At 72.2% G+C, this 54,759-nt stretch carries 55 protein-coding genes and 1 tRNA gene (2 of these 56 running past the window's edge); 27 read left to right on the plus strand and 29 right to left on the minus strand.

What is annotated here, in order from left to right; genetic code table 11:
- The 4 genes in view from ACIBQ6_RS23290 to ACIBQ6_RS23305 are tightly spaced (at most 49 nt apart) and all read right to left on the minus strand, a layout consistent with a single transcriptional unit that may run on beyond the window.
- Positions 1-584: the 5' portion of a phosphotransferase gene (locus ACIBQ6_RS23290; RefSeq protein ID WP_397214410.1), read on the minus strand. The gene continues 427 nt to the left of window position 1, outside the view; the window shows 584 of its 1,011 coding nt (coding positions 1-584); its start codon is at positions 582-584; its stop codon lies off the left edge, out of view.
- Positions 571-717 (minus strand): hypothetical protein, encoded by a 147-nt coding sequence (locus ACIBQ6_RS23295; RefSeq protein ID WP_352352560.1) that lies wholly within the window; start codon positions 715-717, stop codon positions 571-573. The genes ACIBQ6_RS23290 and ACIBQ6_RS23295 overlap by 14 nt, the downstream gene beginning before the upstream one ends.
- 49 nt (positions 718-766) lie before the next feature.
- A complete protein-coding gene (locus ACIBQ6_RS23300) occupies positions 767-3,241 on the minus strand; it encodes a PEP/pyruvate-binding domain-containing protein (protein ID WP_397214412.1) in 2,475 nt (824 codons plus the stop codon).
- Complete coding sequence (locus ACIBQ6_RS23305) at positions 3,238-3,969, minus strand: TetR/AcrR family transcriptional regulator (protein ID WP_397214414.1); 732 nt, start codon at positions 3,967-3,969, stop codon at positions 3,238-3,240. Before ACIBQ6_RS23305 ends, ACIBQ6_RS23300 begins: the two co-directional genes overlap by 4 nt.
- A gap of 114 nt (positions 3,970-4,083) precedes the next feature.
- Here ACIBQ6_RS23305 and ACIBQ6_RS23310 point away from each other — a divergent pair, with 114 nt between their 5' ends.
- The 3 genes from ACIBQ6_RS23310 to ACIBQ6_RS23320 all read left to right on the plus strand — a co-directional run bounded on the left by ACIBQ6_RS23310 (position 4,084) and on the right by ACIBQ6_RS23320 (position 5,807).
- Complete coding sequence (locus ACIBQ6_RS23310) at positions 4,084-4,629, plus strand: hypothetical protein (RefSeq protein ID WP_357979448.1); 546 nt, start codon at positions 4,084-4,086, stop codon at positions 4,627-4,629.
- 46 nt (positions 4,630-4,675) lie between these two features.
- A complete protein-coding gene (locus ACIBQ6_RS23315; RefSeq protein ID WP_397214416.1) occupies positions 4,676-5,056 on the plus strand; it encodes a hypothetical protein in 381 nt (126 codons plus the stop codon).
- Between the two features lie 79 nt (positions 5,057-5,135).
- On the plus strand, positions 5,136-5,807 hold the full coding sequence (locus tag ACIBQ6_RS23320) for a DUF6766 family protein (RefSeq protein ID WP_397214418.1): 672 nt from the start codon (positions 5,136-5,138) through the stop codon (positions 5,805-5,807).
- On the opposite strand, the gene ACIBQ6_RS23325 is transcribed toward ACIBQ6_RS23320, so the two are convergent.
- On the minus strand, positions 5,741-6,577 hold the full coding sequence (locus ACIBQ6_RS23325) for a 1-aminocyclopropane-1-carboxylate deaminase/D-cysteine desulfhydrase (protein WP_397214420.1): 837 nt from the start codon (positions 6,575-6,577) through the stop codon (positions 5,741-5,743). The genes ACIBQ6_RS23320 and ACIBQ6_RS23325 overlap by 67 nt on opposite strands.
- 43 nt (positions 6,578-6,620) lie before the next feature.
- On the opposite strand from ACIBQ6_RS23325, the gene galK reads away from it, so the two are divergent.
- The gene (galK, locus tag ACIBQ6_RS23330; RefSeq protein ID WP_397214422.1) at positions 6,621-7,733 is read left to right on the plus strand and encodes a galactokinase; all 1,113 of its coding nucleotides are present in this window, start codon (positions 6,621-6,623) and stop codon (positions 7,731-7,733) included.
- Between the two features lie 5 nt (positions 7,734-7,738).
- Here galK and ACIBQ6_RS23335 read toward each other — a convergent pair whose 3' ends face one another.
- The 6 genes from ACIBQ6_RS23335 to ACIBQ6_RS23360 all read right to left on the minus strand — a co-directional run bounded on the left by ACIBQ6_RS23335 (position 7,739) and on the right by ACIBQ6_RS23360 (position 13,364).
- Entirely contained in the window at positions 7,739-9,568 is a 1,830-nt protein-coding gene (locus ACIBQ6_RS23335) for a glycoside hydrolase family 15 protein (protein WP_397214424.1), read from the minus strand.
- A 24-nt stretch (positions 9,569-9,592) separates the two neighbouring features.
- Positions 9,593-10,630 (minus strand): NAD(P)-dependent alcohol dehydrogenase, encoded by a 1,038-nt coding sequence (locus tag ACIBQ6_RS23340; protein WP_397214426.1) that lies wholly within the window; start codon positions 10,628-10,630, stop codon positions 9,593-9,595.
- A 157-nt stretch (positions 10,631-10,787) separates the two neighbouring features.
- On the minus strand, positions 10,788-11,561 hold the full coding sequence (locus ACIBQ6_RS23345) for an enoyl-CoA hydratase-related protein (protein ID WP_352352551.1): 774 nt from the start codon (positions 11,559-11,561) through the stop codon (positions 10,788-10,790).
- A 41-nt stretch (positions 11,562-11,602) separates the two neighbouring features.
- Positions 11,603-12,745 carry a nitric oxide synthase oxygenase gene (locus ACIBQ6_RS23350; RefSeq protein ID WP_358292202.1) on the minus strand — a complete coding sequence of 381 codons (1,143 nt, stop codon included), beginning with the start codon at positions 12,743-12,745 and terminating at the stop codon, positions 11,603-11,605.
- Between the two features lie 215 nt (positions 12,746-12,960).
- On the minus strand, positions 12,961-13,116 hold the full coding sequence (locus ACIBQ6_RS23355) for a hypothetical protein (protein ID WP_397214429.1): 156 nt from the start codon (positions 13,114-13,116) through the stop codon (positions 12,961-12,963).
- A 176-nt stretch (positions 13,117-13,292) separates the two neighbouring features.
- Positions 13,293-13,364: transfer RNA gene (locus ACIBQ6_RS23360), tRNA-Asn, on the minus strand.
- A 126-nt stretch (positions 13,365-13,490) separates the two neighbouring features.
- Here ACIBQ6_RS23360 and ACIBQ6_RS23365 point away from each other — a divergent pair.
- On the plus strand, positions 13,491-13,808 hold the full coding sequence (locus ACIBQ6_RS23365; RefSeq protein WP_352318894.1) for a YtxH domain-containing protein: 318 nt from the start codon (positions 13,491-13,493) through the stop codon (positions 13,806-13,808).
- 82 nt (positions 13,809-13,890) lie between these two features.
- Here the strand turns inward: ACIBQ6_RS23365 and ACIBQ6_RS23370 are convergent, their stop codons facing one another.
- From ACIBQ6_RS23370 to ACIBQ6_RS23380, 3 genes are read right to left on the minus strand one after another with little or no spacing between them, the layout of a single operon-like run.
- Positions 13,891-14,364 carry a hypothetical protein gene (locus ACIBQ6_RS23370; protein ID WP_387672656.1) on the minus strand — a complete coding sequence of 158 codons (474 nt, stop codon included), beginning with the start codon at positions 14,362-14,364 and terminating at the stop codon, positions 13,891-13,893.
- Entirely contained in the window at positions 14,361-15,635 is a 1,275-nt protein-coding gene (locus ACIBQ6_RS23375) for an amylo-alpha-1,6-glucosidase (protein WP_397214431.1), read from the minus strand. The genes ACIBQ6_RS23370 and ACIBQ6_RS23375 overlap by 4 nt, the downstream gene beginning before the upstream one ends.
- Positions 15,636-15,667: 32 nt before the next feature.
- A complete protein-coding gene (locus ACIBQ6_RS23380; RefSeq protein WP_352318900.1) occupies positions 15,668-15,826 on the minus strand; it encodes a hypothetical protein in 159 nt (52 codons plus the stop codon).
- A gap of 176 nt (positions 15,827-16,002) precedes the next feature.
- On the opposite strand from ACIBQ6_RS23380, the gene ACIBQ6_RS23385 reads away from it, so the two are divergent.
- From ACIBQ6_RS23385 to ACIBQ6_RS23415, 7 genes are read left to right on the plus strand one after another with little or no spacing between them, the layout of a single operon-like run.
- A complete protein-coding gene (locus tag ACIBQ6_RS23385) occupies positions 16,003-17,169 on the plus strand; it encodes a hypothetical protein (RefSeq protein ID WP_358292196.1) in 1,167 nt (388 codons plus the stop codon).
- Positions 17,166-19,334: a tetratricopeptide repeat protein gene (locus ACIBQ6_RS23390; RefSeq protein WP_397214433.1), complete on the plus strand. Its 2,169-nt coding sequence runs from the start codon at positions 17,166-17,168 to the stop codon at positions 19,332-19,334. Before ACIBQ6_RS23385 ends, ACIBQ6_RS23390 begins: the two co-directional genes overlap by 4 nt.
- The gene (locus ACIBQ6_RS23395) at positions 19,331-20,182 is read left to right on the plus strand and encodes a PP2C family serine/threonine-protein phosphatase (protein WP_397214435.1); all 852 of its coding nucleotides are present in this window, start codon (positions 19,331-19,333) and stop codon (positions 20,180-20,182) included. Before ACIBQ6_RS23390 ends, ACIBQ6_RS23395 begins: the two co-directional genes overlap by 4 nt.
- On the plus strand, positions 20,175-21,461 hold the full coding sequence (locus ACIBQ6_RS23400) for a VWA domain-containing protein (protein ID WP_358292189.1): 1,287 nt from the start codon (positions 20,175-20,177) through the stop codon (positions 21,459-21,461). Before ACIBQ6_RS23395 ends, ACIBQ6_RS23400 begins: the two co-directional genes overlap by 8 nt.
- Positions 21,461-22,096, plus strand: a complete 636-nt coding sequence (locus ACIBQ6_RS23405; RefSeq protein ID WP_387672638.1) for an FHA domain-containing protein — start codon at positions 21,461-21,463, stop codon at positions 22,094-22,096. The genes ACIBQ6_RS23400 and ACIBQ6_RS23405 overlap by 1 nt, the downstream gene beginning before the upstream one ends.
- Positions 22,093-23,472: a hypothetical protein gene (locus ACIBQ6_RS23410; protein ID WP_397214437.1), complete on the plus strand. Its 1,380-nt coding sequence runs from the start codon at positions 22,093-22,095 to the stop codon at positions 23,470-23,472. Before ACIBQ6_RS23405 ends, ACIBQ6_RS23410 begins: the two co-directional genes overlap by 4 nt.
- Positions 23,469-24,275: a transporter substrate-binding domain-containing protein gene (locus ACIBQ6_RS23415; protein ID WP_358292181.1), complete on the plus strand. Its 807-nt coding sequence runs from the start codon at positions 23,469-23,471 to the stop codon at positions 24,273-24,275. The genes ACIBQ6_RS23410 and ACIBQ6_RS23415 overlap by 4 nt, the downstream gene beginning before the upstream one ends.
- Positions 24,276-24,338: 63 nt before the next feature.
- Here ACIBQ6_RS23415 and rpoD read toward each other — a convergent pair whose 3' ends face one another.
- Positions 24,339-25,442, minus strand: coding sequence for an RNA polymerase sigma factor RpoD (rpoD, locus tag ACIBQ6_RS23420; protein ID WP_241563834.1), 1,104 nt, complete (start codon positions 25,440-25,442; stop codon positions 24,339-24,341).
- Positions 25,443-25,797: 355 nt separating this feature from the next.
- The gene (gene dnaG / locus ACIBQ6_RS23425; RefSeq protein WP_397214439.1) at positions 25,798-27,639 is read right to left on the minus strand and encodes a DNA primase; all 1,842 of its coding nucleotides are present in this window, start codon (positions 27,637-27,639) and stop codon (positions 25,798-25,800) included.
- Between the two features lie 242 nt (positions 27,640-27,881).
- On the opposite strand from dnaG, the gene ACIBQ6_RS23430 reads away from it, so the two are divergent.
- Complete coding sequence (locus tag ACIBQ6_RS23430; protein WP_397214441.1) at positions 27,882-28,754, plus strand: M23 family metallopeptidase; 873 nt, start codon at positions 27,882-27,884, stop codon at positions 28,752-28,754.
- On the opposite strand, the gene ACIBQ6_RS23435 is transcribed toward ACIBQ6_RS23430, so the two are convergent.
- Both ACIBQ6_RS23435 and ACIBQ6_RS23440 read right to left on the minus strand, forming a co-directional pair.
- A complete protein-coding gene (locus tag ACIBQ6_RS23435) occupies positions 28,717-29,880 on the minus strand; it encodes an FAD-dependent oxidoreductase (protein ID WP_358292173.1) in 1,164 nt (387 codons plus the stop codon). The two genes, ACIBQ6_RS23430 and ACIBQ6_RS23435, sit on opposite strands and share 38 nt — an antisense overlap.
- Positions 29,881-29,957: 77 nt before the next feature.
- On the minus strand, positions 29,958-31,178 hold the full coding sequence (locus tag ACIBQ6_RS23440; protein ID WP_352352533.1) for a deoxyguanosinetriphosphate triphosphohydrolase: 1,221 nt from the start codon (positions 31,176-31,178) through the stop codon (positions 29,958-29,960).
- A gap of 80 nt (positions 31,179-31,258) precedes the next feature.
- Here ACIBQ6_RS23440 and ACIBQ6_RS23445 point away from each other — a divergent pair, with 80 nt between their 5' ends.
- The gene (locus tag ACIBQ6_RS23445; RefSeq protein WP_397214444.1) at positions 31,259-32,749 is read left to right on the plus strand and encodes a M48 family metalloprotease; all 1,491 of its coding nucleotides are present in this window, start codon (positions 31,259-31,261) and stop codon (positions 32,747-32,749) included.
- On the opposite strand, the gene ACIBQ6_RS23450 is transcribed toward ACIBQ6_RS23445, so the two are convergent.
- Positions 32,746-33,216 (minus strand): GNAT family N-acetyltransferase, encoded by a 471-nt coding sequence (locus ACIBQ6_RS23450; RefSeq protein ID WP_397214446.1) that lies wholly within the window; start codon positions 33,214-33,216, stop codon positions 32,746-32,748. The genes ACIBQ6_RS23445 and ACIBQ6_RS23450 overlap by 4 nt on opposite strands.
- 278 nt (positions 33,217-33,494) lie before the next feature.
- Positions 33,495-36,131 (minus strand): pyruvate, phosphate dikinase, encoded by a 2,637-nt coding sequence (ppdK, locus tag ACIBQ6_RS23455; RefSeq protein ID WP_397214448.1) that lies wholly within the window; start codon positions 36,129-36,131, stop codon positions 33,495-33,497.
- A 420-nt stretch (positions 36,132-36,551) separates the two neighbouring features.
- On the opposite strand from ppdK, the gene ACIBQ6_RS23460 reads away from it, so the two are divergent.
- Positions 36,552-36,995, plus strand: a complete 444-nt coding sequence (locus tag ACIBQ6_RS23460) for a hypothetical protein (protein ID WP_397214450.1) — start codon at positions 36,552-36,554, stop codon at positions 36,993-36,995.
- A gap of 148 nt (positions 36,996-37,143) precedes the next feature.
- On the opposite strand, the gene ACIBQ6_RS23465 is transcribed toward ACIBQ6_RS23460, so the two are convergent.
- Positions 37,144-38,316, minus strand: a complete 1,173-nt coding sequence (locus ACIBQ6_RS23465) for a HAMP domain-containing sensor histidine kinase (RefSeq protein ID WP_358292160.1) — start codon at positions 38,314-38,316, stop codon at positions 37,144-37,146.
- Complete coding sequence (locus tag ACIBQ6_RS23470; RefSeq protein WP_352323395.1) at positions 38,313-38,975, minus strand: response regulator transcription factor; 663 nt, start codon at positions 38,973-38,975, stop codon at positions 38,313-38,315. The genes ACIBQ6_RS23465 and ACIBQ6_RS23470 overlap by 4 nt, the downstream gene beginning before the upstream one ends.
- Before the next feature lie 150 nt (positions 38,976-39,125).
- On the opposite strand from ACIBQ6_RS23470, the gene ACIBQ6_RS23475 reads away from it, so the two are divergent.
- Positions 39,126-40,037, plus strand: a complete 912-nt coding sequence (locus ACIBQ6_RS23475) for a dienelactone hydrolase family protein (protein WP_397214452.1) — start codon at positions 39,126-39,128, stop codon at positions 40,035-40,037.
- A gap of 106 nt (positions 40,038-40,143) precedes the next feature.
- Here ACIBQ6_RS23475 and ACIBQ6_RS23480 read toward each other — a convergent pair whose 3' ends face one another.
- Both ACIBQ6_RS23480 and ACIBQ6_RS23485 read right to left on the minus strand, forming a co-directional pair.
- On the minus strand, positions 40,144-41,529 hold the full coding sequence (locus tag ACIBQ6_RS23480) for a glycine--tRNA ligase (protein ID WP_358292154.1): 1,386 nt from the start codon (positions 41,527-41,529) through the stop codon (positions 40,144-40,146).
- Between the two features lie 94 nt (positions 41,530-41,623).
- The gene (locus tag ACIBQ6_RS23485) at positions 41,624-41,911 is read right to left on the minus strand and encodes an antibiotic biosynthesis monooxygenase (RefSeq protein ID WP_358292153.1); all 288 of its coding nucleotides are present in this window, start codon (positions 41,909-41,911) and stop codon (positions 41,624-41,626) included.
- Positions 41,912-41,968: 57 nt separating this feature from the next.
- Between ACIBQ6_RS23485 and ACIBQ6_RS23490 the strand changes: the two genes are divergently transcribed.
- From ACIBQ6_RS23490 to ACIBQ6_RS23510, 5 genes are all read left to right on the plus strand, one after another.
- Positions 41,969-42,313: a DUF6703 family protein gene (locus ACIBQ6_RS23490; protein WP_397214454.1), complete on the plus strand. Its 345-nt coding sequence runs from the start codon at positions 41,969-41,971 to the stop codon at positions 42,311-42,313.
- A gap of 75 nt (positions 42,314-42,388) precedes the next feature.
- Entirely contained in the window at positions 42,389-43,294 is a 906-nt protein-coding gene (locus ACIBQ6_RS23495) for a metal ABC transporter substrate-binding protein (protein WP_397214456.1), read from the plus strand.
- Positions 43,291-44,070 (plus strand): metal ABC transporter ATP-binding protein, encoded by a 780-nt coding sequence (locus ACIBQ6_RS23500; protein WP_397214458.1) that lies wholly within the window; start codon positions 43,291-43,293, stop codon positions 44,068-44,070. The genes ACIBQ6_RS23495 and ACIBQ6_RS23500 overlap by 4 nt, the downstream gene beginning before the upstream one ends.
- On the plus strand, positions 44,067-44,939 hold the full coding sequence (locus ACIBQ6_RS23505; RefSeq protein ID WP_352323402.1) for a metal ABC transporter permease: 873 nt from the start codon (positions 44,067-44,069) through the stop codon (positions 44,937-44,939). The genes ACIBQ6_RS23500 and ACIBQ6_RS23505 overlap by 4 nt, the downstream gene beginning before the upstream one ends.
- Positions 44,936-45,325, plus strand: a complete 390-nt coding sequence (locus ACIBQ6_RS23510) for a transcriptional repressor (RefSeq protein WP_352323403.1) — start codon at positions 44,936-44,938, stop codon at positions 45,323-45,325. The genes ACIBQ6_RS23505 and ACIBQ6_RS23510 overlap by 4 nt, the downstream gene beginning before the upstream one ends.
- Here the strand turns inward: ACIBQ6_RS23510 and ACIBQ6_RS23515 are convergent.
- Positions 45,265-46,182, minus strand: a complete 918-nt coding sequence (locus ACIBQ6_RS23515; RefSeq protein WP_397214460.1) for a DMT family transporter — start codon at positions 46,180-46,182, stop codon at positions 45,265-45,267. The two genes, ACIBQ6_RS23510 and ACIBQ6_RS23515, sit on opposite strands and share 61 nt — an antisense overlap.
- 91 nt (positions 46,183-46,273) lie before the next feature.
- Here ACIBQ6_RS23515 and ACIBQ6_RS23520 point away from each other — a divergent pair, with 91 nt between their 5' ends.
- Positions 46,274-46,801, plus strand: a complete 528-nt coding sequence (locus ACIBQ6_RS23520; protein WP_352323427.1) for a CGNR zinc finger domain-containing protein — start codon at positions 46,274-46,276, stop codon at positions 46,799-46,801.
- A gap of 194 nt (positions 46,802-46,995) precedes the next feature.
- Here ACIBQ6_RS23520 and ACIBQ6_RS23525 read toward each other — a convergent pair whose 3' ends face one another.
- From ACIBQ6_RS23525 to recO, 3 genes are read right to left on the minus strand one after another with little or no spacing between them, the layout of a single operon-like run.
- Positions 46,996-47,166: a hypothetical protein gene (locus ACIBQ6_RS23525; protein ID WP_397214463.1), complete on the minus strand. Its 171-nt coding sequence runs from the start codon at positions 47,164-47,166 to the stop codon at positions 46,996-46,998.
- Between the two features lie 54 nt (positions 47,167-47,220).
- Entirely contained in the window at positions 47,221-48,003 is a 783-nt protein-coding gene (locus ACIBQ6_RS23530) for an isoprenyl transferase (protein WP_358292126.1), read from the minus strand.
- Entirely contained in the window at positions 48,000-48,734 is a 735-nt protein-coding gene (recO, locus tag ACIBQ6_RS23535; RefSeq protein WP_352352515.1) for a DNA repair protein RecO, read from the minus strand. The genes ACIBQ6_RS23530 and recO overlap by 4 nt, the downstream gene beginning before the upstream one ends.
- 140 nt (positions 48,735-48,874) lie before the next feature.
- On the opposite strand from recO, the gene ACIBQ6_RS23540 reads away from it, so the two are divergent.
- From ACIBQ6_RS23540 to ACIBQ6_RS23560, 5 genes are all read left to right on the plus strand, one after another.
- Positions 48,875-50,383: a CDP-alcohol phosphatidyltransferase family protein gene (locus ACIBQ6_RS23540; RefSeq protein ID WP_397214465.1), complete on the plus strand. Its 1,509-nt coding sequence runs from the start codon at positions 48,875-48,877 to the stop codon at positions 50,381-50,383.
- Positions 50,380-51,099, plus strand: a complete 720-nt coding sequence (locus ACIBQ6_RS23545; protein WP_352323408.1) for a DUF5941 domain-containing protein — start codon at positions 50,380-50,382, stop codon at positions 51,097-51,099. The genes ACIBQ6_RS23540 and ACIBQ6_RS23545 overlap by 4 nt, the downstream gene beginning before the upstream one ends.
- A gap of 255 nt (positions 51,100-51,354) precedes the next feature.
- The gene (locus ACIBQ6_RS23550) at positions 51,355-52,065 is read left to right on the plus strand and encodes a hypothetical protein (protein WP_358292120.1); all 711 of its coding nucleotides are present in this window, start codon (positions 51,355-51,357) and stop codon (positions 52,063-52,065) included.
- Between the two features lie 96 nt (positions 52,066-52,161).
- Positions 52,162-53,559 (plus strand): glycoside hydrolase family 16 protein, encoded by a 1,398-nt coding sequence (locus ACIBQ6_RS23555; RefSeq protein ID WP_397214467.1) that lies wholly within the window; start codon positions 52,162-52,164, stop codon positions 53,557-53,559.
- A gap of 81 nt (positions 53,560-53,640) precedes the next feature.
- The gene (locus ACIBQ6_RS23560) at positions 53,641-54,588 is read left to right on the plus strand and encodes a 2-oxoglutarate and iron-dependent oxygenase domain-containing protein (RefSeq protein ID WP_358292114.1); all 948 of its coding nucleotides are present in this window, start codon (positions 53,641-53,643) and stop codon (positions 54,586-54,588) included.
- Here ACIBQ6_RS23560 and ACIBQ6_RS23565 read toward each other — a convergent pair.
- On the minus strand, positions 54,585-54,759 hold the 3' end of the coding sequence (locus ACIBQ6_RS23565; protein ID WP_397214469.1) for a GH1 family beta-glucosidase. It continues 2,174 nt past the right edge of the window; 175 of the gene's 2,349 nt are visible here — the last part of the coding sequence; its start codon lies off the right edge, out of view; its stop codon occupies positions 54,585-54,587. The genes ACIBQ6_RS23560 and ACIBQ6_RS23565 overlap by 4 nt on opposite strands.

Genomic DNA, 54,759 nt, shown 5'->3' on the forward strand with positions numbered 1-54,759 from the left:
TCGAGGGTGTTCCACAGCTCGCAGCGTCCCGACATGCGCCCGGCCAGCGTGGGCAGGCCCTCCAGCGGGGACGGGGTCAGCTCGCGGGCGCACGCGGTGAGCAGGGCGAGCGCGGCGGCCAGCTCGTCGTCGTGCCAGGGCTCGTGCGGGATCCGGCCGGGCGCGACCTCCGAGCAGAGCAGGACCCACCCCGCCGCCTCGCAGGAGAACAGGAACCGGGGGGCGGGCACGCCCGGCGGCAGGGCCGCGCCCACCACGGCCTCCGCCCGGTAGTCGGCCGCGTGCGGCGAACCGGCGGGCACGGCCTTGACGAACACCCGGCCGCCGCCGGCGAGCGTGAGCACGCCGCGCACGCCGCCGGTGAAGCCGCCGTGCCGCTCCGCGAAGCCGGCCGCCGCCCGCCCGAGCCGCCGCTCGACCTCCCGGACGAGAGCACCGGGCAGGTCCTCCCACCCGAGCGGCCCGGTCCGGTTGCCGGGCAGGTCGTGCTGGTCGGGCGGAGTCGTCCGATTGCCGGGCAGGTCGTGCTGTTCGGGCGGAGTCGTCCGATTGCCGGGCGGGTCGTGCTGTTCAGGTGGTGTCATCCGGTTGCCGGGCCTCCTGGAGGTCGGGCTGGGCGGCGTCGCGGTCGAGGCCCAGCAGGGCGAGGCGGAAGCGGGCGCAGCGCGCTTCGAGCTCGCGCTCGTCGTCGAGGATCCACTGTTCGATCATGGTCATCCAGTGAACACACCGGCCGCCGGGGGACGGCCGACTTGGCGCAGTCTTTTCACTGGAGCAACTCGACCGTGCCGCGCTCGCCGTCCACGCGGACGCGGTCGCCGTCGCGCAGCCGCATGGTGGCGTTGCCGGTGCCGACCACGGCCGGGATGCCCAGCTCGCGGGCCACGATCGAGGCGTGCGACAGCGGCGCGCCCATGTCGGTGACGACGGCGGCCGCGCGCGGGAACATGGGGGTCCAGCCGACGTTCGTCAGGGTCGTCACCAGGATCTCGCCGGACGCCAGCCGGTCGCCGTCCTCCGGGCCGGCGATGACCCTGGCCACGCCCTCGACCACGCCCGGCGCGCCGGGGAACCCGGTCACGGTGTCGCTGACCGGGACGTCGAACCCGCGGGCGTCGTAGACGTCGGCCCGGCGGCCCGGGTCGGCGGCCCACCGGACGGGGTCGAACCGGCCGACGATCACCGTCGGGTACGGCGGCAGCGCGGCGTACCGGTCGTGGGTCGCCCGCCGGACCGGGATCCGGGCCAGGGCCGAGGCGTCGCCGCGCAGCACGTCGAGGATCTCCTCCAGGTAGAGGTGGAACAGGTCGTCGCCGTGCCCGGTCAGCTCCCCGGCGCGCACCACGAACGCCCGCAGCACCCAGAAGGCCCGGATGTTCTCCGAGCGGGCGCTCTCCCGGTCGCGGACGACCGCGTTCCACCGCCGTACCCGGGCGCGCATCCGGGCCTCCTTGCCGGGGTAGCGGGCGGCGAACCGGGCCCACGCCTCCTGCCTGGCCTTCTCCTGCCGAGCCAGCAGCGCCTCGGTGCCGGCCCGCAGGTCGCGCAGGCCGGCGAGCTGGGCGTCGATCCAGGCCGGGTCCTCGCCGGGCCGGGGCCTTGAGACCTCGAACTCGTGCGGGCCGCGGTGCCCGTAGGCCAGCGCGAACTCCTCCCTGCTGATCTCGCCCCTGGCCAGCCGGCCCAGGCCCAGGACGGGCCCGAGGCTGGCCAGCTCGCCGTCGGCGTTGACGCCGGTGAGCATGGCCTCGGCGTCTGCCTCGCCCATCAGCCTGCGCAGCCGGTCGCGGGTCCAGACCAGCGTGGCGCCGCCCTGGCGGCCGGCGGCCTCCAGCATGCGGCTGGAGGTGACCAGGTGGGGCTCGATGGCGGACGTCCACAGGTCGGCCAGCTCAGGGCCGCCGGTCGTGGCGGCGACGCGTTCGCGCAGCTCCTCGCAGCGCTGCCGGGAGGTGGCGAGGAAGGCCGGCAGGTCCTTGATGTTCCGGCGCACCCGCCGCTGGAGGGTGACGGCCATCGGCAGGACGCGCCGGACGATCTCCCAGCGGGACAGCCGCACCAGCGGCACCTCCAGCCCGGCCGGCAGCCTGCCGAAGACCTGCTCGACCGCGCCCAGCCTGCTCCGCATGCCCAGGGCCGCGGCGATGGAGTGGACGACGCTGAGGTTCATGTAGAAGCGGCCGCCGATGTTGCCCACCAGGTCGAACCCGGGCAGCGCCGAGGCCGACATGGCCTCGTGGATGAAGATCCGGACGAACGACCAGGTCGCCGGCGTCATCACGTCGGGGATGGCCTCGCCCAGGTTGCCCGCGGTCCACAGGTAGTCGCCCTTGAGGCTGTCGTTCCACTCCTCGACCTGCGGTTTCAGGCCGGTGATCGGGCGGGCCTGGAGGATCGCGAACGTGCCGTCGCGCCTGGCCCACTCGACGTCCATGGGCATGCCGTACAGGGCCTGGACGCGTTCGCCGAGCGCGGCCAGCTCCACCGCCTGCGCCGCGTCGAGCACGGGAGCGCGGCGCAGCTCCTCGGGCACGGGCTCCTCGCGGGTGCCGCTCGCGGTGCGCACGGTCATGACGGTCTTGTCGGCGACCCGCGAGCCGGTGACCCGGCCGCCGGACAGGGTGATCGTGTCCGGCGTGACCTGCCCGCCGACGACGGCCTCGCCGAGCCCCCAGGACGCGTTGACCACGATCTCGTCGCGCGCGCCGGTGACCGGGTCGGCGGTGAACATGATCCCGGCCGCGTCGGCGTCCACCAGCTCCTGGACGACCACCGCCAGGGCCACGTCGTCGTGCGGGACGCCGTTGCGCTCGCGGTAGGCGACGGCGCGCGGGTTCCACAGCGAGGCCCAGCAGCGGCGGACCGCCTCCAGCAGGCCGTCGGCCCTGACGTTGAGAAAGGTGTCCTGCTGCCCGGCGAACGACAGCTCGGGCAGGTCCTCGGCGGTGGCCGAGGAGCGCACGGCCACCGCGACGTCGTCGCCGAGCGCGGCGTGCGCGGCCCGGATCTCCTCGGCCAGGCCGGCCGGGATCTCGTGCGCGGCGAACAGCGCGCCGGGGTCGCCGCCGGCGGCGATCTCGTCACCGAACGCCGCCACGAACGACCGGTACGCCCATGTCGTGACGACGAACCCGCCGGGCACCGGCAGCCCCGCCCTGACCAGCCGGGCCAGCGAGGCGCCCTTGCCACCCGCGGTGCCGAGGTCGGCGGCTTCGTCGTCGAGGGGGATGACTGCCTTCATTGCACGCGCTCCTTGGCCGGGCTCATGGATGTCGCCAGTTTGCGCCGGGCGACGTCGGCGAGGGCGTCGAGGAGGTCGAGCGTGGCCCGCGCGACGGCGGCGGCGTCGTCGAGCGGCAGCGCGCGCCCGGTGCCCACCGCGCGCTCGACGGTCTCGGCCAGCAGCTCGGCGACGCGGTCGTCGGGCAGCCGCTCCGACTCCGGCTGAGCGCCGGGCAGGAACATGAAGCCGTAGAAGATCGAGCCGATCACCGTGACGTGCTCGGCCGGCTCGGCGCGCACGGCGCCCAGCCGGACCAGCTCGCGCAGGTAGGCGTCGAAGGGGCCGCCGAGTTCGAGGCCGCCGGCCGCCGGGCCCTGCCGCTTGAGCCGGGTGAGCTTGCCGAGCACCTCGGAGTCGTCGAGCAGCACCGCGTGCAGCAGCGGCCGGTGCAGCAGCGCCGAGGCCAGGCTCCCGAACAGCTCGCCGAGGGTGGCGGGCGCGCGGTCGCGCACCCGGTCCAGCATGAGCACCCGCTCGCGCCGCAGCAGCGCGGCGAACAGCTCCTCGCGCGTCTTCCAGTGCAGGTAGATCGTGCCCTTGGCGACCCCGGCGCGCCTGGCGACGTCGTCGACGGTGGTCTTGTCGTAGCCCCAGCGCAGGATCAGCTCGGCGGCGGCGTCGAGGATCCGGTGGGCGCGCTCGGCCTGCCGCGCGGGGTCCTGCGGCGGCCTGCCCGCTCTGGCCATACGTCGTCCTCCAATTGTTTGACTGGATGAGCTTATGTGGTCACGTAATTGATGGCAAGGCCGGATCTCCCGTACGCCGCCGGGAAGGGGCCGCCGGGCCGTAGCGTGGGGGGCATGGGCAAGGCGTTCTGGATCGACCAGGAGTTCGACAGGGACCGTGACGGGCGCTACGCCGTGCACGTGCGCAAGAACCTCGACGAGTTCGAGTGGGGGGACATCGCGCCGGTCAGGTTCGCCTGCGCGGCCTGGCGGCTGGCCACCCCGCCCGCCCTCACCCCCGGCTACGTGCGCTGGGACCGCCGCGTCCTGGAGGCCACCTGCCACCGCAACACCTGGGACGGCACCCTGTTCGCGCGCGTCCGGATCGTCTCGCCGCCGCCCGCCGAGCTGACCAGGTCGCGCGCCTGGTGGCGCGACCGCGGCTGGCTGGGCTGGCAGGAGACCTTCGGCCAGTACGTCGAGCCGAGCCAGCAGGACCTGGCCCGCATCCCGTTCCTGCGCGCCACGCTGCTCGTCGAGGCGCCCGTGCCCCTCGGCGACCTCCCGCCGGAGCCCGAGGGGCCGCACGACGAGGTCGAGCAGCGTGCCCACCGGGCCGTGCTCGTGCTGGTCCGCGAGCTCAACGCGCTGGTCGCCCCGGTGCTCGACCAGCTCGGGTAGCCCGCCGGCCAGCATGCCCGCTGCCCCCGTGGGTAGCTGGAGGCTCATGAGATTTCCGTTCGTCGTGACGGCGCTCCTCCTGACGGCCGTCGGCTGCGCCGTGGACACGACGTCCCCCGCCCGCGCGGCCGAGCGGTTCCACGCGGCCCTGGAGGCTCACCACGAGGACGCCGCGTGCGGGCTGCTGGCCCGGACCACCGCCGAGAAACTGCCCGACCGCGGCCAGACCTGCGCCCAGGCGCTGGGCGACCTCAAGCTGGGGCCCGGCGGCGCGGTCACCGAGGTGAGCGTGTGGGGCAAGGAGGCCCAGGTGCGGCTGGCCGGCGACACCCTGTTCCTGCACCGCTTCGACGACGGCTGGCGGGTCAAGGCCGCGGGCTGCCGGCCCGTGCCCGACCTGCCCTACGAATGCGAGGTGGAGGACTGATGCGGGTGATGTTCACGCTGACCCTGCTCGTCATCGCGGCGGGGCTGGCCTGGTTCCTGGCCATAGGGTGGGCGCGGTTGTGAAGTGGTTGAAGGAGAACTCCCTCTCGCTGGCCTTCCTCGTCATGTTCCTGCTGGCGCTCGGCGGGCAGGCGGTGGCGGGCATGCTGCAGTTCAACGACGTGCAGCTGGTCCAGGGCGCCGACCCGGTGTCGTTCGCCGAGTACGTGACCTCCTCCGACTTCGCCGTGGACGTGGCCGAGAACTGGCAGTCGGAGTATTTGCAGTTCTTCCTGTACATCATGCTGACCGTCTGGCTCGTCCAGAAGGGCTCCCCCGAGTCCAAGAAGGTGGAGGACGCCGGGGCCGAGTCGGACGAGGAGCAGCAGGTCGGCGCGTACGCCACCAGCTACTCCCCCGCCTGGGCCAAGGCCCGCGGCGCCCGGCTGTGGCTGTTCAGCAACTCGCTCGGGCTGGTGATGGGGGCCATCTTCGTGCTGTCGTGGCTGGCCCAGTCGGTGGCGGGCCAGGCGGCCTACAACTCCGAACGGCTCGGCGACCTGCGCGACCCCGTCTCGTGGGGCCAGTACGTGACCTCCGCCGAGTTCTGGAACCGCAGCCTGCAGAACTGGCAGTCGGAGCTGCTGGCCGTGTTGTCGATGGTGGTGCTGTCGGTCTACCTGCGTCAGCGCGGCTCGCCCGAGTCGAAGCCGGTCGGCGCCCCGCACACGGCCACGGACGTCGAGGGCTGACCGGTCAGCACGGCCACGACGCGGGTGCCCGGCGCGAACGCCCCCCGCCGGGCCAGGTCGAGGACGCCGTAGAGCATCTTGGCCACGTAGACGCCCTCGACCCGGTGCTCGGCGGCGAACCGGTCGAGGGCGGGGGTCGAGCGGGCGTAGCCGCCGAAGTGGTGGTCGAGGTCGAGCGACCAGTTCGTCCAGGTGCGGCCGTAGGCCTCGCGCTGGAGCCGGGCCACCTCGCCGGCCAGGAAACCGGCCCCCTTGAGCACCGCGAAGCCCAGCGCCCGCCTGCCCTCGGGCAGCCCGGCCGAGATGCCGGCCAGCGTGCCGCCGGTGCCGACCGGGCAGCAGACGACGTCGTAGTCGACGTCGATCTCGGGCGGCAGCTCGGCGCAGCCGCGCACGGCCTCGGCGTTGCTGCCGCCCTCGGGCAGGATGGCGACGTCGCCCCACCGCTCCCGCAGCCGGGCCTGCACCTCGGGCGTGTGCTTGAGCCGGTAGGCGGCGCGGTCGAGGTAGGTGAGGGTCATCCCGCAGGAGGCGGCGAAGGCGAGCGTGGGGTTGAGCGGCAGGTGCTCCTCGCCCCTGATCACCCCGATCGTCTCGATGCCGTGCAGCCTTCCCGCCTGGGCCACGGCCCTGATGTGATGGGAGTACGCCCCGCCGAAGGTGAGCAGCCGCCGATGGCCCAGGTTGTACTTGAGCTTGCGCCGCTTGTTGTCGTCGTGCATCAGGAACACCCGGACCTGGCCGAGCGCTGGATCCAGGAGCTCCTCCATGGCGCTAGTCTACGGTCGGGCCTTTGTTGAGGAGTGTTGGATTATGCGCGTTGCTGAAGCTTTTCGTGCCGCCTTCGGTGCCGATCCCCGGACGGTCTGGCGCGCGCCCGGCCGGGTCAACCTGATCGGCGAGCACACCGACTACAACGACGGTTTCGTCCTGCCCTTCGCGGTGCCGTGGGGAGTGAGCGCCGCCGTCACCCCGCGCGCCGACCAGACCGTCCGGCTGCTGTCCCTCCAGTCCTCCGGCGGCCCGATCGAGCTTTCGGCCAGGGAGGAGGCGACCGGCTGGGCCCGCTACGCCGTGGGCGTGCTGGCCATGCTCGGCGACCGGGTCGCCGGCGCGGACATCGCGATCGACGGCGACGTGCCCCAGGGCGCGGGGCTCAGCTCCAGCGCCGCGCTGGAGGTGGCCGTCGCCTCCGCGCTGAACGACGTCCACGGGCTCGGCCTGACGCCGATGGAGATCGCGCTGCTCAGCCAGCGGGCCGAGAACGACTTCGTCGGCATGCCGTGCGGGATCATGGACCAGGCCGCCTCGGCGCTGTGCGAGGAGGGCCACGCGCTGTTCCTCGACTGCCGCTCGCTCGGCTCCAGGAAGATCCCCCTCGACCTGGCCGCCGAGGGCCTGAGCATCCTCATCATCGACACCCAGGTCCACCACGAGCACGCCGGCGGCGAGTACGCCAAGCGCCGCGCCGAGTGCGAGTCCGCCGCCCGCAAGCTGGGGGTGGCGTCCCTGCGTGACGTCACCGACCTGGCCGCGGCCCTCGACCGGCTCCAGGGCGACGAGCGCAAGCGCGTCATGCACGTCGTCACCGAGAACCACCGCGTCGAGGCCCTGGTCGGCCTGCTGCGCGCGGGCAAGGTCACCGAGATCGGCGCCCTGCTCAACGCCTCCCACCTGTCGCTGCGCGACCAGTACGAGGTCTCCTCGCCGGAGCTCGACGTGGCCGTGGAGGCCGCCTTCCGCGGCGGGGCCCGCGGCGCCAGGATGACGGGCGGCGGCTTCGGCGGCTCGGCCATCGCCCTGGTCCCGGACGACCGCCTGGACGGCGTGCGCGAGTCGGTCTCGGCCGCCTACGCCGAGCGCGGCTTCCAGGCCCCGCGTTTCCTGGCCGCCACCGCCGCCAAGGGCGCCCACCGGCTGGCCTGAGCCGGTCAGGGCGTGCGGGCCGCCCCCGCCCGTGCCAGGTTGACCCCGCTGGCGATCACCCCGATGTGGCTGAACGCCTGCGGGTAGTTGCCCGCGAACGCGCCCGTGGCCGGGTCGATCTGCTCCGGGAGCAGGCCGAGCGGGCCGGCGCGGGCGCACAGGGAGGCGTACAGCTCCTCGGCGCGGGCCCGGTGGCCTTGCAGGATGAGGTTGTCCACCAGCCAGAAGCTGCACAGCAGGAAGGCGCCCTCGTCGCCGGGCAGGCCGTCCGGCGACTGGTCGTGCAGGTAGCGGTAGAGCAGGCCGTCACCGGCGGACAGGCGTTCGGCGATGGCGGCGGTGGTCGCCGCCATCCGCGGGTCGTCGGCCGGCACGACCTTGCGCAGCGGCAGCGCGAGCAGGCTGGCGTCCAGGCCGCCGCCGCCGTCGAGGTGCTCGCTCACGCACTGCGCCTCCTCGTCCCACGCCTGCTCCAGGATCAGCCGGCGCAGCTCCTCGGCGGTGGCGCGCCATCGGGCGATCGGACCGGCCAGGCCCAGCCGTTCGCCGATGGCCGCGGCCCGGTCGAGCGCCACCTGGCACATGCCCGCCGAGTAGGTGAAGACCCGGCCCTGGCTGCGTACCTCCCAGATGCCCTGGTCGGGCTGCCGCCAGCTGTGCGCGGCGGCCTCGGCCAGCGCCGACAGCCCCGACCACAGCGCGGGCTGCAGGTCGCGGCCGGGCAGCAGCCACTGGTCGGCGCAGTCCAGCACCTCGCCGTAGACGTCGTGCTGGCGCTGGTCGGCCGCGCCGTTGCCCCACCGCACCGGCGCCGAGCGCCGGTAGCCCTCCAGGTCGGCGTCGACGACCTCCTCGGGTACGGGGTCGCCGCGCAGCGTGTACATGATCCGCGGCTGGCCGCTCTGCTCGAAGGCGTCGAGGACCCAGCCGAGGAAACCGTCGGCCTCCTCCGCGAAGCCGACGCGGCGCAGCGCGAAGACGGCGTAGGCGGCGTCGCGGATCCAGGTGTAGCGGTAGTCCCAGTTGCGCACCCCGCCGACGGGCGCCGGCAACGAGGACGTCGGCGCCGCGACCAGCGAGCCGTTCACCCAGTCGTCGCACAGCTTCAGCGTGATCACCGAACGCCGGACCAGCGCCTCCTGCGGCCCCTGGTAGGTGCACGCGCCCATCCAGCGCCGCCAGGCGTCGGCGGTCTGCCGCACCATCGACTCGGGGTCGAACCGGTGGTGACGGTGGATGCGCCCCCACGACAACACCAGGTCCAGGCGCTCGCCCTCCTGGAGGTCGTGCACGGTGCGCAGCCCGGTCAGCGGCCGGTTGGAGCGCAGGTGCAGCCGCAGGTCGGGCCGGCGGGACGCGCGCACCTCCAGGCCGCTGCCGAGCACCCGGGCCTGCCCGCCGCCGCGCGGCGCCAGCTCGGCCCGCAGGCGCACGTCCCCCGCCAGGACGACCGCGGACCTGACCAGCTCGCCCCGTCCGCCGCCGGCGTCGTCGCTGAGGTCGGCGCCGGCGCGCAGGACCAGCGCGTCGGTGATCCGGACCACGCCGGACGGGCCGCGCAGCTCGGTGACCAGCACGGCGGTGTCCGGCTCGTAGTACTGCCTGGCCTCGCGCAGGTCGTCGGACGTCAGCGTGAAGCAGCCGCCGCGCTCACGGTCGAGCAGGCCGCACAGCAGCGGGTCGCTGTCGAAGCGCGGCAGGCACAACCACGGGATCGAGCCGTCGAGGGCGACCAGCGCCGCCGTCGTGCCGTCGCCGATGAGCCCGAGGTCCTCCAGCGCCGGGTAGCCCTCCCGGTGGCGCACCGGGCGGAAGGGTGGATCGAGATCGAGCATGGCCGCCGTTCTCCTCCGAGGTCCTCACGTGAAGGTGATCATCACCTTCACCACGTCGTCGAGCTTCTTGTCCGAGACCTCGAAGGCGCGTTCCATCTCCGCGAAGGGGAACGTGTGGGTGGTCAGCGGCGTGGGATCGACGCGGCCGCCCGCAAGGACGCGCAGCAGGCGTTCCATGCGCAGCCGCCCGCCCGGGCACAGGCCGGTCGTGATCTTCTTCTCGGCCATGCCGACGCCCCACTCGACGCGCGGGATGCGGACGAACTCGCCCTGGCCGTAGTAGCCGGTGTTGGAGACCGTCCCGCCCGGCTTGACGATTTTGATCGCGGTCTGGAAGGTGGCGTCCGCGCCGAGCGCCTCGATGGCGGTGTCCACGCCCTGCCCGCCGGTCAGGCGGAGCACGCCCTCGACGACGTCCTCGGCGCTGAAGTCGACGATCTCGTCGGCGCCGAAGTCGCGGGCCAGTCGCTTGCGGCGGGGCACCGACTCGACCCCGATGACCAGGCCCGCGCCGCGCAGCCGGGCGCCCGCGGTGGCCATGAGGCCCACCGGGCCCTGGGCCAGCACGGCGACCGCCCCGCCGATGGGGATGTCGCCGTTCTCGGCGCCCATGAACCCGGTCGAGAGCATGTCCGCGCAGTAGACGGCCGTCTCGTCCGGCACCCCGTCGGGGATCTTCGCCATGTTGGCGTCGGCCTCGTTGACGTGGAAGAACTCGGCGAAGACGCCGTCCTTGGAGTTGGCGAACTTGAACCCGCCGAGCGGGCCGCCCGACTGCGACGGATGGCCGTTCTGGCAGGCGAGATCGCCCCAGTCGGGGGTGATGGCCCCCACCAGGACGCGGTCGCCCGGCCGGAAGTCGCGCACCTCCTCGCCCACTTCGTGCACCACGCCGACGCCCTCGTGCCCGAGCGTGAGATCGGCGCGCGGCCCGATGCCGCCCTGGACGGTGTGGGAGTCGGAGGTGCAGATGAGGGCGGTGGTGGTGCGGGCGACGGCGTCGCGCGGACCCGGCCGCGGCACCGGTTTGTCCATGAAGCCGACCCGGCCGATCTCCTTCATGACGAAAGCCTGCACCGCGCCCCCCGAACGTGCCCCCGCTGGACGTCCCCCACGCCCCGGCCTGGCCGCGGACCCTTCGGACACGCCCAGCCCTACCCGGCGGGGATCGCCGTCTAACCTCGGCGCGCTCCGCTCGCACCCCCTCCGGCCTGCGGTTTCACAGCGCCGGGAAGTCCGGCGGGCGACGCTCCAGGAAGCTGGCGACGCCCTCGGCGAAGTCGGGCCGCCCGAAGGAGGCCAGCATCTCGTGGACGGCCTTCCTGGCCGACTCCTCCAGGGTGACGTCCCAGTCCTGCCACACCTGCCGCTTGATCACCGCCATGGACGCCGGCGAGCTGTGCACGGCCAGTTCCCTGGCGTACTCCTGGGCCTGCGCCAGCAGCGACTCCCCCGGCACCGCGCGGTTGGCCAGCCCCAGCTCGTACGCCTCCCGCCCGCTGAACACCCGGCCCGACAGCAGGACGTCCATGGCCCGCTGCTGGCCCATGACCCGGGGCAGCACCCAGGACAGGCCGTACTCGGCGACCAGGCCGCGGCGCGGGAAGGCGGTCGTCCACTTGGCCTCCTCGGCCGTGAAGACCAGGTCGCAGACGAGCGCGTGCACCATGCCGAGCCCGGCGCAGGCGCCGTTGACCGCGGCGATGATCGGCTTGCCGATGGTCGTGGGGAAGGTGTTGGGACGGGGGTCGGGGGTCTCGTCGTAGGAGCCGGTCTGGATGGCGGCGAGCGTCCTGAAGTCGGCGCCGGCGCAGAAGCCCTTGCCTGCGCCGGTCACCACGATCGCCCGGACGTCGGGGTCCTTCTCGGCCTCGGCCAGCAGGTCGAAGTAGCGCCGGCCCATGGCGTCCGTCCAGGCGTTGAGCGTGTCGGGACGGTTGAAGGTCAGCGTGAGCACGCCCCGGTCCGACGATGAGAGCACGAGTTCCGCCATGCCCTAACCGAACCATGTTCTGGGCGCGGCTGGCAAGCGCGTCAGCGGGCGGGGTGGCGGTGCACGTACGCGGGGGTCAGCTCGCAGGTGTCGTAGTAGCGGTGGAAGACCGGGGTCGCGCCGCCCGACAGCGGCGGCACGATCCACGACCAGTCGGCCGGGCAGCGCCGTCCGGCGCGCTCCTCGCGTTCCAGGTGGGTCAGGAAGCGCCGGGACTCGGTGTGGTGGTCGGTGATCGTCACCCCCGCCCGTTCGAAGGAGTGCAGCACCGCCACGTTGAGCTCGACCAGCGCGTGGTCGCGCCAGAGCGAGCGCTCGGTGGAGGTGTCCAGGCCGAGGTGCTTGGCCACCTCGGGGAGCAGGTCGTACCGGTCGGAGTCGGCCAGGTTGCGCGCCCCGATCTCGGTGCCCATGTACCAGCCGTTGAACGGCGCGCACGGGTAGCAGACGCCACCGATCTCCAGGCACATGTCCGAGATGACCGGCACGGCGTGCCAGCGCAGCCCCAGCTCCGCGAACCACGCGTACTCGGGATGCAGCAGCGGCACCTCCAGCACGGCGTCGCCCGGCAGGTTGCACACCAGCGGGTCGCCGAGCCCGGCCCGCACGACCAGCGGCAGCACGTCGAACCGGCCCGGCCCGCCGCGCCAGCCCAGTTCCTTGGCCAGGTCGGTGAGCTCGGCGTTGCGCGGGTCGCCGAGGACGCCGCCGCCGTTCAGCCGGTGCCCGGCGTAGCGGACGAGCTGGTCGTTGAGCACCCGGGGGCCTGGCATGGCCGGGGTGTCCGGGGCGAAGACGGTGACGGTGGGCCTGATGCGCCCCTCCCCCGTCGCCTCGCGCAGGTGCGCCACGCACTCGACCGCCACGCCCTCGGCCGTCGTCACCTCCCGCCGGTCGCGCACCTTCAGCGAACGCCAGTACAGGCGTCCGATGCACCGGCCGCTGTTGCGCCAGGCGACCCGGGCGCCGAACTCCAGCTCCTCGAAGGTGTGGACGTAGGTGCCGTGGCGGGCGACGTCTCTGGCGACGTCGCGCAGCCGGGCGGCCAGGCCGCCGGCGGAGGGGTTCTCGGCGTGGAAGAGCCTGATGAATCGCTCCGCCTCGCGGAGGTCCGTGGTGCGCTCGAACAGCGCGTGCACGGCATGCACATCGAAGGGACGCAGTGACCTGATCCAGGTACGCACGCGGCAACCAACATTTCGCTCAGCGGAGCGCCCCGCCGATTCCGGGTCGGCGGCACGTCCTGCCGGCGGCGCCCTCTCCACGCCCCCGTCACGACTTCCCGCGGCTACCGGCCGCACCCGGCCGGCTCCCCCATCTTGCCGCCGCGAACGCCCGTTGTCCCGCGTAACGCCAAAATCGGTAACTCACCCACTACAACGCGTGAATCCCTCTCCTTTCAGGACATGCCCTGCCAGGCCGGCAGCCCGAAGATCGCCCCGAACGCCACCCAGAGCGTGAGACGCCCGATGATCTGCCGCGCCCTGGCACGCGTCAGGCCCGCCGGCGGAGTGCGGCCCTGCTCCGGGGTGAGGGGTGCTTCAGACGTGGTCAACGGCTTCTCACGGAATGAGGAGGACGTCACTGGAACCGCTGCGGATGTACAACTTCCCAATGAGGGTGTCAGCGAGATGACTTCCTGGAGCCCTCAGCGAGGGGATGTCTCCATGGAACGACTCAGGCCCTCCCACCTGTCTCGGTGAGAGGGCCTGAGTTGCTGCCTGACTACAGCTCCCGCGATAGGACTCGAACCTATAACCTGCCGGTTAACAGCCGGCTGCTCTGCCGTTGAGCTACGCGGGATCGAACGTTCGCCCTGCTGGTCGGGCTTGTTGGGCCCTTCCGTCGTGCGCAGGAATAGATTAGCGCACTCTTGGAGTGCGTGTCGCATCGCAACTGGGGTAGGCCGGGAGACAGCGGAGGTGCAAGATGCGTTATCGGATGACATTCGCGGTCGGTCTGGCTGTCGGTTACGTGCTCGGCAGCAGGGCGGGCCGCGAGCGGTACGAACAGATCAAGCGGGCGGCCCAGCGTGTGGCCGACAGCCCGAGGGTCCAGGAGGCCGCGGGGGTGGTCGGCGCGCAGGCGTCGAGGCTGGCCGGGGCGGCCAGGGAGAAGGTGGGCGGGACGCTTCAGGAGAAGATCCCGTTCCTCGGCTCCGATGGCCACCACAGGTCCGGCAGCGGCTGGCCCGAGGAGGAGGATCTCGCGGAACGGAAGTCCCGCGAGACCGGCATCCCCTACTGAGGGCCCGGCCCCTGAGATCCGGCCCCAAGATCCGGCCCTGAGATCGGCCCCGAGATCCGGCGCGGCACGGACGTGTGATCCCTCACACGCCCATGCTGCGCCGGACGCCTTCCAGGGCCTGTTCGGCCTGCGCGCGCAGGCCCGGGTCCGTCGGATCGAGCCCGTCGTCGAAGACGAGCGTCCAGCCCAGCACCTCGCCGCCCGGCGGCCGCCTGGCCACCAGCCGGACGCCGCCGCGCCCCGGCAGGCTGACGCGCTTGTTGACCACGATGGTGGAGTTCACCCGCTCGCGCACGGTCTCGGGCACCATCCGCGGTTCGGCGACGCGCTCGAAGTGACGGACGCCGCCGGTGGTGACGACCCGCAGCCCCTCGTCGTCCCAGGACGCCTTGTCGATCTCCTCGTACGGCACCCGCGTCCCGTCCGACAGGAACAGGGCGAGGTTGGTGGCCACCAGGTGACCGTCGGCGGTCTCGGTGAACGTCAGCACCCGCTCCCCCGGCCGGGTGTCCAGGGATCGGCGCACGTCGGCGGGCAGGCGGCGAAGAATGCTCATATCTCCACGGTATCGGCGAGCAGGTCGAGGGTGAGCGCCGCGCTCCAGGAGAAGTCCCTGCACCCGCGCCCGCTGCCGTCGAACGGGTCGAAGCACTCGCGGAACCCGGCCTGCCGGACCAGCCGCAGGGTGCCGTTGGCGAGCTGCCGGCCGAGCTGGTCGAGCGAGTGGACGGCGGCGGCCCGGCGTAACAGCCAGTTGGTGTTCACCCAGGACGGCCCGCGCCAGTAGCGGGTGCGGTCGAACTGGGCGGCGCGGATCTCGCAGCTCGGCACCGGGTAGCCGGTCGCGCCCATGAACCGGGCCGACTCCAGCACCTCGACGCAGGCGTGCAGGTGGTCGCTGGGCAGCCCGGGATCGAGCAGCGGCCCGAACGCGCCCACCGTGCAGACCTTGATCAGCCGGCCGGAGCGCAGGTCAAGGGGGTAGAAGCAGCCGTCCCAGAGCCGGTCGAGGATGGCCTGCCTGATGCGTTCGGCCTGTTCGGCGTGGGGTGCGGGGTCGGCCCCCGCCACCGGCGCCAGCTCGGCCAGCGCCTGGCAGGAGGCGAGCCAGATGCCGTTGAACATCGGGTCCTCGACCGCGAAGGGGTGCTCGTCGCGCAGGTACTCGGGCCGGTAGCCGGCGTCGCGGTACCGCATGGCCAGCCAGACGTAGCGGTCGTGGTCGCTGTCGGGGTGGCGGTCGGCCAGCTGAACGTTGCGGTAGCCGTAACCGATGGCGGGCAGCGCGGCGAGCGGCTGGTCCCAGGCCGGGCTGTCGTCCATGCCCGACTCCCAGGGATGGACGATCGCCGCCAGTCCGGCGCCGCCGAGGTCGCGGGCCGAGGCCAGGTAGTGGTGCTGGGCGACGAGCAGCGGGAACGTCCGCCGGACGAACGCGACGTCGCCGGTATGCCGGTAGAGCCACCGCAGCGCCAGCGCCTGCAGCGGCGGGGAGGTGAGTCCGGAGGTGTAGACCCGGGGCGCGGAGGCGTGCTCCTGCGAGCGCCAGACCGACGGCCCGGGGAAGTACGCCTCGCGGGTGTGGAAGACGATGTGGGGCACCATGCCGGTCGCCCACTGGCCGCTCAGCAGGCTGAGCAGCTCCTCCCGGGCGCGCTCCGGACGGTGCCTGGCCAGGCCGATGACGACGAACGCGGAGTCCCAGCTCCACTGGTGCGGGTAGAGACCCGGCGCGGGCACGGTGCCGCTGCCCGTCCAGTTCGCCTCGAGCACGGCCAGGGCCTCGCGCCCGAGCGCGGCATCGTCAACCGCCGGCCGCGCCTCCATTCACTCACTATGCCTTGGGAAGCGGGCGGAAGCTACGGCCTCTTGGCCCACTTCGCGACGAACGTGACACCGAGGACGACGGCGCCGATGATGAGAGCCCACTTGAGAAGCGTGAAGACGAAACCCACGAGCGGGCCGACGAGAAGCAGTGCGACGATGATCGCGGCGATGATCAGAAGGATGCGTGCCATGTCTCCACCGTAGGAGATCCGTTAAGCCGTTTGCAGGTGACCGAGGGTTGAATCAGGGACAAGTCAGGGTCACCCCTACCCTTTGGAACCAACCGGTCAAGACTCCCGTTGAGCCGGTAGGACACGGGGCATCGGGGGCCCTCTTCACGGGGAGCGTGATGAGTCTGGGACCACCCATGAGCAGGGAAGGCGCCGAGTACGCGCTGCGCGCTCGGGCCGACGAACGTGACCGGATCTCCGGCGACCTGCTCGATCTCGAATCCCACACCACGTACCAGCTGCTCAAGGGCGCGACGCTGGACGGGGTGACGCGGCAGCGCTGGGCCGCCGTCCAGGCCGCGCTGACCCGGCTGTGGCTGCTGAACGACGCCTACCGGGCCGTGCTGCGCGAGGCCGAGCAGGTCAGGGCCGCGCGCGCGAAACTCGGGGCCGAGCAGCTCGACGAGCTGACCCGGCTGCTGTCGGGCACGTCCGTCGTGCTGCGGGCCGCGGCCAAGCCCGTCGAGCAGCGCTCGCTGCTGCCCGAGGCCGACGAGCGGCTGACCCTCGACGAGACCGTCGCCCGCATGGACGGCGCCTTCCGCGAGGTCACCTCGGCGCTCAACGACATCGACGCCGTGTGGAACGCCGTCCTGCCCCGGCTCGACGACGCCGACCGCGTCCTGCGCGAGATCCGCGACCTGGAGCGCGAGCTGGGCGAGAGCGCCGGCCTGGAGGCGCGGGAGGCGGAGCTGCGGCGGATGCGCGCGGCCCTGCTCGCCGACCCGCTCGGCGCGGGCGTCGGCCCCGACCTCGGCGGGGTCGCCCGCGTGCTGGCCGAGGCCCGCGCGGAGATCGACCAGGCGATCGTGGTCAAACGCGAGTACGCCAGGCGCCGCGAGGACCTGGTGGCCGCCCTCGACCGGGTACGCGCGGCCGAGAGCGAGGCCAGGCTGGCCCACGGCGCGGTCGTGGTCAAGATCGCCCTGCCGCCGCAGGCCCGCCCGCGCAGCCGGGTCGAGGAGCTGACCGGCGAGCTGGCCGCGCTCGACGCCTCGGCAGACACCTGGGTGGTGCGGGCCAGGCGGCTGGCGAGCGTGGAGAGCGAGGCGGAGAAGGCGGCCGACCGGGCGCGGGCCACCGCCAAGGCCCTGTACGGCCTGGTCGGCAGGCGCGACGAGTTACGCGGCCGGCTCGGCGCCTGCCAGGCCATGGCGGTGCGCAAGGGCATGGCCGAGGACCCCGGCGCCACCGCGTGCTTCGAGCGGGCACGATCCCTGCTGTGGAGCGCTCCCTGCGACCTGACCGAGGCGGCGGCCGCGGTCGACACCTACCAGCGCGCGATACACGGAGGTAAGCCATGACCCGCTGCGCGCAGCCGGGCTGCACCGGCACCATCGAGGACGGCTACTGCGACCTGTGCGGCAACGCGGCGGCCGCGCCGCCGCCGGCGGTGTCCGTCCCCCAACAGGCGTCGGCCCCAGGCTCGGGGCCGCTCTCGGGGCCGCTCTCGGGGCCGGTGAACACCCAGCCGGTGAGCCGGTCGCTGACCTCGCCGGTGAGCAGCAGCGGCAGGTCGCGGGCCGGGGTGCTGGGCGGCATCGCCGACCTGCCGTCCGTGCCGTACCGGGATCCGGCGACGGCCGTGATGGCCGATCCGCAGGTGCCGGAGGAGAAGCGGTTCTGCGCCAACCCGGCCTGCGGGGAGCCGGTGGGCCGGTCCCGGCAGGGCCGTCCCGGGCTGACGGAGGGGTTCTGCCCGCACTGCCGCACGCCGTACTCCTTCACCCCGAAGCTGGCCAAGGACGACATGGTGGCCGGGCAGTACCGGGTGCTCGGCTGCCTGGCGCACGGCGGCCTCGGCTGGATCTACCTGGCCGCCGACGAGGCCCTGGACGGCCGCTGGGTCGTGCTCAAGGGCCTGCTCAACACCAACGACGCCGAGGCGCTGGCGGCGGCCGAGGCCGAGCGCAAGTTCCTCACCACGGTCGACCACCCGAACATCGTCAAGATCCTCAACTTCCAGCTCTCCGGCGGCCTCGGCTACATCGTCATGGAGTACGTCGGCGGCCAGTCCCTGCACGAGCTGCGCCGCCAGGGCCCGCTGCCGCTGCGCGAGGCCCTGATCTACGGCCGCGAGATCCTGCACGCGTTCGGCTACCTGCACGAGAACGGCCTGGTCTACTGCGACCTCAAGCCGGCCAACGTGATCCGGGTCGGCCGGCGGCTCAAGCTGATCGACCTGGGCGCCGTCCAGCCGGTCGGCTCGCCGCCCGGCACGTCCTGGGCGACGGTCGGCTACCACGCGCCCGAGCTGGACACCCATCCCTCGTCCGTGGCCTCCGACCTCTACACGGTGGCCAGGACCCTGGCGGTGCTGACGATCCCGTCCTGGAGCCCGGCCAAGGGCGGCGTGGCCAGCCCGCTGCCGCAGGACTGCGGGCACGAGTCGTTCGCGCGGCTGCTGCGCAAGGCCACCGCGCCCAACCCCGCCGACCGGTTCCAGAGCGCGTGGGAGATGGAGGAGCAGCTCGTCGGGGTGCTGCGGGAGATCAGCGCGGCCGAGGATGGCGTGCCGTTCCCGGCGCCCTCGACGCTGTTCGGGCCCGAGCGCTCGGCCGTGTGGACGGCGCTGTCGGACTCCCGCCAGGAGGTGTTCGGCCCGCTCGACCCGGCCGTGGTCGCGGTCGAGCTGCCGGTGCCGCACGTCGATCCGCTCGACCCGGCGGCGGGCGCGCTGGCGGGCCTGCTCGGGTTCGACGGCAAGGAGCTGTTCGACCAGCTCTCGGCGATGCCGCCGACGCCCGAGACCCGGCTCATGCGCGCCAGGCTGCTGGCCGAGGCGGGCGCCGCCGAGACCCCGGTGGCGCTGTCGGAGCTGGAACAACAGCTCCCCGGCGACTGGCGGACGACCTGGTACCGCGGCGTGCTCGCGCTGGCCACGCGCCAGACGGACACCGCGGTGACGATGTTCGACGCCTGCGTGTCGGCGCTGCCCGGCGAGCTCGCGCCCAAGCTGGCGCTGGCGTTCGCGCTGGAGTGCGCCGGCAGGCAGTCGGCCCACTGGTACAACGCCGTCTGGCGGACCGACCACTCCTACGTCAGCGCCGCGTTCGGGCTGGCCAGGACGGGCCGCGTCAACGTGCTGGACGAGGTGCCGCCCACCTCCAGCTACCGGGTGGCGGCGCAGGTGGCGCTGGCCGCCTCGGTGTTCCGCCGGGCCGACCTGAGCACGGTGTCCGCCCCCGACCTGGTCGGCGCGGCCGGACGGCTGGCCAACCTGGCCGACCTCGACCCGCGCCGCCGCGACCTGCTCACCGCCGAGCTGCTGCGCTGCGCGCTGGCCTGGCTGGACAACAACCCCGCGCCGCCCGGGACGAAGCTGGCCGAGGCCGACTTCACCGAGCCGGGGCTGCGCAGGCGACTGGAGTCGATCTACCGGAAGCTCGCGGTGGCGGCCGGCTCCCGCCATGAACGCCACGCGCTCATCGACGAGGCGAACGCCGTACGACCGAGGACGTGGCTGTGACCGAACCCACCCCCCAGAACTGCCCGATGTGCGCGTCCCCCGTCGTCCAGGGGGACGTCTACTGCGAGCGGTGCGGCCACGCGCTCGGCGCGCCGGTCTGCACCTCCTGCGGCGCGGCCGCGGTGGGAGCGGAGGGCTACTGCGAACGTTGCGGCGCCCGCCAGCCCACCGGCCGCGACCACGCCGAGACCGTCCTGGACGGCGGGGCCGCCGCCGTGACCGACAAGGGCCTGCGGCGCGCCCGCAACGAGGACGCCATGGCCCTGCTGACCACCGGCGACGCCGTGATCACGGTCGTGTGCGACGGGGTGGGCAGCTCGCCGCGGGCCGACCAGGCCTCGGCCGCGGCGGTGGAGACCGCGGGCGCCGCCCTGGCCAGGGGAGCCTCCGCGCAGGAGGCGTTCGAGCTGGCCGGGAAGGCGGTGACCGCCCTGGCGACCTCCGTGGACGACGCCCCCGCCTGCACCTACGTCGCCGCGGTCGCCGGCCCAGGCGGGATCACGCTGAGCTGGGCGGGCGACACGCGGGCGTACTGGCTGCCCGGCGAGGCCCCCGGGCAGGGCGTGCTGCTGACCGAGGACGACGTGGTCCCGACCGGCGAGATCACCGCGTGGCTCGGCGCGGATTCCGGCGAGGTGTCGCTGCATGTGCGCACGCTCGCCCCGGGGGCGCCCGGCCTGCTGCTGGTGTGCAGCGACGGGCTGTGGCGCTACCTGGACGGCTACCGGTTCCCGCAGACGGGAACCCCTCTCGACATGGCCCGCGAGATGCTGCGCCACGCACTGGCCTCCGGCGGCCAGGACAACGTGACGATCGTTCTCATCCCCCTAGGAGAAACGCATGGGTGACCAGCCCACGTTCACACTGAACATCGACCAGAACAAGTACCTGTCCACCGACGCCCGGGAGGTGCACGCGATCCTCACCGTGGCCTCCTCCGGCGGCGGCTTCGCCCAGGCCGCGCCCACCGAGGCGGCCGAGGTCATCATCGTCGACACCTCCGGCTCGATGAGCGGCGGCAAGATCCGCGAGGCCCGGCAGGCCGCGGCGGCGGCCGTGCACGCGCTGCGCGACGGCGTGCACTTCGCGGTGATCGCCGGGACCGAGCGGGCCAAGGTCGTCTACCCCGGCGGCAACGCCAACCTGGTCAGGGCCACGCCCGCCACCCGGGCCGAGGCCGAGCGGGCGATCAGCAGGCTGCTCGCGCACGGCGGCACGGCCATCGGCGAGTGGCTGAAGCTGGCCGGGCACCTGCTGAGCGGCTACCCGAACGCGATCAGGCACGCGCTGCTGATGACCGACGGCCAGAACAACGAGCGTCCCGAGGTGTTCGGGGCCGTGCTGCAGGGGTGGAGCGGCAAGTTCGTCTGCGACAGCCTGGGCGTGGGCGACGACTGGGTGCCCGCCGAGCTGCGGAAGGTCGCCGAGGCGATGCTCGGCTCGTTCGAGTTCGTACGGAACCAGAGTGATCTGGCCGAGTTCTTCCGCCGGGTGACGCAGACGTCGATGAGCAAGACCGTGGCGGACCTGTCGCTGCGGGTGTTGGTGCCGCAGACCGCCAAGCTGAAGTTCGTCAAGCAGGTCTCCCCCACGCTGCTCGACCTGACCGGCAAGCGCACCGACGTCAACCCGCTGACCGGCGACTACCCGACCGGCTCGTGGGGCCAGGAGGAACGCGAGTACCACCTGTGCGTCGAGGTGCCGCCGGGCCAGATCGGCCAGGAGATCAGGGCGGGCTGGGTGAAGCTGGTGCGCCCCGACACCCAGGACGTCGTGGCCAGCGGCAACGTGCTGGCCCAGTGGACCGACGACCTGGCGCAGTCCACCCAGATCAACCGGAAGGTCGCCCACTACACCGGCCAGGCCGAGCTGCACGAGCTCATCCAGGACGGCCTCAGCGCCCGCGCCGCCGGGGACGTGGAGGCCGCGACCGCGCGCCTGGCCAAGGCCAGGGAGCTGGCCGCGGAGTCGGGCCGCGAGGACACCGCCCGGCTGCTGGAGAAGGTCGTGGAGGTCGATCCCGCGACCGGCACGGCACGGTTGCGCAGGAACGTGGACAAGGCCGACGAGATCGAGCTGGACACCGGTTCCGTCCGCACCAGCCGGCTGCGTAAGGGCGAGGGCTGATGGCGACCTGTCCCCAGGGGCACGCCTCCGGCTCCGACGACTACTGCGACGTCTGCGGCGCGCAGATGGCCGGGACGCCCGCCGCGTCCCAGCCCCAGCCGGCGGCGGCCGCCGGCGGGGGTGACGACGCCTGCCCGGTCTGCCAGACGCCGCGCGCCGGGCAGTTCTGCGAGGTGTGCGGCCACGACTTCACCGGCGGCGGAGGCGGCGTCCCGCTCCCGGTGCGAGGGGCGCGGTGGGAGGCGGTCGCCGCCGCCGACCGCACCTACTACGAGAAGGTGGTCGCCGAGGGCGGTCCCGACGCGGCGCGCATGGCCTTCCCGCCGTACTGTCCCGAGCGCTCGTTCGGGCTGGTCGGCGAGCAGGTGCGCATCGGGCGGCGCAGCAAGGCCAGGAACCTGGCGCCGGAGATCGACCTGACCGGCCCGCCCGAGGACCCGGGCGTGTCGCACCTGCACGCCGTGCTGCTGGCCCAGCCCGACGGCACCTGGACGCTGGTGGACCCCGGCTCGGCCAACGGCACCCAGGTCAACGGCAGGACCGTGGAGATCAACACGCCCGTCCGGGTCGGTCCGGGCGACCGGATCCACCTGGGCGCCTGGACCGTCATCACCATCAGGGAGGGCACACCGTGACCCTGGTGCAGAACCCGGGCGCCGTCGTCCCGGCGGGCGCCCCCGCCCCCCTGCCGCGCCGCAGCGTGCCCGGCCGCATCCGCGTCATCTCCGGCGTCACCGTGGCGGCGCTCGCGCTGCTGTTCGCGGCGCTCGGGGTGGGCAGCCTGACCGCCGGCGACGGGCTGCAGGTCATCGGCCGCGACGCCGGGCCGCAGGTCGTCGCCACCGCCGGGCTCTACCTGGCGCTCAGCGACATGGACGCCCAGGTCGCCAACGCGCTGGTCATGGGCGACCAGTACGGCCAGCAGCGCCGCCAGGCCGTCGACCGGTACGAGCGGCGGCGCACGGAGGCCAACCAGGCGCTGCTGAAGGCGTTCGAGCTGGCCGGCGACAACGCCGCCGAGCGGCGGACCGTGCAGTCGGTGCTCGACGGCCTCGGCCGCTACGAACGGCTCGCCGGGCAGGCGCTGCTGCTGAACGAGCAGTCCCGGCACGCGCCCGGCGCGCCGCCGGACACCGTCGTGGGCACCTACCGGCAGGCCACCGACCTGATGCGGCTGGTGCTGCTGCCGCAGGCCTACAACCTGACCCTGGAGAGCGGCACGATCGTCCGCCGCACCTACGACGACAAGAACGCCATGGTCCCGCTGCTGCGCTCCGCGGTGCTGCTGGCCGGGCTGCTCGCGCTGGGCTGCCTGATCTGGCTCCAGATCTTCCTGGCCCGGCGGTTCCGCCGGGTGTTCGGCCCGGCGCTGCTGGTCGCCACGCTGGCCACCGTGGTCTCGCTGATCCTCGGCGTGAACGTGCTCGGCCAGGACCAGACGGACCTGCGCATGGCCAAGACACAGGGCTTCGACTCGGTCCTGACGCTGGCCAAGGCCCGCGCGATCAGCAACAGCATGCAGGGCGACCAGAGCCGGTACCTGCTCGACAAGGACCGCGCCGACACCTACGAGCACACGTTCCTGGACAAGTCGCAGACGGTCGTCTACTTCGAGTCGGGCAACCTCACCCAGTACCACGCGAAGGTGGCCGCCGACGCCGGAGCGGCCCGCGGCATGCTGGGGCCCGAGCTGACCGGTCCGGAGGGCACCCGGGTGCTGGACGCGTACCGGGCCTTCCAGCAGGCCGACACCTCCTTCCGGGCGCTGGCGCTGGACGGCAGGACCGCCGAGGCCGTGACCGCCAAGCTCGGGCCGGTCACCGCCGCGTTCGACGCCTACGACCGGGCCCTGGTGGCCCTGGCCGAACGGCACGAGCGCACCTTCGACCAGGCCATCGACGCCGGCGAGAACGCGCTGGACAACCTGTGGCGGCTGCTGCCGTTCGCGATCGCCGGGATCGGGCTGCTGATGATCGCCGGGGTGTGGCCGAGACTCAAGGAGTACCGTTGAAGCGGGCACTGGTAGCGGCCCTGGCCCTGACCGCGGTGGCCGCCGCGGCCTGCGGGACCGGCGGCCGGGAGTCGATCCTCGACAAGGACTCCATCGTCATCGCCGTCCGTCCCGACCTGCCGTCGGTGGGCTTCCGCAAGCCGGACGGCACCTTCGAGGGCTTCGACGTCGACGTCGCGCGTTACGTGGCCAAGCGGCTGGGCAAGGACTTCAAGCTGATCCCCGTGCTGGCCGGCGACCGTGACAAGGTGCTGGTCCAGGGGCGGGCCGACATGGTGGTGGCGACGTACACGATCAGCATGGACCGCAAGGCGAAGGTGCTGTTCGCGGGGCCGTACCACATCTCCTACCAGGACATCCTGACGCGGCCGGACGACAAGGTGGACAACGTCCGGCAGCTGAAGGGCCGCCGGATCTGCGCGGTGGAGGGCTCGAACGCCGCCGAGCGGGTCGTGGAGGAACGCAGCGTGGCGGCCAAGCTGGTGCCGTTCAAGGACTACGCGACGTGCCTGAGCGCGCTGAAGAACCGGCAGGTGGACGCGGTCACCACCAACGACGTGATCCTGGCCGGCCTGGCCAACCAGGACGGGTCGGGGCTACGGCTGGCCAACGCCCAGTTCAACGAGCAGCGAAGCGGGGTGGGCCTGCACAAGGACGACGTGCCGGGCTGCGAGGCGGTGAACCGGGCGATCACCGACATGTACCAGGACGGGACCGCGGGCAAGCTGCTGCACAAGTGGTTCGGCAAGGCGGGCCTGAACCTGACCAACATCGCCGTGCCGCAGTTCGAGGGCTGCTCCTGAGCCCGCCGCCCGGCATGCGGACGGGCCCGGCACGCTCGCCGGGCCCGTCGCGGGGTCGAAGGGTCAGTCCAGGTAGTCCCTGAGCATCTGCGCGCGCGTCGGGTGGCGGAGCTTGGCCAGGGTCTTCGACTCGATCTGCCGGATGCGCTCGCGCGTCACGCCGAACTCCCTGCCCACCTCCTCCAGCGTGCGCGGATGCCCGTCGGCCAGGCCGAAGCGGAGCTGGATGATGCGCTGCTCGCGGTCGGACAGCGTGGCCAGGATGTCGTCGAGCTGGTCCTGCAGCATGATGAAGGCGGCGGCCTCCATGGGCACGACGGCGTCGGCGTCCTCGATGAAGTCACCGAGGTCGGAGTCCTCCTCGCCGATCGGCGACTGCAGGGACACCGGCTCCTGGGCGATGCGCTGGATCTCCACCACGCGGTCGACCGGGAGGTCCATCTCCTTGGCGATCTCCTCGGGGATGGGCTCGCGGCCGAGGTCCTGGTGGAGCTGACGCTGCACTCTGACGAGCTTGTTGATGGTCTCCACCATGTGCACCGGAATGCGGATGGTGCGCGCCTGGTCGGCGATCGCCCGGGTGATCGCCTGCCTGATCCACCAGGTGGCGTAGGTGGAGAACTTGTAGCCCTTCGTGTAGTCGAACTTCTCGACCGCCCGGATGAGCCCGAGGTTGCCTTCCTGGATCAGGTCGAGGAACAGCATGCCGCGGCCCACGTACCGCTTGGCGATCGACACCACGAGCCTGAGGTTGGCCTCGATCAGCCGCTGCTTGGCCCTGGTGCCCTGCCAGACGAGCTCCCTGAACTCCGGGAAGGCCAGACGCGAGACCCCGTTGGCCAGCTTGTCCTCGGCGAACAGGCCGGCTTCGATCGACTTGGCGAGCTCCACCTCCTCCTCGGCGGTCAGCAGGGGGACGCGGCCGATCTCCCGCAGATAGATACGGACGAGATCGCTGGTCGGCGCCCGCTTGCCTACGTCCTCCTCATCGGCGCGGGTGGACTCCTCGTCGCCCTGGGGCTCGAGGACCTCCACGCCGTTCTCTGCGAGCATCCGCACGACGCGTTCCAGCGCGTCGGACGGCAGCTCGGATCGGTCAAGCGCGGCGGCGACGTCATCGACGGTTACGCTTCCGCGCTCCCTTCCCTTCGCGACGAGGTCCGCCACCTGATCTACCGATGGCGGCCCGCTTGGCAGCACCGATGCACCCACGGGAGACAGTCTGCAGTATTGGTTCCATCAAATGGCAGACCCATTTTTGTTGCGGAAGGTAAGACGATCAGCATTACCGAATTGAGATCGAGTAAAGGTTTGGCCCGAGTTTGATCAGGAAAGAAAAGTCAATTACGCGGTCTGGAATCCCACGTCCGGCGACGTCCGCCGGCCGGACGTATCTCTTTCGCTGCCCGGAAGACGCCGGAGATGCCCCATTACGGCAGCGCGGACCGGCCGGGATTCCCCGCGAACCACCCGGTTCACCGCCCGTCCCCGCTGCCGAACTGTTATCAAAACGCCCCGGCGGTCAGCTTCCCGCGGCACGCTCGCGCAGCACCCGGCGCTGCTGCTCCAACGCCACCAGCTCGCCGAACAGCTTGTTGTACTCCTGCTGCTCCTCCACCGGATTGAGGCGCTGCATGCGGGACTTGGCCTGGGCGATGGCCCGGTCGACCGCGATCGCCTCGATGGCCGCCAGCATGGCCCCCGCGTAACGCTCCTCGGCGTGCGCGTCGGCCTGGACGGGCTCCACCGCGAACCGCGTCACCAGCGCCCTGGTGCCCTCGTCGTGAGCGTGCTCCAGCAGCCGGTCGACCCACTCGCGGCCGCCGTGACCGGCCGAGCCGGCGCCTCCTGCGGCCTCGATGACCTTGTGCAGCGCGACGTGGTCGGGCGCGGTGAACGCCTGCGGGTCGAGGGCGTCGAAGCGCGGCCCGAGCAGCGCCGGCCGCTGGACGGCCAGCTTGAGCAGCTCGCCCTCCACCCGCACGCTGGGATCGACCGGAGCCGCCTTGGGGGCGCGCTGGGGGCGGCCCTGCTGGGTGTTGGCCACCTCGCCGATGCGCTGCATGACGAAGCGCTCGTCCATGAATCCGAGCCAGCGGTCGAGGTCGATGGCGTAGCGCTTGCGCAGGCCGACGTCCTTGATCCCGGCCACGATGGGCGCCGCCGCGTCGAGGGCGGCGATCTTGCCCTCGTTGCTGCGCAGGTCGTAGCGGGAGATGGTGCTCCTGATGGCGAACTGGAACAGCGGCTCGCGGCTCGCGATGAGGTCGCGCACCGCCGCGTCGCCCTGCTTGATCCGCAGGTCGCACGGGTCGAGGCCGTCGCTCTGCACCGCGACGTAGGTCTGCGTGACGAACTTCTGCTCGTCGGCGAAGGCCCGCAGCGCCGCCTTCTGGCCGGCCGCGTCGCCGTCGAAGGTGAAGATGACCTCGCCGCGGAACTCGGCCTGGTCGAGCAGGAACCGGCGCAGGATCTTGATGTGCTCCTCGCCGAACGACGTGCCGCAGGTGGCCACCGCGGTCGGAACTCCGGCCAGATGGCAGGCCATCACGTCGGTGTATCCCTCGACGATCACCGCCTGGGCGCGCTTGCTGATCTCTCGTTTGGCGAGATCAATGCCATAAAGGACCTGGCTCTTCTTGTAAAGCGGCGAGTCAGGCGTATTCAGATATTTCGGACCATCGTCGGAATCGAGCAACTTGCGTGCGCCGAATCCGATCACGTCACCCGTGGCGTCCCTGATCGGCCAGATCAGCCGCCCCCTGAACCGGTCGATCGGCCCCCGCCTGCCCTCCTTGGCCAGGCCGCCCTTGACCAGCTCGTCGGCGGTGAACCCGCGCCCCATCAGGTGGCGCGCCAGCGCCTCCCACTCGGCCGGCGCGTAGCCGACGCCGAACATCTCGGCGTCGGCGCGCTCGAACCCGCGCTCGGACAGGAACCGCCGCCCCGGGGCCGCGTCGGGCCCGAACAGCTTCTCGGCGTAGAACTCGGCGGCCACCCGGTGGGCCTCGATCAGCCGGGCCCGCTCGCCGTGGTCGCGCTTGGGGACGTAGCCGCCCTGCTCGTACTGGAGCTGGATGCCGGCCCGCTGGGCCAGCCGCTCGACCGCCTCACCGAACGGCAGATGCTCGATCTTCTCGACGAACGTGATCACGTCGCCGCCTTCTGAGCACCCGAAGCAGAAGTACATTCCGCGCTCGGGGGTGACGTTGAACGACGGGCTCTTCTCGTCGTGGAAGGGGCACAGGCCCTTGAGGTTGCCCCCTCCGGCGTTGCGCAACTGGATGTGCTCGCCGATCACGTCGGCGATGGGGGAACGCTCGCGTACGAGCGCGATGTCGACATCACGGATCCGGCCAGCCACGCCGGTGAGTCTATTCCGCCCGACCGACGGTTCCGCCCCGCGCGGGGTGTGCCGCGGCCGGTGAACGGCGTGGCACGGGCTGTCGACGGCCGGGGAAGACGCGCGTCACCTCTGGGTTGCTAAAGCGGGAAACTGGTGATGCGGAGTCCCGTGGTCGGCTACAAAGGTGAGGGTTGTCGGTGGAAACGGTGACACGGGTGAGGAAGACTATGCATTCCGGGCATATCGTACGGTGGGCGGTTGTGGCCGGCGCCGTGCTGCTCACCGGCGCCTGCGCCCAGGCGACCGGGGTGGCGGGCGTCAGCGCCCAGTCGCCCTCCACGGCCCCGCCCACGGGCACGCCCACCGTCACCCCGGCGGTCACCGCCACCATCCCCTCGCCCGGCCCGTCCGGCCAGGACGGCGAGCAGCAGGCCGAGCAGCCCCCCAAGGGGGACGACCCGGTCAAGGTGCCGCCGCCCAAGCTGTCGAAGTTCACCTACACGTTCCCGGTCAAGGGCTGCAGCACGACCTACCAGCGCAGCCTGCTGGTGCTGCCCAAGACGACGATCTGGGCCCCGCAGGGCTGTTCGTTCGTCGCGCCGGTGGACGGCGTCGTGGACGAGGTCAACGTCAAGAACCGGTGGGCGCCCTCCACCGACAAGGGCGCCGACCGCGAGGGCCGGTTCGTCACGATCATCGGCGACGACGGCGTGCGTTACCTCGGCGGCCACCTCGACTCCGTCGCCGACGGCGTACGGCCCGGCGTGCGGGTCAAGGCCGGGCAGTTGCTCGGCCGGGTGGGCAGGTCGGGCAACGCCCGCGACGCCGGCTCCAACCTCTACTTCGCGATCTCCTGGAAGACCGGCCCGGCCTACTGGTGGGTGCGCCGGGGCATGGTCGAGCCGTGGGACTACCTGGACGCCTGGCGCTCCGGCAACCGCACGCTCTCCCCCCGCAAGGAGACGCTGGCGCTGCGCGGCAAACTCGGCGAGACGCCGCGCTGCGCGGTCCAGTGCACCTCGAAGAAGGTGCCGCAGGCCACCAAGCAGCCCAGGAAGCCGCGCAGGACCGCCGAGCCCAAGGACGACAACCCGATCACGGCGGACCCGTCGTCAACTCCTTTCGGTCAATGACGACGCCCGACCTGATCAGCTCCTGGATCTCCGGCACGGCGTCCCGGGTGTTGACGCTCATGCCGGCGACCACCCGGCCCGCGCGCAGCCAGAAGGCGACGAACCGCAGGTCCTCCACCGACCCCCGGCAGACGATCTCGTCGTGGCCGTCGGTGTCGCCGGTGAACTCCATGCTCAGGTCGTACTGGTCGGTGTAGAGGTAGGGGATGTCGTCGTGGACGACGTCCTGGCCGAGCATGGCGCGGGCGGCGGCCGGACCGCCCTTGAGCGCGCCCGACCGGTGCTCGACGCGGACGTGCCGGCCGTACAGGGGGTGGAAGGGCTCGGCGGCGTCGCCGGCGGCGTAGACGTCGGGGTGCGAGGTGCGCAGGGAGGCGTCGGTGCGGATGCCGTGCCGCACCTCCAGGCCCGCGTCCCGGGCCAGCTCCACCTCGGGCGCGACGCCGATGCCGGCCACCACGAGGTCGGCCGTCAGCCGCTCCCCCGTGCTGAGCCGCACGCCGGTGCCGGTGACCTCGGCGACGGCGGTGCCGAAGCGCAGGTCCACGCCGTTGCGGGCGTGCAGGCGGGCGAACACCGCGCCCAGCTCGGGGCCGAGCGCCCGGTTGAGCGCGGTGGGCTCGGGCTCGACGACGGTGACCGGGCAGCCCGCCGCGCGGGCCGCCGCCGCGCTCTCCAGCCCGATCCAGGACGCCCCGACCACGATGACGCTGCCGCCCTCGGCGAAGCGCCGCCTGAGCGCCTCGCAGTCCTCGACGGTACGCAGGTAGTAGGCGGGTCCGGGCAGGCGTCTCGGCGTCGCCCCGGTCGCGATCAGCAGCTTGTCGTAGGCCCGCCGGGACCCGTTGGCGAACCTGACGACGTGGTTGCGGGGCTCGATGCGGGTGACGGGCAGGCCGAGCCGCAGCTCCACGTCGTTGTCGGCGTACCAGCCGGGGGCGTGGACGTAGATCTTCTCCCGCTCGCCGCCGCCCCGCAGGTACTCCTTGGACAGGGGCGGCCGTTCGTACGGGCGTTCGCTCTCCGCGCCGGCGAGCACGACCTCGCCGGCGAAGCCCTCCTCGCGCAACGTCTGCGCGGCCTTGGCTCCCGCAAGGCCCGCGCCGACGATGACATATGTAGCCATGCGCGCAGTATCCGCCGACGAGGCAGGTCCGCAAAGCCGCTCGTGGGGGCGGTTTCACCGGCCCCGGCGGCCTGCCGTCACTTCGACAGGCGCCGGTGCCAGGCCACGGCCGAGGTGTCGGTGAGCGAGGCGATCTGGTCGATCACGACGCGCACCCGGGCGGGGTCGTCGGGGGCGTCCAGGAAGGCGGGGCGGAAGGCGGGTTCGAGGGTGGCGGGGGCGCCGAGCGTGATCAGCGAGGCCAGCTCGGTGATCAGCTCGCGCTGCCTGGCCTGGTTGGCGTGGTGGCCCTCGGTGGTCATCACGTAGTGGGCGGTGACGCCCTTGAGCAGGGCGCACTCCAGCAGCGTGGCGCGCGGCACGACGAGGTCGGCGCGGTGGCGGGCGCCGTGGACCTCCTTGGTGGCGGTCTGGGCCGAGCGGCAGAAGCGGCCGATCAGGCCGCTGGTGAGCGCCTTGAGGCCGGCCAGGTCGGCGAGCGTGGCCTCGAAGCGGCGCGGCCACAGCGGGTCGGCGATCAGTTTGGCGAAGACCTCCTCCAGCTCGTTGAGGTCGGCGCCGGGCGCGTACCAGGCGCGGGTGACGCGGGCCACCGCGCCGCGCTCCACGGGCGACTGGAGCGCCTCGGGGGTGACGTGGCCGGAGTGGAGCGCGTCCTCCAGGTCGTGGACGGAGTAGGCGACGTCGTCGGCCCAGTCCATGATCTGGGCCTCGAAGCTCACGCGGCCCTCCGGGGCGCCGTCCCTGATCCACTCGAAGACCGGCAGATCGTCGTGGTAGACGCCGAACTTCGGGGACTTCTCGCACGTCCAGGGGTATTTGACGGAGGCGTCGAGTGCGGCCCTGGTGAGGTTGAGGCCGGCGCTGCGGCCGTCGTCGGTCAGGACCTTGGCCTCCAGCCTGGTGAGCAGGCGCAGGCTCTGGGCGTTGCCCTCGAAGCCGCCGCAGGAGGTGGCCAGCGCGTTGAGCGCGACCTCGCCGTTGTGCCCGAACGGCGGATGGCCGAGGTCGTGGGCCAGGCAGGCGGTCTCGACCAGGTCGGGGTCGACGCCGAGCGTGGCGCCCATCTCCCTGCCGACCTGGGCGCATTCGAGGGAGTGGGTCAGCCGGGTGCGCGGGATGTGCTGGCCGCCGCCGAGCGTCTCGCCGGGGCCCACGACCTGGGTCTTGGCCGCCAGCCTGCGCAGCGCGGCACTGTGAAGGACGCGGGCGCGGTCGCGTTCGAACGCACCGCGGCCGGGGTTGCCGGGTGGTTCCGGGACCCATCGTTCCTGGTCGTGCTCGTCGTAGTACGACATTGGTGCAGTGATTTTATCCAGTTTCCTGTCTCCGCTAGTGTCGAGCCTCGCGAGAACCCCTTCCCCGGGAGCCCTCCCCCATGACGACAGCGTTCCGAGCGGTGCTGGCCTTCAGTCTGCTCGCCGGCTTCTACGTGCTGGTCGGCGTCATCCTGGTGGCCGCCGTGTTCTTCGACGTCCTGCTGCTGGTGGACTTCCACGCCGCGGCGCTGAAGGTCGCGATCGTGCTCACGCTGGCGGCGGGCGCGCTGGTGCGGGCGCTGTTCATGGTGGGCAGGAACCAGGGGGGCGAGCTGCCGGGCGTGCCGGTGGGGCGCGAGCACGAGCCCGCGCTCTGGCAGGCGGTGGAGGACCTGGCCCGGCGGGTGCGCACCGCGCCGCCCGACGAGATCCGGCTCGTCCCCGAGGTGAACGCGGCGGTCTCGGAGGACACCCGGTTCCTGGGGCTGCGCGCGACGCGGCGGCGCATGTTCATCGGGCTGCCGCTGCTCCAGACGCTCACCGTCGACGAGCTGCGCGCCGTGCTGGGGCACGAGCTGGGCCACTACAGCGGGGCGCACACGCGGCTCGGCGCGCCCGTCTACCGGGGGCGGGTCTCGCTGATCGCGACCGTGCAGGGGCTGGGCAACCATCCGCTCATTCAACGGCTCTTCGCCGGGTACGCCAAGCTCTACCTGCGGGTGTCGCAGGCCGTGTCGCGTCGCCAGGAGCTGGAGGCCGACGAGTTCGCGGTGGCGATCGGCGGGTGCCAGGCCATGTCGGGCGCGCTCCGCAAGATCCACGACACCTCCTTGGGCTGGGACCTGTACGCCGGCGACTACCTGTCGCTGACCGGCGTGGGCGGCACCCGGCCGGCCTCGGTGTTCGGCGGCTTCCACGCGCTGATGAACGACCCCGGCCGGCAGGCCGAGATCGCCCGGCTGGGCGAGCGGCCCGAGGAGGTCTCGCCGTACGACTCCCATCCCAGCCTGGCCGACCGGCTGGCCGCCATCGCGGTGCTGCCCGAGCCCGAGCACGTCCCCGATCCGCGTCCGGCGCTGACGCTGCTGCGCGATCCCGACGTCGCGGCCGAGGCGGTCGAGCGGTCGATGTGGACGCCGGAGGCGCTGGCCGGGCTGCGCCCGGTGCCGTGGGACGAGCTGGTGGCCCAGGGCATGTACGCCGCGCGCAACGCCGAGGCCCTGCACGACCTGGCGGTGGCGGGACAGCGGGTGATGGGGGCGACGCGGCCCTACCTCGACGCGGCCTTCGAGGCGATCGCCAGGGGCCGCCAGGCCGAACTGGCCGAACGGCTGCGCGAGCTGGGCTGGAAACCGTCGGAGACGCTGCTCGCCGGGGTGCTGGGGCAGGCGCTGGAGGCGGTGCTGATCCAGCTGGGCGAGGCCAGGTGGACGCTGTCCTGGTCGGGCCCCGCCCGGCTGCTGTTCGAGGACGGCGAGGAGGTGGCCCTGGCCGAGTACGCGGCCCGGGTGGCGGGTGATCCGGAGGCCGTGGCCGGGCTGCGGCAGTGGCTGGGCGACCACGGGATGCGGCACGACTACGTGCCGGCCGAGGAGGCCCTGCCCCGTTAGCGGGTCGCGGGCTGCCCGGCCTCCGGCCGGCGGACCATGAGGACGTCCACCTGGTCCTCGCCCTCGACGGTGAAGCCGTGCCGCGCGTAGAGCCGCTGGGCGGCGCTGCCCCGCAGGACGACCAGGCGCACGGTCGCGCGCTCGGCGTCGGCGCGGTCCAGCAGCGCCCGCAGCACGGCCGAGCCGAGCCCGCGTCCCTGGACGGCGGGGGCGAGGTAGAAGTGCTCCAGCCAGTGCCCGTCCGCGGCGGGGCGCAGGGTGACGCAGCCGGCGAAGGCGCCGCCGGCCAGGATGACGGAGGTGTGCCCGGGAGCGAAGGAGTCGCGGAAGCGCTGCCGTACCCGGTGCTCGTCGAAGCGGCCCAGCCGTTCCAGGTCGGGGCGCATCACCGTGGCCCGCAGCTCCGCGATGGCCTCCACTTCGTCCGGCCCGGCGGGCCGCAGCTCCCATTCCAGGAGATCTTTCATGGCGGAAAGTATCCCAAAAGCCGCTTTTCGCGCGATCTCCGGGGTTCATGGACAGGAAATCAACAGATCTTCAACCGGGCGCTCCTACGATCCGTCGCAAGGAGCGCTCCTCCAGGGGGCGCCGGCAGGGAGGGAACCCCCGTGAACTTAGGCGTCCCGGAGATCATCATCGGTTTCGTGCTCTTCTTCCTCCTGATCGGGATCGTGGTGTTCACCGCCGTGGCGCTGGCCAACCGGCGCCGCGGGTAGCGGCGGCCGGGGCCCGGCCGCCGCGCTCGTCAGCGGGTGTCGGAGTCGGTGTCGGTCAGGGCCGCGCGACCGGCCTCCAGCCGGGCCACCGGGATGCGGAACGGGGAGCAGGAGACGTAGTCGAGGCCGACCTCGTGGCAGAAGTGCACCGAGTCGGGGTCGCCGCCGTGCTCGCCGCAGATGCCGACGTGCAGGTCGGGACGGGCCGCGCGGCCCTCCTCGACGGCGATCCTGACCAGCCGTCCGACGCCGTCGCGGTCCAGGGTCTCGAACGGGCTGACGCCGAAGATGCCGAGCTCCAGGTAGCGCGAGAAGAAGGCGGCCTCGACGTCGTCGCGGCTGAAGCCCCAGGTCATCTGGGTCAGGTCGTTCGTGCCGAAGGAGAAGAACTCGGCGGCCTCGGCGATCTGGCCCGCCGTCAGCGCCGCCCTCGGCACCTCGATCATGGTGCCGATCAGCGCCTCGACGCCGGTCTCCGCGAGGATCCTGGTCGCCTCCTCGCGTACGGACTCCAGCTCCTGGACCGACGCCACCAGCGGGATCATGATCTCCGGACGCGCGCCCGGGACCTCGGCCGCGGCCTGGGCGATCGCCCGCACCTGCATGGCGAACAGCCCGGGGATCACCAGGCCGAGCCGCACGCCGCGCAGGCCCAGCATCGGGTTCTGCTCGTGCAGCCTCTTGACGGCGGACAGCAGCCTGCGGTCCTTGTCGGTCACGTCGGGCGAGGTGGCGATCTTGACCGACAGGTCCACCAGGTCCGGCAGGAACTCGTGCAGGGGCGGGTCGATGAGCCGGATGGTGACCGGGTCGCCGCCCATGGCCTTGAAGATGCCGATGAAGTCGGCCTTCTGCAGGGGTTCGAGGGCGTCGAGCGCGGCCTGCCGCTCCTGGTCGCCGTCGGCCAGGACGAGGTCCTCGACGAGCTGGCGGCGCTCGCCGAGGAACATGTGCTCGGTGCGGCACAGGCCGATGCCCTGGGCGCCGAAGCGGCGGGCCCGCGCGGCGTCCTCGGGGGTGTCGGCGTTGGCGCGGACGCGGAGCCGGCGCACGGAGTCGGCGTGGCCCATGATCCGGTCCACGGCCCTGACCAGGTCGTCGTCCGGCTGCGCGCCCTCGAAGTACTCGACGACGGCCGAGTCCACGACCGGGACCTCGCCGAGGTAGACCTCGCCGGTGGTGCCGTCGATGGAGATCACGTCCCCTTCGGCGACGACCTCGCCGCCGGGGGCGGTGAACGTGCGCTCGCCGGTGGAGACCTCCAGCTCCTCGGCGCCGCACACGCACGTCTTGCCCATGCCGCGGGCGACCACGGCGGCGTGCGAGGTCTTGCCGCCGCGGCTGGTCAGGATGCCCTTGGCGGCGATCATGCCGGCCAGGTCGTCGGGGTTGGTCTCGCGGCGGACGAGGATGACGTCCTCGCCCTGTCCGGCCAGCTCGACGGCGCGCTCGGAGGAGAAGACGACCTTGCCCACGGCGGCGCCCGGCGAGGCGTTCATGCCCTTGGCGATCTTCTTCTTCTCGGCGCCGCCGTCGAAGCGGGGGAACATGAGCTGGGCGAGCTGGTCGCCGGTGACGCGGGTGACGGCCTCGTCGAGGGTGATCAGGCCCTGGTCGACGAGCTGGGTGGCGATGCAGAAGGCGGCCGCGGCGGTGCGCTTGCCGACCCGCGTCTGGAGCATCCACAACTTGCCGCGCTCGATCGTGAACTCGATGTCGCACAGGTCCTTGTAGTGGTTCTCCAGCGTCTCCATGATCTGCAGCAGCTCGTCGTAGGAGCGCTTGTCGAGGCGTTCGAGTTCCTGGAGGGGGATGGTGTTGCGGATGCCGGCGACGACGTCCTCGCCCTGGGCGTTCTGCAGGTAGTCGCCGTAGATGCCCTGCTGGCCGGAGCCGGGGTCGCGGGTGAAGGCGACGCCGGTGCCGGAGTCGTTGCCGACGTTGCCGAAGACCATGGCCACGATGTTGACGGCGGTGCCGAGGTCGGCCGGGATGCGCTCCTGACGGCGGTAGAGGATGGCGCGCGGGGCGTTCCACGAGTCGAAGACCGCCATGACGGCCAGCCGCATCTGCTCGCGGGGGTCGGCGGGGAAGTCCTTGCCGGTCTGCTCCCGGACGATGCCCTTGTAGGTCTCGACCAGACCCTGCAGCTCGCCCGCGTCGAGGTCGGTGTCCTGGCGACGGCCCTTCAGCTCGTCGAGCGCGTGCTCGAACAGGTCGCCGTCGAGGCCGAGCACGGTCTTGCCGAACATCTGGATCAACCGGCGGTAGGAGTCCCAGGCGAAGCGGTCGTTGCCGCCCGCCTGCTTGGCCAGGCCGTGCACCGACTCGTCGTTGAGCCCGATGTTGAGGACCGTCTCCATCATGCCCGGCATGGAGAACTTCGCGCCCGACCGTACGCTGACCAGCAGCGGATCGTCGGCCTGACCGAGCCGGCGGCCCATCTGGGCCTCCAGGGCGTCCAGGTGCTCGGCGACCTCGCGCTCCAGGCCGTCGGGAAGAGCGCCTTCCGTCAGGTAGTGACGGCAGGCTTCAGTGGTGATCGTGAATCCGGGGGGTACGGGCAGCCCGAGATTCGTCATCTCGGCGAGATTCGCGCCCTTTCCACCGAGAAGATCCTTGAGATTCCTGTTGCCCTCGGTGAAGTCGTAAACGTACTTGGCCACCACAGCTCCAATCCAACGCTTCTGCCCGGGACTCTACCGGCGAAATTGATGATGAAACTGCACTCCTCGGTTAAGTCATCGTTTTTGCAGGTCAACCGCCCGCGACAGGTCTAATCCAATTATAGGACCGCTGCCCGATAAATTGGTTTATACCAATTGGTTTACACCAATTCTTGAGAAAGAGGAGCGAGAGGTGGGGAATCGGATCCGGTCCCGCCAGGAGACGCCCATGGCGGCTCGCGGCAAGCCAAAGCGGCGTGCAGGCTTCGTCGCTGGATCGGCCAAGCCCTCCGCGGACACGGTGATCTACCTGGACCTCCGGCCCCCGCGACCGGCCGGCGGCCGTCGTGATCGCTCAACGTGACCCACCTCGGGTCGTTCCGCGATATGGACGTGATCGAGGCATGACACTCTGCTCGCATGCCCCGCACGACGCCCCGAGGTCTGATGGCCGCCTGCCTGGTCCTGGCGCTGTCCGCCTGCGGCTCGGGCACGCCCGAGCCCTCCGGGGGGTCGACGGTGCCGGGAGCGGAACAGCGGCACGCGACCCAGCTCCGGCCGGGCGACTGCCTCGTGTCCATCCCCGACGACCTGATCGCGACGCTCGTGCCGTGCGGCAACCCGCACGCGGCCGAGTTCGGCATGATCTACGTCGTGCCGGAAGGGGCATGGCCGGGCGCCGAGCAGGCCAGGCGGCAGGCCACGGACTTCTGCGCGCCGCGGCTGCGGATCACGCCGGGCAGGCGGAGCGAGGTCAAGGTGACCGCGTTACCGCCGCTGGAGGAGGAGTGGCCGCGCCACCGCACGGCGTACTGCGTGGCGGTGGCGCGTGACGGGCAGCTCGTCGGGCGCGTGGTGGAGTAGGACGCACAGGCCCGCGTCGGCGCGGGTCCCACGGCGCGGGCCCCGCGGCGCGGGTCCCACGGCGCGGGTCCCACGGCGCGGGTCCCGCGAGGCGGTCAGGGAGGGCGGGCGGTCGCTCAACCGGGGGCGGTCAGGCGGGGGCGGGCGGTCAGGCGGGGATGGGGTTGGTCTCGGGCGCCGGGCCCGGCGCGCCGTCGCGCGGCGGCAGCCACAACACGAACGTGGCCCCCTGCCCCAGCCTGGAGAACACCGCCACCCGTCCCCCGTGCGACTCCACGATCTGCCGGACGATGGCCAGGCCGAGCCCCGTGTGCCGGTCGCGCCGGCTGGCCTCGCCGCGCCAGAACCGGTCGAAGACCCGCTCCTGCTCGGCCACGCCGAGGCCGGGGCCGTCGTCCCTGACCGCGACCCACAACCAGCCGCCCGACCGGCCGGCCTCCACCCGGACGCCGCCGCCCGGCGGGGTCAGGCGCACCGCGTTGGACAGCAGGTTGGCCACGGCCCGGCGCAGCGCGTCCTGGTCGCCGGTCATCTCCAGGTTCCGGTCCAGCCCGCGGGTGATCGTCAGGCCGCGGGCGGCGGCCGGCGCCGCGTACTCCTCGCACGCCTCCCGCGCCACCCTGCTCAGGTCGAGGTCGGTGTCGGCGAACGCGGTCGCCTGCCGCCGGGCGCTGGCCAGCAGGTCCTCCACGAGCCTGGTCATGCGGGTGGTCGCCCGGTCCACGATCTGCACGGCCCTGGCCCGCTCCGCCTCGCTGGCGTCGGGCGAGGCGAGCACGGCGTCCACGTTGGCCCGGATGATCGTCAGGGGGCTGCGCAGCTCGTGCGAGGCGTCGTCGATCAGCCGGCGCTGGGCGCTGAACGCCTCCTCCAGCCGGTCGAGCATGGTGTCGATGGTGTCGGCCAGATCCTTGAGCTCGTCGCGCGAGCCGCCCAGCCTGATCCGCCGCGTCAGGTCGGTCGCCTGGATCTCCTCCGTCGTCCGGGTGATCGACCGGACCGGACGCAGCACCCGTCCCGACAACACCCAGCCGATGCCCAGGGACGCCAGGTAGAGCCCGGCCAGGGTGGCCAGCGAGTAGTCGCGCAGCGTGGCCAGCGTCCTGATGTTGACCTCGTTCTCGACCTCCTCGATGAAGACGACCTCCTGCTTGCCCACGTACTGGTTGCCGCGGTACGCCTTGGCGTACTCGGTCGAGTACGGGCGTTCCTCGGTGGTCTTGGAGACCGCGACGTAGATGCCGCCCAGCACCAGCGCGGCCAGCACGAACAACAGCCCCGAGTAGAGCACGGTGAGCCGGAAGCGGATGGTGTGGATCACGCCGGCTCCCTGAGCCGGTAGCCGCGGCTGATCACCGTCTCGATGAGGCCGTCCTCCTGGAGCTTGCGGCGCAGGTTGCCGACGGTGACCCGGACGGTGTTGGTGAAGGGGTCGGCGTGCTCGTCCCAGACGTGTTCGAGCAGCTCCTCGGTGGAGACCACGTGGCCGGGACGGGTCATCAGGTAGTGCAGCACGCCGTACTCCTTGGGGGTCAGGGCCAGGGAGCGGCCGTCGAGGGACACCTCCATGCGGGCGGTGTCGATGCGCAGCCCGCCCACCTGGAGGACGGCGGTGCCGCCGGTGTCCCTGCGCAGCAGCGCCCGCACCCTGGCCAGCAGCTCGGGGAAGGCGAACGGCTTGACCAGGTAGTCGTCGGCGCCCTCGTCGAGGCCGCGCACCCGGTCGTCGAGGCGGTCGCGGGCGGTGACCATGATGATCCGCACCCCGCGGCCGGCGGCCCGTACCGAACGGCAGAGCTCGAAGCCGTCGCCGCCGGGCAGGTTCAGGTCGAGCAGCACCAGGTCGTAGGTGTTGACCTCCAGCTTCTCGTGCGCCGACGGCGCGTCGTAGGCCACGTCCACCGCGTAGCCCGCCCGGACCAGACCCACCCGTAACGCGTCGACCAGGTCTTCCTCGTCCTCGACCACCAGCAGTCGCATGATCTTGACCATAGTTCCGGATGAGGGGTCACGCCATGGGCCCGGAGCGGCGTTCCCGGCTCCAGCACCACCTCACCAAACGCCAGCGAAAAACCACATAACTATCGCCTTTACACGATTTTTCGGTGTTCACCGTTAGATCTTTCGACCATGACGCCCTTCCAGCGATATTTGGCAGAAGAAGTGGCACTCGACCACGTAGAGGGCCTGATCTCGCGGCGCGAGGCCCTGCGCCGCCTGGGCCTCCTCGGGCTCACCCTCCCCGCCGCCACTGCTCTCCTCGCCGCCTGCGGCGCCACTCCCGACACCGACCCGGCGAGCACGCCTACGCCGCTCGCGGCCTCGCCGTCCGGCACGGCCTCCCCCGCGGGCCCGGCCCCGCTGCCCACGCAGGAGATCACGTTCCCCGGCCCGGACGGGACCCCCCTGCGGGCCGCCTGGTCCCCCGCCGCCGTCCCCAAGGGCGCGGTGCTGGTCATGCACGAGAACCGCGGGCTGACCGACCACATCCGCTCGGTCGCCGGCCGCCTGGCCGCCAGCGGCTACTCGGCCCTGGCACCCGACCTGCTCTCCCGGGACGGCGGCACGGCCGCGTTCGCCGACACCGCGCAGGTCACCGCCAAACTGGGCGAGATCCCCCAGGAACGGTTCGTGGCCGACATGAAGGCGGCCGTCGACGAGCTGGAGAAGCGGGCCGAGGGCGCCGGGCTGGGCATGATCGGGTTCTGCTTCGGCGGCGGGATGACGTGGCTGCTGCTGTCGTCCGGGGAGACCCGGCTGGCCGCCGCGGCGCCCTTCTACGGCCCGCTGCCCGACGACGCGGACCTGACCGAGGCCAAGGCGTCCGTGCTGGCGATCTACGCCGAGCAGGACGACCGCGTCAACGCCACCAGGGACGCGGCCGAGGCGGCGCTGACGAAGGCCGGGCTCACCCACGAGCTGGTGACCGTCCCCGGCGTCGGCCACGCCTTCTTCAACGACACGGGCGCCCGCTACGACGAACGGGCCGCCTCACAGGCCTACGACTACGTGCTGACCTGGTTCGGCCGCCATCTGTCCTGACCGGCCCGGCCTGTTCTGCTCGACCCGTCCTGCGCGGCCTGGCCGGAGAACGCGAGCGCCGCCCGCGGCGGAGAGCCGGGGCGGCGCCGACGAGGTGCGGCCGGGGTCAGTCGTTGAGACGCTGGCGCAGGTAGGAGTCGACCTGGTCGATGGCGATGCGCTCCTGGGCCATGCTGTCGCGCTCGCGGATCGTCACCGCGTGGTCTTCGAGGGTGTCGAAGTCGACGGTGATGCAGAACGGGGTGCCGATCTCGTCCTGGCGGCGGTAGCGGCGGCCGATCGCGCCCGCGTCGTCGAACTCGACGTTCCACCGCCTGCGCAGCTGCGCGGCCAGGTCGCGGGCCTTCGGCGACAGGTCGGCGTTGCGCGACAGCGGCAGCACCGCGGCCTTGACCGGCGCGAGCCGGTGGTCGAGCTTCAGCACCGTGCGCTTCTCCAGGACGCCCTTGGCGTTGGGCGCCTCGTCCTCGGTGTAGGCGTCGAGCAGGAAGGTGAGCGTGGCCCGGTCGACGCCGGCGGCCGGCTCGATGACGTAGGGGACGTAACGCTCACCGGTGTCCTGCTCGAAGAAGCTCAGGTCGACGCCCGAGGCCTTGGAGTGGGCGGTGAGGTCGAAGTCGGTGCGGTTGGCGATGCCTTCGAGCTCGCCCCACTCCGAGCCCTGGAAGTTGAAGCGGTACTCGACGTCGACGGTGCGCTTGGCGTAGTGGGACAGCTTCTCCTGCGGGTGCTCGTAGAGGCGCAGGTTGTCCTTGTTGATGCCCAGGTCGGAGTACCACCGGAACCGCTCGTCGATCCAGTACTGGTGCCACTCCTCGTCGGTGCCGGGCTTGACGAAGAACTCCATCTCCATCTGCTCGAACTCGCGGGTGCGGAAGATGAAGTTGCCCGGGGTGATCTCGTTGCGGAAGGACTTGCCGACCTGGCCGATGCCGAACGGGACCTTCTTGCGCGCCGACTGCTGCACGTTGAGGTAGTTGATGAAGATGCCCTGGGCGGTCTCCGGGCGCAGGTAGGCCAGGCCCGACTCGTCCTCCACCGGGCCGAGGAAGGTCTTGAGCAGGCCGCTGAACTGCCGGGGTTCGGTGAAGGTGCCCTTGTTGCCGCAGTTGGGGCAGGTGATGTCGGCCAGGCCGTTCTCGGGCTCCTTGCCGTTCTTCTCCTCGTACGCCTCGACGAGGTGGTCGGCGCGGAAGCGTTTGTGGCACGACTGGCACTCGGTCAGCGGGTCGGTGAAGGTCTCGACGTGGCCGCTGGCCCGCCAGACCTCGGGGGCCAGGATGACGCAGGAGTCGAGGCCCACCACGTCGTCGCGCGACTGGACCATCGACAGCCACCACTGCCGCTTGACGTTGTTCTTCAGCTCGACACCCAGAGGACCGTAGTCCCACGACGCGCGAAGTCCGCCGTAGATCTCGCTCGACGGGTAAACGAGCCCGCGGCGCTTGGCGAGGCTGACGATGGTGTCCATGACGTCGGTGCGTCGTGCCATGTTGGTTGCGTCTCTTTCCGGCTGGAGGTCGGCGAGTGAATTCGGTGAGATCCCAGCTTAGGGGACGCTCACCCGGTCCCGCGCGCGAGTATCGCTACGCACCTTCTTGCGTGTACACGTCCTCGTACGCGCTGGGTTCGTTGACCATGAGGATCATCAACGGGTACATGACCATCCTGGAGGCCGACAGCGCCCTGCGGTAGAACCCGGCGCCCTCCCACTCGCTGACCAGCGCCCACAGGTTGGGCTCGTCGACCGAACGGGCCAGCCGCCCGCGGTGGAAACCCGGCTGGGCGGCGAAGGTGTCGAGGATGGCGTGGCCCTGCTTGATGAAGTCCTGGGACTGGGACTCTGGCACGGTGTATCGGATCACGGCGAGCACCAGCCCAGCCTAGAGGTGCGCACCCTGGTGTCAGGCGAACTCCCATAGGCTCTCGACGTGGTCTCCAAAAACAAGCGCCCGCTGCCCCAGGGCGAGCAGTTCTTCACGCCGGGCGCGGGCGGCGCGCGCAAGGCCGTCGAGCGGCGCAGCGCGGCCCCGATGACCTTTCTGTTCACGCAGGTGCCCAGGTGGGTGGCCCCCGCCGTGCTGGTGATCCTGCTGCTGGCCGCCTTCGCGCTGGCCAACTGGCTGGGCGGCGTGGCGGCGCTGGTGGTGCTGGCGTTCGTCGGGTGGCTGGCGTACCTGTCGTGGCCGTCGCTGGGCATCGGCGGGCGGCTGCTGCGGGTCGTGATGCTGGTCTTCCTGGCGCTCCTGGCGGCTGACCGGTTTGGGGCGTTCTAGTCCGGCCCGCCGGAGATTTTGACAATCATTTTCATTTTCTCCATACTTGAGGGCGTGATGTCCCGTACGCCCCCAATGCGCGCCGTAACCTTCCTCGCCGGAGCAGCCCTGCTGGCCACGTCCGCCTGTGGCGCCGGGGCCGCGGAGAGCACCGAGACCGCCGCGGGCGGCAGGCCCGAGGTGATCGCCGCCTTCTACCCGCTCCAGTGGCTCACGGAGCAGGTGGCCGGGCCCGACGCCGACGTGACCGTCCTGACCGCGCCCGGCGTCGAGCCGCACGACCTGGAGCTGGGCATCCAGCAGATGACCAAGCTCCAGGACGCCGCCCTCACGGTCTACGTCAAGGGCGTGCAGCCGGCCGTCGACGACGCCGTCTCCGCCGACACCGCCTTCGACGCCGCCGCCGTCGTCACGACGATCCCGGCGGGCGGGCACGCCGATGAGGAGGGCCACGCGGAGGAGCACGGCGTCTCCTACGACCCGCACATCTGGCTCGACCCGTCCCGGCTGGCCACGGTCGCCGGAAAGCTGGGCGAGCGGCTGGCCGCCGCCGACCCCGCCCACGCGCAGGCGTACAAGGACCGCGCCGCCACGGCGGCGGGCGTGCTGGGCGGCCTCGACCAGGAGTTCGCCAAGGGCCTGGCCGGCTGCGCCGGCAAGACGCTGGTCACCGCGCACGAGGCGTTCGGCTACCTGGCCGACCGCTACAAGCTCAAGCAGGTGGGCATCACGCTCGACCCCGAGACCGAGCCGTCGCCCAAGCGCCTGTCGGAGGTGGCCGCGCTGGCCAGGGCCGAGGGCGCCACCACGATCTTCACCGAGTCCCTGGTGAGCCCGAAGGTGGCCGAGGTGCTGGCCGGCGAGGTCGGCGCGAAGACGGCCGTGCTCGACCCGCTGGAGAGCAAGCCCGCCGGCGACTACCTGACGGCCATGCGCGACAACCTCAAGACCCTCCGCACGGCGCTGGGGTGTGCGGCATGAGCGAGACGGCCTTCGCGATGACCGGCGGCCGGGTCAGCTTCGACGGGCGGCAGATCCTGCGCGGCGTCGACCTGACCGTCTGCCCCGGCGAGGTGGTGGCCCTCCTGGGGACCAACGGCTCGGGCAAGTCCACCCTGGTCCGCGCGCTGCTCGGCCTCACCCCGCTGTCCGGCGGCCAGACCCTCCTGTACGGCTCCCCGCCCGCCCGGTTCCGCGACTGGTGGCGCATCGGCTACGTGCCCCAGCGCCTCCAGGTCGGCGGCGGCGTGCCCGCCACCGTCCGCGAGGTCGTGGCCTCGGGCCGCGTCGCCAGGCAGAGCCGGCTGCGCAGGACCAGCGCGGCCGACCGGGCGGCGGTCGCGCACGCCCTCGACGCGGTCGACCTGACCGGCCGGGCCGGCGACCCCGTGCAGTCGCTCTCGGGCGGCCAGCAGCAGCGCGTGCTCATCGCCCGCGCCCTGGCCGGGGAGCCCGACACGTACGTGATGGACGAGCCCACGGCGGGCGTCGACGCCGAGACCCAGCAGCTCCTGGCCGACACGCTGGGCGGCCTGGTCCGCGACGGCAAGACGATCGTCCTGGTCGCCCACGAGCTGGGCCCGCTGGAGCCGCTGATCACCCGCGGCGTCGTGGTCCGCGAGGGCCGCGTCGCGCACGACGGCGAGCCGCCGCGGCCCGAGGGCGAGTGCGCCAGGCCGGGACACGAGCACCAGCATCCGCACGCCGACGAGCCGGCCGCCGGCCCGCTGACCGGCTGGCAGGGAGAAGCGCGATGATCGACCTTCTGCAGGAGAACCTCTTCCAGCTCGCGCTGATCGCCGCGCTGCTGGTGGGGCTGTGCGCGCCCGCGGTGGGCACGTTCATCGTGCAGCGCAGGCTGTCGCTGCTCGGCGACGGCATCGGGCACGTCGCGCTGACCGGCGTGGCGCTGGGCTTCCTGACCGGCACGGCGCCGGTGCTGACGGCCGTGGTCGTCTCGGTGCTGGGCGCGGTGGCGATCGAGCTGGTCAGGGCCCGGGGCCGGACCAGCGGCGACGTCGCGCTCGCCCTGCTGTTCTACGGCGGCATCGCGGGCGGCGTCATGCTCATGGGCATCGCCCCCGGCGGCAGCAACGCCAAGCTGAACTCCTACCTGTTCGGCGCCATCGCCAGCGTCACGCGGGAGGACATCTGGATCATCGGCGCGCTGGCCGTGGCGGTCATCGGCGTGGTCGTCGTCTTCGGCAGGGAGCTGTTCGTGCTCTGCCAGGACGAGGAGATGGCCAAGGCCAGCGGCCTGCCGGTGCGCTTCCTCAGCCTGCTGATCGCGGTCACCGCCGCGCTCACCGTGGTCATCGCCATGCGCGTGGTCGGCCTGCTGCTGGTCAGCGCCCTGATGGTGATCCCGGTGGCCACGAGCCAGCAGCTCACCAGGGGCTTCCGGGCCACGATGGGCCTGGCGATGCTGTTCGGCGTGCTCGCCTCGGTGGGCGGTCTGCTGGCCTCGACGATGTCGTCACGGGTGCCTCCGGGCGCGGCGATCGTGCTTCTCGCCCTCGCCGGCTTCGTCCTGGCCCTGGCTGTCGGTAAATTCGTACGGCGAGGCCGTATCCAGGAGTCCCCAGTGAGCCGGCGACCACATGTCCGTGTCGAGGAGGTCGCATGACGACGAGGCGCGATGCCGTGCACGACACCCTTCGCCGCAGCGAGGGGTTCCGCAGCGCCCAGGACGTCTATGCAGAGATGCGCCTGCACGGCGCCAAGATCGGGTTGACCACCGTCTACCGGGCGCTGCAGGCGCTGGCCGACTGCGGCCAGGTCGACGTGCTGCGCACCGACGAGGGCGAGTCGGTCTACCGGGCGTGCGCCAGCGACGACCATCACCACCACCTGGTCTGCCGCCGTTGCGGCCACACGGTCGAGGTGGCCGGGCCGGCCGTCGAGCGCTGGGCGGAGGCGGTCGGCAGCGACCACGGCTTCACCGAGATCACTCACACGGTCGAGGTCTTCGGCACCTGCTCGTCCTGCTCGGCGCCGGCCCGCGTGGGCTGAGGGCCGCGGGAGCCGTACAGCACGCCGAGCACGACGGCGGCGCACCCGGCGAGCTGCAGCGCGGAGGGCCGCTCCCCCAGCGTGAGCGTGGAGATGGCGACCGTGGTCATCGGCTGCACGAGCAGCAGCAGCGCCGTGCGCGCCGCGGGCTGCCTGGGCAGCGAGTAGGTGATCAGCAGCCATCCGGCCACCTGCGGCCCCAGCGCGAGCAGCAGCAGCCACCCGTGCGCCGGCCATTCCGGCGCCAGGTCGGCGCCGCCGAACAGCGGGCTGAGCGCGGCGATCAGCACGGTGGCCACGACGGTCGCGTGCGCCAGGGGCCCCGCCGTCCGGCCCGGCCCGGCCTTCATGAGCAGCAGGTAGGCCGCGTACACGACGGAGGTCGCCAACCCGGTGACGGCGCCCATGGCGGGGTCGAGCCCGTACGCCGCGCCGTCGAACACCCCGGAGATCAGCACGACCCCGCCGAAGACGATCGGCGTGCTCGCCATGAGCCGGTTGGACGGGCGCTCGCGGAACAGGCCCCAGGCGGCGAAGGCCACGATGAACACCTGCAGGTTGCCCAGCACGGTCGCCAGGCCCGCGCCGACCAGCTTGATCGACTGGTGCCAGAACAGCAGGTCGAGCGAGAACAGCACGCCCGCCGCCCAGGCCGGCAGCGCGTTCCGCCAGGGCAGGGGCCCCAGCTTCCGCCGTTCGAGCCAGGCGAGCAGCACCATGGGCGGCGCCGCGTACGCGCAGCGGAACAACGCCGACGTCGCGGGCGACGCCCCGGACAGCCGCACCAGGGGCGCGGAGGTGGAGATGATCAGTGCTCCGGCGATCGCGATCAGGACGATACGCCGATATGCACTCACGGAAACCCCCGGAGTCCCATGGGAGAGATACGCTGCGACCACGCTAGAACCGGCCCCGACAGGAGTCAACATGCCGTTTGGCCATGACATGGTGCATTCTTTGGCGACCGTTGTCGACCTGGTCAACACCTCGCCGTCCACCGGCGGCGACGACGGTCTGGCCAGCCTGGCCGAGTTGCAAGCCTTCGTGGAGTCCCGGCAGATCAGCGGCATCGGCGCGCTGACCGCCCGCGACCTCGGCCAGGTGCGCATGGTGCGCGAGGCGTTCCACCGGGTGTTCACGGCCTCCGACGTGGCGAGCGCCGTGCGCACGCTCAACGCGTTGCTCGCCGAGACGCGCATCACGCCCAGGCTGACCGAGCACGACGGCCACCCGCTGCACGTGCACTACTTCGCCACCGACGCCTCCCTGGCCGAGCACGTGGCCGCCGACTGCGGCGTGGCGCTGGCGCACCTGCTGGTGGAGGGCGAGATGGAGCGCCTGCGCACCTGCTCGGCCCCCGACTGCGACCGCGTGTTCGTCGACGAGTCCCGCAACCGCTCGCGGGTCTACTGCGACAGCCGCACCTGCGGCAACCGCATGCACGTCGCCGCTTACCGGGCCCGCCGCCGCGCCTGACCGTCCCGCACGCGAACCGCCCGTCCCCGCGGCGATCGGGGGACGGGCGGCTGGTGCGGGTGATTCAGGGTGCTTCGCTGGACGTCTGCCACCACGGCGGCTTGGCGGTGGCGAAGACGTCGGAACAGTTGCACGAGCCGCAACCTGGGATCATCGGCCCTCCTTCATCGTGGGGGAACGGGTTGTACCCGCCTTCACCGGCTCTCAGCCTGACCCTCGTGCCAGAATTCCGGATACCGCCGCGACGCCACGTCTCCTCGGCCGGCGTCGCGCCGCCGCAGGGCGAGCAGCCCGCCGGCCGTGAGCGCGGCCGTCAGCGCGAGCAGCGTCAGCTCCGGCGCCGTGCCGAACGCCTGCCCCGCCATGATGTTCGGCAGGTAGTGGAACGGCTCGAACGAGGGGTGAACCCCGGGGTTTCTCTAGGCGCCGGTGACCTCGTTGGGGATCGCGCCGCCGTAGCGGCGGTCGCGCTTGGCGTAGATCTCGCACGCCGCCCACAGGTCGCGGCGGTCGAAGTCGGGCCAGAGCCGGTCGAGGAAGACCATCTCGGCGTAGGCCGACTGCCACAGCAGGAAGTTCGAGAAGCGCTGCTCGCCCGAGGAGCGCAGGAACAGGTCGACCGGCGGGATCTCGGGCTCGTCGAGGTAGCGGGCGAACACCTTCTCGCTCACCTTGGACGGCTTGACCCGCCCGGCCGCGATGTCGGCCGCCAGCTTGACCGCCGCGTCGACGATCTCGGCCTGGCCGCCGTAGTTGACGCAGAACTGCAACGTCAGCTTGCTGTTGCCGAGGGTCATCTCCTCGGCGCTCTGCAGCTCGGAGATCACGCTCTTCCACAGCCGCCCCGGCCGGCCCGCCCAGCGCACCCGCACGCCCATGGCGTTGAGCTCGTCGCGCCGCCGCCTGATGACGTCGCGGTTGAAGCCCATCAGGAAGCGCACCTCGTCGGGCGAGCGCTTCCAGTTCTCCGTGGAGAAGGCGTAGGCGCTCAGGTAGGGGACGCCCAGCTCAAGGGCCCCCTCGATGACGTCGAACAGCGAGGACTCGCCCGCCTTGTGCCCTTCGGTGCGCGGCAGGCCGCGTGCCTTGGCCCAGCGGCCGTTGCCGTCCATCACGATGGCGACGTGCCGGGGCACGAGGTCACGCGGGATCGGCGGCGGGGTGGCGCCTGACGGATGAGGGGTCGGAGGCCGGACGTTCACGCATGCTCCCTTTCGACGTGTCGCAGAGAGCGTATTCCGTGTTCCAGATGCCATTGCAGATATGCGGCCACCAGACCGCTGCACTCGCTGCGGTGGCGCGACTCCGAGGCGTCGGCGGTGGCCCAGTCGCCGCGCAGCAGCGCCGTCATGAGCCCGATCGTCTCCCCCGCCGGCACCGCCGAGCCCGCCGGACGGCACGCCCCGCACACCACGCCGCCCGCGACGATGGCGAAGGCCCTGACCGCCGGGGCCTGGCACTTGGCGCACGCCTCCAGCGCGGGCGCGTAACCGGCCACCGCCAGCGAGCGCAGGAAGTACGCGTCGAGGACCAGCCTGGCCTCGTGGGCGCGTTCGGACAGCGTGCGCAGGCCGCCGACCAGCAGCAGGAACTGCCGTAGCGCCGGCTCCTTCTCGCCGTGGGTCAGCCGGTCGGCCGTCTCCAGCATGGCGCTGCCGGCGGTGTAACGGGGGTAGTCGACGGCCAGCGCCTCGCCGTAGGGCCTGATGGTCTCCGCCTGGGTGATCACGTCGAGCGTGCGGCCGGTGTGGAGCTGGAGGTCGACGTGCGTGAACGGCTCCAGCCGCGCGCCGAAGCGTGACTTGGTGCGGCGCACGCCCCTGGCCACCGCCCGGATCTTGCCGGTGCGCTTGGCCAGAACGGTGACGATGCGATCGGCCTCACCGAGTTTCTGCGTCCGCAGGACGACGCCTTCGTCGCGGTAGAGACTCACTTGCCCATCTTACGGCCGCACGCGCGGCATGTTCCGGGCATGCTCTGGTGACGCGAGTTTGCCCTGCCGTCACTAGACTTTGACGTCTGTCCCCGCATCACCCGTTGTTCAACCCCCCGCTACTGCCTCGAAAGGGAGTCATGACCCGCGTGGTCCTGCTGGGCTCTTCGCCCGGCCCCGACACCTCTCCGACCGGCCTGAGGCTGGCCGCGCTGCCCGGCAATCCCACCGTGGCCGAGCGGCTGCGCAGCCAGCTCGTCTCCTATGACCCGCGGCCCGCCACGATCGAGACCGGCGACGTGGCCGCCGCCCTTCGCGCCCTGGCCGACGTCGCAGAATCGGCAACGGAGAGCCTCTTCATCATCCCCCAGAACTCGGTCGTCCACGACGAGCTGATCTACCAGATCACCAAGGCCAAGCGCGGCGCGCTGGCGCTCGTGGCCAAGGAACCGCGTCTGGAGGTGACCGAGGAGGCGCAGGAGGACACCGTACCGATCGACGAGGCCGACCCGGAGATCGGCTACGGCCGGCTCGAAGGGCTGCCGGTGCGCGCGCGCGTCGGCAAGTCGCGCGTCGTGTCGGTCGGCACCGCCAGCCACGCGGTGACCAGGCCCAACGCGGTGCTGCTCGGCCCGCTGCACATCAGCGCCCGCAACGCCCCCGTGCTCGCGCAGACCTGCCGCGAGCTGGCCCTCATGGCCGACCGCTTCGGCGCGGACGACGACCTCGTCCAGCTCGTGGTGTTCGGCCTGGTGCGCAACGGCGTGTCGGTCGGCGTGCGCGGCCGCCGCGACCTGTTCTACCGCCGGGTGAGCACGCCGGAGGAGGTCAACGAGGCCGGCGCCGAGATGGCCGGCATGAACGAGGACCGCGCCCGGCTCAACAACGCGGTCAAGGGCGCCGACGGCTTCTTCACCACCTACTTCGTCTCCACCTACTCGCGCTTCATCGCCCGCTGGGCGGCGCGGCGCGGGCTCACGCCCAACCAGGTGACGCTGATCTCGATCTTGCTCGGCGTGGCCGCCGCCGCCTGCTTCGCCACCGGCGACCGGCCGTGGATGGTCGCCGGCGGCCTGCTGATCTACTTCGCCTTCGTCTTCGACTGCGTCGACGGGCAGGTGGCCCGGTACGCCCGCAAGTTCGGCGTGCTGGGGGCCTGGCTCGACGCCACCTTCGACCGCTTCAAGGAATACGTGGTCTTCGCCGGCCTGGCCGTCGGCTGGGTCGTCTCGGGCAACGGCGACGACATCTGGATCCTGGCGCTGGCCGCCATCGGGCTCCAGTCCGTACGCCACCTGCTCGACTTCTCCTTCGGCATCTCCAACCGCCGCAAGCCGCCCGGGCAGCTCCCCACCCTCCCGCTCGACGCCCCCGACGACCGCGACCTGCGCAGGGCGCTGGAGCGGCGCAAGGTCGAGCGCAGCCAGGGCCTGCGCGGCGTGCTCAAGATGTGGACCAGGGCGGGCAAGTTCCGCGCGGTCCACTGGGCGCGGAAGATGATCGTGTTCCCCATCGGCGAGCGGTTCGCGGCCATCGCGATCACCGCCGCCCTCTTCGACGCCCGGATCACTTTCCTCACCCTCGTGATCTGGGGCTCCGTCGCCGCCGCCTACACCCTCACCGGACGCCTCATGAGGTCGCTCGTATGATCACTCAACCGCAGGCCATGGCCACCCCCACGCCGGACCCCGACGAGGAACGCCGCCGCATCCAGACCGCCCGCCTGCTCGCCTACCGCGACGACGGCCCGCTCGTGCACGCCCTCGCGGGCAAGCTGGGCAAGGGCCTTCCGCCCGTGCCCGCCACGCTCGTGGCGCTGCTCGCCGTCGTCGCCGTCACCGTCGTCGGGCTGCCCGACAAGGGGCCGCTGCTGCTCGTGCCGGTGGCCATCACGCTGCTGCTCGTGCTGCCGACCGCGCCGCGCGACCACCTCGGCCGCTTCGACTGGCTCACCCCGCCGCTGCTGCGCGGCACCGAGTTCCTCGCCATGATCGCGATCGGCCTGGCCGCCGGCGCGCCGAAGTGGCTGCTGTTCGTGCTGGTCTACGTCGTGGGCTACCACACCTACGACACCGTCTACCGCACTCGGCAGAGCATCTGGCCGCCCGCGTGGGTGTTCCACGCGGGGCTCGGCTGGGAGCTGCGCCTGCTGATCATCGGCGCCGGTGCGGCGCTGGGCTGGCTGACGCCGGTGCTCGCGGTGCTGACGGCGTACCTGTTCGTGCTGTTCGCGGTGGAGAGCGTGACGAGCTGGGTGCGCCTGGACAAGGCCTCTGCGCAGGCCGGCGCCGACGCCGAGCAGGACCTCGAGGCCTCGCCCGAGGACGCGCTCGAACAGGCCACCGGCGAGGCGGAGAAGGGCTGAGCGGCCACCTCCCCCTCCGGACACGACGGCGGTCACGGGCTCCCGATCAGGGCGCCGGTGGCCGCCGTTTCGCGTGCGGGCGCCGAATCGCCCCGCCGGAAAAGGACATGACGGACTAGTCTGAAATCCAGGGACATTCGAGCCGAGGTCCGGTCCGGCCGGAGCCAGGAGACGCGGATGGCGTTCTTGCCGCGGCCGTTCAGACGAGGGGATTCCCCGGACGGGCGCGCGGACCACCCCGGCCGGAGGGCGCCGATGACGGGCCTGTCCGGGCGGGTCGTGGTGGTGCTGGCGCTGGCCGCGGGCCCGGTGAGCGGGTGCGGCACGGATCCGGGCCCGGTGTGCGGCGCGGTCGTCGACTCGACGGGCTACGCCGACCCGGTGACCGCCGGGAACGACGTCGAATCCGAGCTGCCGGGGTTCGCCAAGGGCTGCGACTGGATCGGCTTCGCGGCGGTGACCGGCGACTCTGAGAGCAGCGCGTGCCGCGAGGACCCGGTGCCCATCGCCGCCACCCGCACCGAGAACCCCGGCGACGATCCCGTGGTCGAGGACCGGGTCAGGGCCCGCCGGATCACGCAGGTGCTCCCCCGGGCGGCCGAGCTGCTCGACTGCCCGAAGGAGGGCCGGGGCTCGGACGTCCTGGGCGCCCTGCGGTACGCGGTCAAGCAGCTCAGCGCGCTGCGGCAGCCGGACAGGGAGCACCGGCTCATCGTGTTCAGCGACCTGCTCAACGACCACGGCGACCTGGACGTCGGCGAGCTGGACCTGAGCGAGGCCGCCCGCGGCCGGAAGATCGAGGAACTGCGGGACGCGCGGCTGCTGCCGGACCTGTCCGGGTACGCGGTGGTGGTGCATGGATTCCTGCGGGCGAAGAAGTCCGACCCCGACCGGTTCCCGCTGCTGGAGAGCTTCTGGCGGGCGGCGTTCGAGGCCGCCGGGACGTCGTCCGTCGACCTGCTCTAGAGCGCTCTCCCATATTGACACGCGGTCAGCAGCGTGTTTACGTCGCGTCAAGAGAGCGCTCTCTCACTCGACTCCACCACCCCCCATGGAGCAGGGATGACAACAGAGATCCGGCACAGGCGCCGCCTGGTGGCCGTGGCGGTGGTGCTCGTGGCACTCACCGGCCTGCTCGTCAAAGTGGCCGTCAGCGCCTCGGCGTCCGTGCCGTCCACGCCGTCCGGCTGGTCGCTGGTCTGGTCCGACGACTTCAACGGCTCGGCGGGCACGCCGCCCTCGTCCGCCGAGTGGATCATCGATACCGGGCACGGCTACCCCGGCGGGCCGGGCAACTGGGGCACCGGCGAGATCCAGAACTACACCTCCAGCACCTCCAACGTCAGCCTCGACGGCTCCGGCAACCTGCGCATCACGCCCCTGCGCAGCGGCTCGGGCGAGTGGACCTCGGCCCGCGTCGAGACCAGGCGGGCCGACTTCAAGCCGGCCGACGGGCGCGTCCTGCGCATCGAGGGCCGGATCCAGATGCCGGACGTGACCGGGCAGGCGGCGCTCGGCTACTGGCCGGCGTTCTGGGCGCTCGGGGCGCCGTACCGGGGGAACTACTGGAACTGGCCGGGCATCGGCGAGTTCGACATCATGGAGAACGTCAACGGCATCAACTCGGTGTGGGGCGTGCTCCACTGCGGCGTCAGCCCCGGCGGGCCCTGCAACGAGACGACCGGCCTGGGCGCGAGCCGGGCCTGCCCCGGATCGTCCTGCCAGTCGGCCTTCCACACCTACCGCTTCGAGTGGGACCGCGCCGCCAGCCCGAACCAGCTCCGCTGGTACGTCGACGGCCAGCAGTTCCACAGCGTGAGCCAGAACCAGCTCGACGCCACCACCTGGACCAACATGACCGGGCACGGCGGCTATTTCCTGCTGCTCAACCTGGCCATGGGCGGCGCGTTCCCCAACGCCCTGGCCGGCACGGGCACGCCGACGGCGGCGACCGTCCCCGGGCACCCGCTGCTGGTGGACTACGTGGCCGTCTGGCAGAGCGGCACGGTCTCCACGCCGACGGCGACCCCGACCGTCCCGGGCGGCGTGGACGCGCGCTCCACCATCCAGGCCGAGCGCTACCAGGCCCAGTCGGGCACCATCGTCGAGACCACCACCGACACCGGCGGCGGCCAGAACGTCGGCGCCATCGCGGGCGGCGACTGGCTGCGCTACGACGGGGTGAACTTCGGCTCAGAGCCCGCCCGCCAGTTCAAGGCCAGGGTGGCGTCGGGGGCGGCGGCCGGCGTGAGCGGGCTGGTGCAGGTGCGGCTGGACAGCCCGTCCGCCCCGCCGATCGGCGACTTCGCGCTGGCCAGTACGGGCGGCTGGCAGAGCTGGCGCACGGTCCCCGCCAACATCAGCGGGGTGACCGGGACGCACACCGTCTACCTGACCTTCAGCAGCGGCCAGCCCGCCGACTTCGTCAACGTCAACTGGTTCACCTTCTCGACGACCTGATCCCTCTCAGGGTCCTCCTCGGGGGCGGCGGGCGTACCCAGGGCCCGGCCCGCCGCCCCCGGGCTGGGGGACAATGAGACGGTGCGCGAATTGCCGGTGATCGACATCTCCCCCTTGCTCGGCGACACCCCGGGCGGCGACAGGCAGGCCGTCGGCGCGGCGATCGGCGCGGCCTGCCGGGACAGCGGCTTCTTCTACGTCCGCGGGCACGGCGTGCCGCAGGAGCTCCTCGACCGGCTCGACGCCGCCGCCAGGCGCTTCTTCGCGCTGCCCGAGGAGGTCAAGGACGAGATCTCGATGGACCGCGGCGGCCCGGCCTGGCGCGGCTTCTTCCCGGTGGGCGGCGAGCTGACCTCGGGGCGTCCGGACCTGAAGGAGGGCGTCTACTTCGGCGCCGAGGAGCCGCCCGGCCCGCTCCCGCTGCACGGCCCCAACCAGTTCCCGGTCCAGGTGCCCGAGCTGCGCGAGGCCGTGCTCGCCTACCTGGACACGATGACGGGGGTCGCGCAGGCGGTCATGTCGGGGATCGCGCTCAGCCTGGGCCTGGACGAGGGCTACTTCCGCACCGGCTACACCGCCGACCCGACCGTCCTGTTCCGCGTCTTCCACTACCCGCCCGCGCCCCCGGACGACGACGAGACCTGGGGCGTGGGCGAGCACACCGACTACGGCCTGCTCACCCTGCTCCTCCAGGACGCCAACGGCGGCCTCCAGGTCCGGACGGCGGACGGCTGGATCGAGGCGCCGCCGCTGCCGGGCACGTTCGTCTGCAACATCGGCGACATGCTCGACAAGCTCACGGGCGGCCGCTACCGCTCGACCCCGCACCGCGTGCGCAACCGCAGCGGCAACGAGCGCCTGAGCTACCCGTTCTTCTTCGACCCCGGCTGGGACAGCGTGGTGCCGCCCCTCCCCTACGCCGCCGGCGAGCGCTGGGACGGCCAGGTCGACTTCACCGGCACCTACGGCGAGTACCTGCTGTCGAAGGTGTCCAAGGTCTTCCCGAGCCTGTTCGAGCGGCAGATCTAGGCTGACTCCCGCACGATCAGCCGGGTGGGCAGGACGACCGGCGTGGTGCTCCGGCCCTCCAGCCGCGACAGCAGCAGCCGCGCCAGCGCCAGCGCCTGCTCCGTCACGGGCACCCGGACGGTGGTGAGGGCCGGGGTGGTGGCCGAGGCGGCGTCGATGTCGTCGAAGCCC

Source organism: Nonomuraea sp. NPDC049655 (genome assembly GCF_044465465.1).
Taxonomy (GTDB): domain Bacteria; phylum Actinomycetota; class Actinomycetes; order Streptosporangiales; family Streptosporangiaceae; genus Nonomuraea.

Excerpts from the sequence above, each read along its gene's own strand:
- ACIBQ6_RS23345 (WP_352352551.1), bottom strand. The coding sequence starts at position 11,561 with ATGGCGGAACTCGTGCTCTCATCGTCGGACCGGGGCGTGCTCACGCTG.
- ACIBQ6_RS23460 (WP_397214450.1), top strand. The coding sequence starts at position 36,552 with ATGCCCCGCACGACGCCCCGAGGTCTGATGGCCGCCTGCCTGGTCCTG.
- ACIBQ6_RS23295 (WP_352352560.1), bottom strand. The coding sequence starts at position 717 with ATGACCATGATCGAACAGTGGATCCTCGACGACGAGCGCGAGCTCGAA.
- ACIBQ6_RS23555 (WP_397214467.1), top strand. The coding sequence starts at position 52,162 with ATGACAACAGAGATCCGGCACAGGCGCCGCCTGGTGGCCGTGGCGGTG.
- ACIBQ6_RS23510 (WP_352323403.1), top strand. The coding sequence starts at position 44,936 with ATGACGACGAGGCGCGATGCCGTGCACGACACCCTTCGCCGCAGCGAG.
- ACIBQ6_RS23385 (WP_358292196.1), top strand. The coding sequence starts at position 16,003 with ATGAGCAGGGAAGGCGCCGAGTACGCGCTGCGCGCTCGGGCCGACGAA.
- ACIBQ6_RS23545 (WP_352323408.1), top strand. The coding sequence starts at position 50,380 with ATGATCACTCAACCGCAGGCCATGGCCACCCCCACGCCGGACCCCGAC.
- galK (WP_397214422.1), top strand. The coding sequence starts at position 6,621 with ATGCGCGTTGCTGAAGCTTTTCGTGCCGCCTTCGGTGCCGATCCCCGG.
- ACIBQ6_RS23540 (WP_397214465.1), top strand. The coding sequence starts at position 48,875 with ATGACCCGCGTGGTCCTGCTGGGCTCTTCGCCCGGCCCCGACACCTCT.
- ACIBQ6_RS23405 (WP_387672638.1), top strand. The coding sequence starts at position 21,461 with ATGGCGACCTGTCCCCAGGGGCACGCCTCCGGCTCCGACGACTACTGC.
- ACIBQ6_RS23435 (WP_358292173.1), bottom strand. The coding sequence starts at position 29,880 with ATGGCTACATATGTCATCGTCGGCGCGGGCCTTGCGGGAGCCAAGGCC.
- ACIBQ6_RS23390 (WP_397214433.1), top strand. The coding sequence starts at position 17,166 with ATGACCCGCTGCGCGCAGCCGGGCTGCACCGGCACCATCGAGGACGGC.
- ACIBQ6_RS23440 (WP_352352533.1), bottom strand. The coding sequence starts at position 31,178 with ATGTCGTACTACGACGAGCACGACCAGGAACGATGGGTCCCGGAACCA.
- ACIBQ6_RS23365 (WP_352318894.1), top strand. The coding sequence starts at position 13,491 with ATGCGTTATCGGATGACATTCGCGGTCGGTCTGGCTGTCGGTTACGTG.
- ACIBQ6_RS23340 (WP_397214426.1), bottom strand. The coding sequence starts at position 10,630 with ATGAAGGAGATCGGCCGGGTCGGCTTCATGGACAAACCGGTGCCGCGG.
- ACIBQ6_RS23445 (WP_397214444.1), top strand. The coding sequence starts at position 31,259 with ATGACGACAGCGTTCCGAGCGGTGCTGGCCTTCAGTCTGCTCGCCGGC.
- ACIBQ6_RS23400 (WP_358292189.1), top strand. The coding sequence starts at position 20,175 with ATGGGTGACCAGCCCACGTTCACACTGAACATCGACCAGAACAAGTAC.
- ACIBQ6_RS23370 (WP_387672656.1), bottom strand. The coding sequence starts at position 14,364 with ATGAGCATTCTTCGCCGCCTGCCCGCCGACGTGCGCCGATCCCTGGAC.
- ACIBQ6_RS23305 (WP_397214414.1), bottom strand. The coding sequence starts at position 3,969 with ATGGCCAGAGCGGGCAGGCCGCCGCAGGACCCCGCGCGGCAGGCCGAG.
- ACIBQ6_RS23315 (WP_397214416.1), top strand. The coding sequence starts at position 4,676 with ATGAGATTTCCGTTCGTCGTGACGGCGCTCCTCCTGACGGCCGTCGGC.
- ACIBQ6_RS23480 (WP_358292154.1), bottom strand. The coding sequence starts at position 41,529 with ATGGCACGACGCACCGACGTCATGGACACCATCGTCAGCCTCGCCAAG.
- ACIBQ6_RS23505 (WP_352323402.1), top strand. The coding sequence starts at position 44,067 with ATGATCGACCTTCTGCAGGAGAACCTCTTCCAGCTCGCGCTGATCGCC.
- ACIBQ6_RS23470 (WP_352323395.1), bottom strand. The coding sequence starts at position 38,975 with ATGCGACTGCTGGTGGTCGAGGACGAGGAAGACCTGGTCGACGCGTTA.
- ACIBQ6_RS23380 (WP_352318900.1), bottom strand. The coding sequence starts at position 15,826 with ATGGCACGCATCCTTCTGATCATCGCCGCGATCATCGTCGCACTGCTT.
- ACIBQ6_RS23335 (WP_397214424.1), bottom strand. The coding sequence starts at position 9,568 with ATGCTCGATCTCGATCCACCCTTCCGCCCGGTGCGCCACCGGGAGGGC.
- ACIBQ6_RS23500 (WP_397214458.1), top strand. The coding sequence starts at position 43,291 with ATGAGCGAGACGGCCTTCGCGATGACCGGCGGCCGGGTCAGCTTCGAC.
- ACIBQ6_RS23310 (WP_357979448.1), top strand. The coding sequence starts at position 4,084 with ATGGGCAAGGCGTTCTGGATCGACCAGGAGTTCGACAGGGACCGTGAC.
- ACIBQ6_RS23300 (WP_397214412.1), bottom strand. The coding sequence starts at position 3,241 with ATGAAGGCAGTCATCCCCCTCGACGACGAAGCCGCCGACCTCGGCACC.
- ACIBQ6_RS23550 (WP_358292120.1), top strand. The coding sequence starts at position 51,355 with ATGACGGGCCTGTCCGGGCGGGTCGTGGTGGTGCTGGCGCTGGCCGCG.
- ACIBQ6_RS23375 (WP_397214431.1), bottom strand. The coding sequence starts at position 15,635 with ATGGAGGCGCGGCCGGCGGTTGACGATGCCGCGCTCGGGCGCGAGGCC.
- ACIBQ6_RS23525 (WP_397214463.1), bottom strand. The coding sequence starts at position 47,166 with ATGGCGGGGCAGGCGTTCGGCACGGCGCCGGAGCTGACGCTGCTCGCG.
- ACIBQ6_RS23495 (WP_397214456.1), top strand. The coding sequence starts at position 42,389 with ATGCGCGCCGTAACCTTCCTCGCCGGAGCAGCCCTGCTGGCCACGTCC.
- ACIBQ6_RS23325 (WP_397214420.1), bottom strand. The coding sequence starts at position 6,577 with ATGGAGGAGCTCCTGGATCCAGCGCTCGGCCAGGTCCGGGTGTTCCTG.
- ACIBQ6_RS23475 (WP_397214452.1), top strand. The coding sequence starts at position 39,126 with ATGACGCCCTTCCAGCGATATTTGGCAGAAGAAGTGGCACTCGACCAC.
- ACIBQ6_RS23450 (WP_397214446.1), bottom strand. The coding sequence starts at position 33,216 with ATGAAAGATCTCCTGGAATGGGAGCTGCGGCCCGCCGGGCCGGACGAA.